The organism is Flavobacterium sp. 5 (assembly GCF_002813295.1).
Lineage (GTDB): Bacteria > Bacteroidota > Bacteroidia > Flavobacteriales > Flavobacteriaceae > Flavobacterium.
Window position 1 is genome coordinate 4,902,074 of record NZ_PHUE01000001.1, and the last position, 57,671, is coordinate 4,959,744.

At 32.3% G+C, this 57,671-nt stretch carries 29 protein-coding genes (2 of these 29 running past the window's edge); 14 read left to right on the forward strand and 15 right to left on the reverse strand.

Annotated elements, in window-relative coordinates; all coding sequences use genetic code 11:
- The 5 genes from CLU82_RS20465 to CLU82_RS20485 all read right to left on the reverse strand — a co-directional run.
- Nucleotides 1-161, reverse strand: the 5' portion of a protein-coding gene (locus tag CLU82_RS20465; RefSeq protein ID WP_100844846.1) for a methylglyoxal synthase. It extends 214 nt beyond the left edge of the window; only the first 161 of its 375 coding nucleotides appear in the window; it begins with the start codon at nt 159-161; its stop codon lies beyond the left edge, outside the window.
- A 3-nt stretch (nt 162-164) separates the two neighbouring features.
- Nucleotides 165-1,016, reverse strand: coding sequence for an N-acetylglucosamine kinase (locus CLU82_RS20470; RefSeq protein WP_100844847.1), 852 nt, complete (start codon nt 1,014-1,016; stop codon nt 165-167).
- Between the two features lie 127 nt (nt 1,017-1,143).
- Entirely contained in the window at nt 1,144-2,148 is a 1,005-nt protein-coding gene (gene gap, locus CLU82_RS20475; protein ID WP_100844848.1) for a type I glyceraldehyde-3-phosphate dehydrogenase, read from the reverse strand.
- 51 nt (nt 2,149-2,199) lie between these two features.
- Nucleotides 2,200-3,186, reverse strand: a complete 987-nt coding sequence (gene pfkA / locus CLU82_RS20480; protein WP_100844849.1) for a 6-phosphofructokinase — start codon at nt 3,184-3,186, stop codon at nt 2,200-2,202.
- 320 nt (nt 3,187-3,506) lie between these two features.
- The gene (locus CLU82_RS20485; protein WP_232735287.1) at nt 3,507-7,883 is read right to left on the reverse strand and encodes a translocation/assembly module TamB domain-containing protein; all 4,377 of its coding nucleotides are present in this window, start codon (nt 7,881-7,883) and stop codon (nt 3,507-3,509) included.
- A 267-nt stretch (nt 7,884-8,150) separates the two neighbouring features.
- Between CLU82_RS20485 and tsaD the strand changes: the two genes are divergently transcribed.
- The 7 genes from tsaD (at nt 8,151) to CLU82_RS20520 (ending at nt 14,735) form a co-directional block, all read left to right on the forward strand.
- A complete protein-coding gene (tsaD, locus tag CLU82_RS20490) occupies nt 8,151-9,173 on the forward strand; it encodes a tRNA (adenosine(37)-N6)-threonylcarbamoyltransferase complex transferase subunit TsaD (protein ID WP_100844851.1) in 1,023 nt (340 codons plus the stop codon).
- 2 nt (nt 9,174-9,175) lie between these two features.
- Nucleotides 9,176-9,883, forward strand: a complete 708-nt coding sequence (locus CLU82_RS20495; RefSeq protein ID WP_100844852.1) for a 16S rRNA (uracil(1498)-N(3))-methyltransferase — start codon at nt 9,176-9,178, stop codon at nt 9,881-9,883.
- Nucleotides 9,884-9,892: 9 nt separating this feature from the next.
- The gene (locus tag CLU82_RS20500; RefSeq protein WP_100844853.1) at nt 9,893-10,531 is read left to right on the forward strand and encodes a DUF4159 domain-containing protein; all 639 of its coding nucleotides are present in this window, start codon (nt 9,893-9,895) and stop codon (nt 10,529-10,531) included.
- A 312-nt stretch (nt 10,532-10,843) separates the two neighbouring features.
- Nucleotides 10,844-11,809, forward strand: coding sequence for a zinc metalloprotease (locus CLU82_RS20505; RefSeq protein ID WP_100844854.1), 966 nt, complete (start codon nt 10,844-10,846; stop codon nt 11,807-11,809).
- 80 nt (nt 11,810-11,889) lie between these two features.
- The gene (locus tag CLU82_RS20510; protein WP_100844855.1) at nt 11,890-12,981 is read left to right on the forward strand and encodes an AI-2E family transporter; all 1,092 of its coding nucleotides are present in this window, start codon (nt 11,890-11,892) and stop codon (nt 12,979-12,981) included.
- Nucleotide 12,982: 1 nt separating this feature from the next.
- Entirely contained in the window at nt 12,983-14,164 is a 1,182-nt protein-coding gene (locus CLU82_RS20515; RefSeq protein WP_100844856.1) for an SAM-dependent methyltransferase, read from the forward strand.
- Nucleotides 14,165-14,168: 4 nt separating this feature from the next.
- Complete coding sequence (locus CLU82_RS20520) at nt 14,169-14,735, forward strand: hypothetical protein (protein WP_100844857.1); 567 nt, start codon at nt 14,169-14,171, stop codon at nt 14,733-14,735.
- 67 nt (nt 14,736-14,802) lie between these two features.
- Here CLU82_RS20520 and CLU82_RS20795 read toward each other — a convergent pair whose 3' ends face one another.
- Nucleotides 14,803-14,970, reverse strand: coding sequence for a hypothetical protein (locus CLU82_RS20795; RefSeq protein WP_157813411.1), 168 nt, complete (start codon nt 14,968-14,970; stop codon nt 14,803-14,805).
- A gap of 390 nt (nt 14,971-15,360) precedes the next feature.
- Nucleotides 15,361-16,014, reverse strand: a complete 654-nt coding sequence (locus CLU82_RS20525) for a M15 family metallopeptidase (protein ID WP_100844858.1) — start codon at nt 16,012-16,014, stop codon at nt 15,361-15,363.
- A 207-nt stretch (nt 16,015-16,221) separates the two neighbouring features.
- On the opposite strand from CLU82_RS20525, the gene CLU82_RS20530 reads away from it, so the two are divergent.
- Both CLU82_RS20530 and CLU82_RS20910 read left to right on the forward strand, forming a co-directional pair.
- Nucleotides 16,222-18,252, forward strand: coding sequence for an arylsulfatase (locus CLU82_RS20530; protein ID WP_198520251.1), 2,031 nt, complete (start codon nt 16,222-16,224; stop codon nt 18,250-18,252).
- A gap of 5 nt (nt 18,253-18,257) precedes the next feature.
- Nucleotides 18,258-18,602 (forward strand): hypothetical protein, encoded by a 345-nt coding sequence (locus CLU82_RS20910; RefSeq protein ID WP_198520252.1) that lies wholly within the window; start codon nt 18,258-18,260, stop codon nt 18,600-18,602.
- Between the two features lie 207 nt (nt 18,603-18,809).
- Here the strand turns inward: CLU82_RS20910 and CLU82_RS20535 are convergent, their stop codons facing one another.
- From CLU82_RS20535 to CLU82_RS20545, 3 genes are read right to left on the reverse strand one after another with little or no spacing between them, the layout of a single operon-like run.
- Nucleotides 18,810-20,741, reverse strand: coding sequence for an OmpA family protein (locus tag CLU82_RS20535; RefSeq protein ID WP_100844859.1), 1,932 nt, complete (start codon nt 20,739-20,741; stop codon nt 18,810-18,812).
- A gap of 12 nt (nt 20,742-20,753) precedes the next feature.
- Nucleotides 20,754-21,671 (reverse strand): type IX secretion system membrane protein PorP/SprF, encoded by a 918-nt coding sequence (locus CLU82_RS20540; RefSeq protein WP_100844860.1) that lies wholly within the window; start codon nt 21,669-21,671, stop codon nt 20,754-20,756.
- Nucleotides 21,672-21,722: 51 nt separating this feature from the next.
- Entirely contained in the window at nt 21,723-37,739 is a 16,017-nt protein-coding gene (locus tag CLU82_RS20545; protein ID WP_100844861.1) for a gliding motility-associated C-terminal domain-containing protein, read from the reverse strand.
- 1,389 nt (nt 37,740-39,128) lie between these two features.
- Here CLU82_RS20545 and CLU82_RS20550 point away from each other — a divergent pair.
- From CLU82_RS20550 to CLU82_RS20570, 5 genes are read left to right on the forward strand one after another with little or no spacing between them, the layout of a single operon-like run.
- Nucleotides 39,129-42,305: a SusC/RagA family TonB-linked outer membrane protein gene (locus CLU82_RS20550; RefSeq protein ID WP_100844862.1), complete on the forward strand. Its 3,177-nt coding sequence runs from the start codon at nt 39,129-39,131 to the stop codon at nt 42,303-42,305.
- 18 nt (nt 42,306-42,323) lie between these two features.
- The gene (locus CLU82_RS20555; RefSeq protein WP_100844863.1) at nt 42,324-43,841 is read left to right on the forward strand and encodes a RagB/SusD family nutrient uptake outer membrane protein; all 1,518 of its coding nucleotides are present in this window, start codon (nt 42,324-42,326) and stop codon (nt 43,839-43,841) included.
- Nucleotides 43,842-43,878: 37 nt separating this feature from the next.
- On the forward strand, nt 43,879-44,538 hold the full coding sequence (locus CLU82_RS20560; protein ID WP_157813412.1) for a fasciclin domain-containing protein: 660 nt from the start codon (nt 43,879-43,881) through the stop codon (nt 44,536-44,538).
- Nucleotides 44,539-44,559: 21 nt separating this feature from the next.
- Entirely contained in the window at nt 44,560-45,552 is a 993-nt protein-coding gene (locus CLU82_RS20565) for a hypothetical protein (RefSeq protein ID WP_100844865.1), read from the forward strand.
- Between the two features lie 16 nt (nt 45,553-45,568).
- Nucleotides 45,569-46,861 carry a BT_3987 domain-containing protein gene (locus CLU82_RS20570; RefSeq protein WP_100844866.1) on the forward strand — a complete coding sequence of 431 codons (1,293 nt, stop codon included), beginning with the start codon at nt 45,569-45,571 and terminating at the stop codon, nt 46,859-46,861.
- 175 nt (nt 46,862-47,036) lie between these two features.
- Here CLU82_RS20570 and CLU82_RS20575 read toward each other — a convergent pair whose 3' ends face one another.
- From CLU82_RS20575 to CLU82_RS20595, 5 genes are all read right to left on the reverse strand, one after another.
- On the reverse strand, nt 47,037-49,316 hold the full coding sequence (locus tag CLU82_RS20575) for an NADP-dependent malic enzyme (protein WP_100844867.1): 2,280 nt from the start codon (nt 49,314-49,316) through the stop codon (nt 47,037-47,039).
- Nucleotides 49,317-49,561: 245 nt separating this feature from the next.
- Nucleotides 49,562-51,172 carry a RagB/SusD family nutrient uptake outer membrane protein gene (locus CLU82_RS20580; RefSeq protein ID WP_100844868.1) on the reverse strand — a complete coding sequence of 537 codons (1,611 nt, stop codon included), beginning with the start codon at nt 51,170-51,172 and terminating at the stop codon, nt 49,562-49,564.
- Between the two features lie 11 nt (nt 51,173-51,183).
- On the reverse strand, nt 51,184-54,174 hold the full coding sequence (locus CLU82_RS20585; protein ID WP_198520253.1) for a SusC/RagA family TonB-linked outer membrane protein: 2,991 nt from the start codon (nt 54,172-54,174) through the stop codon (nt 51,184-51,186).
- A gap of 470 nt (nt 54,175-54,644) precedes the next feature.
- A complete protein-coding gene (locus CLU82_RS20590; RefSeq protein ID WP_157813413.1) occupies nt 54,645-56,159 on the reverse strand; it encodes a M61 family metallopeptidase in 1,515 nt (504 codons plus the stop codon).
- 73 nt (nt 56,160-56,232) lie between these two features.
- Nucleotides 56,233-57,671 carry the 3' portion of a glycoside hydrolase family 127 protein gene (locus CLU82_RS20595; protein WP_100844870.1) on the reverse strand. Its footprint extends 961 nt past the window's final position, so the window shows 1,439 of its 2,400 coding nt (coding positions 962-2,400); its start codon lies beyond the right edge, outside the window — the gene reads right to left on this strand; it ends in the stop codon at nt 56,233-56,235.

Consider the following 57,671-nt stretch of genomic DNA (forward strand, 5'->3'; position numbering starts at 1 on the left):
AACATTCTTCTAGTTTTAAAACCTGCTTCTTCTGCTCTACCTCCAGTAGTTCCTGTTGCAATAAACTGTATATTTTCTTGCTGTAAAACTTCACGGTTTTTAATTAAAAATTTTACTATATCTTCTTTTTTACCGTCATGAGCAATAATAGCTATCTCCATACCTTAACTATTTGCAACATGATAAGCAATTAAACCATCAATTGGCCTTCTTAAAACATTCCCCAATTGTAGTTCATATTTTTCAAAGATCTCAGCTAATTCCTCTTTTAAATAAAAAGCGATTGAACCCACAAAATGTACTGGTACTTCTTTACAATTTTCAAATTGTCTAATATAATTTTTAATGAATGATTTCATTGCTTTAAAAATTATCTTACGACAAAATTCATGCTCTTTATGTTGGATTAAAAACTTCGCGAAAGTCGCTAGATAAGCATTTGGATTTGGCTCTTTATATAATTTATTTTTAATATGATCAGGGCTCAAATCATACTCTTTTTCAAATACTTCAGCCAATTCTTTTGGCATTTTATTAAAGTAGTATTTTCTAATTAACTCTTTTCCAAAAACGTTACCACTACAATCATCCATTGCGATATAACCCAAAGATTGTACTTTTTGTTCAAGAACTTTACCGTCAAAATAACTACAATTTGAACCAGTACCAAGAATACCAACAATTGCACTTTCTCCTTTTGGAGTAGTAGCAAAAACAGCAGCATAAGTATCTTCTTCAACAACAACTATTGCATTCGAAAAATAATCTCTAAAAATTTCAGATAACATTTTTTTCATCCTATCTGTTCCACAACCAGCACCATAAAAAAACAAGTGTGTTGCTGTACTTTTATTTTGTAATATATCAAAACGGTCGTTTAAGCGATCTACAATTTCATCACCGTTAAGAATTTCTGGATTTAAACCTAATGTTTGTGTGGTAAACATAACTTTCCCATTATCATCTATTGCAATCCAATCTGCTTTAGTAGAACCACTGTCAACTATTAATTTCATATTGTTTTTGGTTTATTGGTTATGATTTTTTGCGTCTTAACTATATATTTTATAAATATTTAATAAAGAAACAAAATAACAAGATCCCATTAATTTGAATTAATGGGATCTTGTAAAATTATAAATATTATTTTAAAGCAGAAATATGAACAGCTAAATCAATTAATTTGCTTGAATATCCATACTCATTATCATACCAAGATACCAATTTAAAGAAAGTTGAATTTAATCCAATTCCAGCAGTAGCATCAATGATTGAAGTTCTTTTGTCAGAAATAAAATCTTGAGATACAACTGCATCTTCAGTATATCCTAAAATACCTTTCATTGTAGTTTCTGAAGCTTTTTTCAAAACAGCCATAATTTCTTCGTAAGAAGTTTCTTTAGCCACTTTTACAGTTAAATCAACAGTAGAAACGTCAGCAGTAGGAACACGGAAAGCCATACCAGTTAATTTTCCATTCAAATCAGGAATAACTTTTCCAACCGCTTTTGCAGCTCCAGTAGATGAAGGAATAATGTTTATACTTGCAGCACGTCCACCTCTCCAGTCTTTTCTAGAAGGTCCATCAGCTGTCATTTGAGTTGAAGTTGTAGCGTGAACTGTTGTCATTAAAGCTTCAACAATTCCAAAATTATCGTGAATAACTTTAGCTAAAGGTGCTAAACAGTTTGTAGTACAAGAAGCATTAGAAACTACTAAATCAGAAGCTTTTGCAGTTTCGTGATTTACTCCCATTACAAACATTGGAGCATCTGCAGAAGGAGCAGAAATAATTACTTTTTTAGCACCACCTTTAATGTGCTCATTTGCAGTTTCAATAGTTGTAAAAATACCAGTACATTCAGCAACTACATCAACATCAACTTCATTCCATTTTAAGTCAGCAGGATTTCTTTCAGCAGTAATACGAATATTTCTTCCGTTTACAAAAAGTTTTCCTTCTTTTACTTCAACAGTTCCATCAAAACGACCGTGAACTGAATCATATTTTAACAAATAAGCTAAATGATCTACATCTAATAAGTCATTGATTGCAACTACTTCTATATTATCTCTATTGAAAGATTCTCTAAAAACAATTCTTCCAATTCTACCAAATCCGTTTATTCCTAATTTTACTTTTGACATTGTATTTAATTTAAATTATTTTTTATTTTATTCTCTTTTCTTTTTTTTATTCTAAATCGACATAATGTCTGAAACTCGAAGTAATTCTCTATCAATTTCAGTATGTCCTTTAATAGCTTGTTCTAAAGGGGTAAGTGTAATTTTATCAGCTAATAAACCAACCATATAATTAGATGTACCTTCCAACAAACTTTCAACAGCTTTTACTCCTAAACGACTAGCTAAAACTCTATCAAAACATGATGGAGCACCACCACGCTGCATATGACCTAATACAGATACACGTACATCATATTCTGGAAAATTACCCTCAACATAATCTTTTAATTCAAAAACTGTTTTACCAATTTTATCCCCTTCGGCAATTACAACTATACTTGATGATTTTCCTGCTGCTTTACTTTTTCTCAAAGAGTCTAATAAGCGTTCTAATCCTAGATCCTCTTCTGGAATAAGAATTTCTTCAGCCCCTGCTCCAATACCCGCATTCAATGCGATATGACCTGCGTCACGTCCCATCACTTCAATAAGAAATAATCTATTATGAGAACTTGCTGTATCACGAATTTTATCAATTACATCAACAACTGTATTTAGAGCGGTATCATAGCCCAAAGTATGGCTTGTACCAAATATATCATTATCAATAGTTCCTGGAATTCCCATCACAGGAAAATTATATTCAGAATTAAATAATAATGCTCCTGTAAAAGAACCATCTCCACCTATTACAACTAAAGCATCAATACCAGCTTTTACAAGGTTTTTATGAGCTTTCTCACGTCCCTCAGGAGTTTTAAAATCCATTGAACGTGCTGATTTTAAAATAGTCCCACCTTTATTTACAATGTTATTTACACTTCGGGGTCCCATTTCTTTAAAATCCCCTTCAATCATTCCTTGATAGCCTCTATAAATACCAACACATCCAATGTTATGAAAAGCACATGTTCGTACAACAGAACGAATAGCGGCATTCATTCCCGGAGAGTCTCCTCCAGAGGTAAGTACACCTATCTTTTTTATTGTTTTTGACATTTTTTTAAGTATTAAAGTGTAAATTTAGCAAATATCCAAGATATTTTAGGGGTGCTTTCTAACATTTTAATAAAATATCTGAAATTCAAACGTTTTCGTTGATAAGTTTTTAAAATCAAAAAAAGCATGGAATTTATTTCCATTTTTAATCTTCATTTCTTCTTGTAAGATTAATTTTTCAGACAATGATTCACCCTGAAGACAATGATTCACCCTTTATTTAAATAGTTTTCAAAAATGAAAAACTAAAAAAAGCAAGCAGTAAAGTTAACGAAACTCTTTATTAAAAATTTAATTCATTAAAAAACAACACCTTACACCTAGTCATCTTCAGGAAGAACTGCGTCTTGATTTACTTTAGGTTTATCTACTTTGGGGGTAGTAGGTTTTGTGAAATTTATAAAATCGGGACTCAAATTAGAATCTTCATCAATTTCTTTTTCAGCAGGTTTATTTGAATTCGTTAATTTCTTGCTTTTAAACATTTTATCTACTAATTCTCTAAAAGTATCAAAATCTACCTCGTAAGATATACCGACACCCTGTGTATACCCTATATCTTGTCCGATATAATTAATATCGTTTTCTTTATTAAAAAAATGCAAATTAAAGGATCCATCTTCATTTACCCTATACTTAATATCAATATCTCCTACAATCGATGATTCATGAACTCCTCCAAATGGCACACCTATTTTTCCATTTATAGTAATTCGCTCATTTACCTTTGAAGAAACAATTGCCTCAAATCGTCCATCGGTTTGCGAACTTGGCCTATTATCTGGAGAAACAACATTAAAGTTCATTTCAAACTTTTCGTCTGTAGAATGCACAATACCTCCCAACATACTCGAAGCTGTTTCATACAAACTTGAAGATACTGCTTGACTAGAGCCATCTTTACTTAAGAAACTCCCAGTTGACAACAAATACAAAGCTTGAGTTTGTCTTACATCTTTATCTGATAATTCGGTCTGAAGTTCTGATTTTAAAACACTTTTGATTGTTGGAAAATCAATCATAAAATCAGGTTCTGGATGCGTTAAATCGCCATGAATTCCAATAACAACTTCAACATCAACTTTCTTATTAACACTTGAATTTTCAAGCAGTAAAGCAGGATTAGCAGATGTTTTATAGACTGCCTCAAGGTTAAGTTGTGCCCTCATTGGATTACCTTCCCAAACGATTGAACCTCCTTTTCTTACATTGAATTTCTTATCTATAAGACCACCATATTTAAAATTATAAGTTCCATCATAAGGCAAGAAATCACCCCACATATTAAAATTACCGAGGGTGTTTATTTTAAACAATAGAGTCCCATTTCCTCTACCTTTCATACCGTGCCCTGAATTCCTATCTAAAATAACTTCTACCTCTGCATTTGGTGTAATTTCTAAATCAAACTCTAATTCAAGACCATTATAATTTTTCTTTTTTTCAACAATACCCTTTTGTAAATTAAATTTTTCCTTAGGAGTAATAAAATGAATAAAGCTGTTTTCACTAACACTTTCAGCATTGTTAATAGGGATTTTAAGAACAGATCCTTTTTCAGATTTAGCATCTACTCTTATAACCAATCCATTTGTAGGCCCTTTAATTGTTGCATTACCATTAATAAAAGCCGTTCCAAAATAGGCAGCATCCTCACTATCTTGAGTATCCAATACAAGAAGTCTTTTAGAATTAATTGCCAAATCCAGCTTCCAATCTGAAAAATTCTTATGTTCCACTACTCCATTTAGAGATCCAATTGTCTTAAATTTCGTATCTGTTAAAGTATTATTTCTAAAAAGAAATTTTTCGTCAGTTAAATCAATTATCGTTTTATCCTTTAAAGCATAATCAACATTCAAATAAGGTATACTTAAACCTCCATCATTGACATAAAGACGTCCATTTATATCTGGTTTATTTACTGATCCTCCAATAGTAGCATTACCAGACACCATTCCTCTTATATTAGAAATAACATCACCTCCTAATGAACTTAATGTAGCCAAATTGAATCGATCAAATTTTAAATTCAAATCAAATAGTGTTTCTTTATTTACAATTTCAAAACTCCCATCAGCACTAAAAGACTCAAAATCTTTATTTTCAATAGTAGAATATAAAGTGAATTTTTTTAAATTTTCATCTCCTTTTATATCAAACTTTAAGACACCCAGATTATGATCATTCACTTTTAAATCATCAATAACCAATGAAGCTGTTGGCTTATAGACCAGTTTATTTTGATTAAAATTAATTTTACCATTTAAATTACCGTTGACAGCAAAACTCTCCTGTGCAGAAGTCAATGCGTTAATATCGAAGTTCTTAAATTCAACATTTATATCCTTATACGAACTTCCTTTGAATTCTCCACTAAGCTTTATTTCTTGTTCTTTATTAGAAAGAATAAAATCATCAAGCTTAAACTCTTTCAAATTTTTATCAAAAATCAATCTATTATTGGAAGTATTTAATTCATTCAAAAACCACAAACTATTTTTTAATTTAATCTCAGATTTACTAAAACCAACTATATTTTTATTATCCTTATCAATAGTATGATATAAATCCAAATTAAAGTAATCATTACCTTTTGAACCTCCTTTAAACTCAGTTCTAAAAAACAAAGTGTCTTTGGATGTGACATTAATTAAACTAAAATCTCGAATTTTGTACATCTTAGTTTTAATACTATCTAATTCGATATAAGTATTATACAAAGGATTCTTATTATCAATAGAAACTCGAATATTATCGAAAGAATTTTCTGAAGCAGTTATAGTCGGAGAATTAAAATTAAATTTAAATTCATTATTATCAGAATTAATAACCCCTTTTACAACAGTGTTTTCACTTATCTTCATTTCTGGAAAAAACACTTCAACTATTTTGTTATACACTTCAAAATTAAATTTCAAAAACTGTCCTTTTCTTACTTTTACTGGTTTATAATTGGTATAAAGACTTCCTAAAGAATTTGAAACTAAATTTTTTAATTCTGAAAATTTAAACTTTCCTACAATTGTTCCATTTGTAATATCAGGTGCAGTAATTTTTATAGTACGAATTCTTTTTTCATCAAAACTCGAATTTAAATTGAAATCATTAAATTGATACGTACTTTTTGAATTAACATAAGTAGCATTATTTATATAGATATTCCCGTGGAGATCCTCAATAGAGTTCCCTTGTACATCAACAATAGCGTCGCCATTAAATTGCGAAATAGTATCACTTACAAAATTCAATTTATGCAATTCAGCTTTATCAATTTTTATCTGAAAATCATATTGACTTTCTTTTTTACTTAAATTAACTAAACCATCAAAATTCATTTTCAAGTTAGGATCATTTACAATAATTGATCCTTTATATAATGGTAATTTAAAATTACCATTTACCGATATATTTTTATAGTTATACCCATTATAAGCAAAATCAGAAATAATCCCTTTTAAAGAAGTGTCTAGATACTTTTCCGAAAACCCTTTACCATCAACATCAATATTTAAACTTACTTTAGATAAACTCTTATTATCTAATAGATTACCAATATCAAAACTATTCAAAACCACATATCCCTTATAGGTAGCCTTATCACTTTGCTCCATATCAATAATAGTGAATTTAGACGTTACCGCACCTAAAGCAGTTTTTGCGGTAAGATTTGCATGGATTGAAGTTGCTGTAAGTTGTGTATTACCAACCAATGAAACATTGCCAAATTTCTTTATAATTACAGGTAATTTTTCACCTAAAACATTAGGCAGTATACTGACCAAATCATCATAATTGCTATTCAACTGATCAAACTTTCCGTTCATATAAAATTTTTGATCTTTGTTTCCTAAAAGATTTTTAAAATTTATAAAACCTAGTATAGTTGTCCCTTTGTTATCTTTTAGGCTTAAATCCAAGAACTTCAAATTATTTAAAGTACCTGTAATATGACTTCTAAGCTTAAAAATTCTATTTTTACCCAATTCATTATAAAAACAACGAATATCATTCGAGGCAATTCTTGAAGATTTTAATTTAAAATCAAACTCCACTTTATTTACAAAATCCGAAAAATCTTCAATTTCATAATTCAATGCAGCATATCCTTTAATATTAGATTCTTCGGTTTTTAATTCCATTTTATCTAATATCATGTGCTGTTGCGTAAAACTATAATTTCCTTTTAGACTTTTAATATACACACCTCTATGATCCAAAAATGACATTTTTTGAATATTTGCATACACTTCTGGCCCGTAAACTTTGAAATTTGTAACAGAAATTTTTAATTTGGTAAAATCAACAGATTTTGGAGTTTCATGATTTTCATCAGTCAGAATAAATCGACCATGTGACAAATCAATACTTGAAGCAGTTAACAAAAATTTTTTCTTGGAAGGTGTTTTACTTGTGCCAAAAGCATCAATAAAATAATCCAGATTATTTTTTTTTTCTTTTTTATAGGTCTTTAAATTAAAAAGAACACCATCCATAGCCAAATCACCAAAAACCAAATCAGCATCCAGCATTTTTTTGAATCCAAGAATTGTTGTATTTATTCTTTTGGTATAAATTAAAGTATCTTTGTGGTGATCAATAATGAGGACATCTTTTAGTTTTACACCTCCAAAAATTGTAAGCTGTACTTCATCAACTTTCATGTGAATCCCAAAATCATCATTGATACTTTTCATAAAATACTGCGCCAGCTTTGTTTGAAAAAACGGCATAGTAATAGCTATTAAAAGTACTAACAAAAGTAATATTAGTCCAACGAAAGTACGGAATACTATTTTTTTAATCTTTTTGATACGTGTTGTTTTTGTTTTTTTGATACAAATAAATTATTTGCCTCTGGAAATGGTAATATCTTAACTAAAAAATCTTTAATTTTGGCACAGCTGTAAAAATACTATTTTTATGGTAATTCATCAAATATACTTCAAAATTCATCTGTTTATATGCAAATTCCTGAGGTTTTTATACTTGCAATAGAAAGTTCTTGCGATGATACTGCTGCTGCTGTATTATGTAACGATAAAGTATTGTCTAATGTTGTGGCCAATCAGTTAATTCACAATCAATATGGAGGTGTAGTACCCGAATTGGCTTCTCGTGCACATCAACAAAACATTGTTCCCGTAATTGAAGCTGCATTAAAAAAAGCAAATATTCAAAAAGAGCAATTATCCGCAATAGCTTTTACACAAGGACCTGGACTTATGGGTTCACTTTTAGTTGGTAGCTCATTTGCAAAGTCTATGGCTTTGGCATTAAAAATTCCTCTTATAGCCGTAAACCATATGCATGCCCATATTCTGGCGCATTTTATAAACGAAGAAGGTTTTGACAAACCTGAGTTCCCTTTTTTAGCCTTGACCATTAGCGGTGGACATACACAAATCGTTAGAGTCAATGACTTTTTTGATTTAACAATAATAGGAGAAACTACAGATGATGCTGTTGGAGAAGCTTTTGATAAAAGTGCAAAAATATTAGGACTTCCTTATCCTGGAGGCCCTCTAGTAGATAAATATGCTCAATTAGGAAATCCTAAAGCTTTTCCTTTTACTAAGCCCAAAGTTCCTGGATTAGATTTTAGTTTTTCTGGATTAAAAACAGCTATTTTATATTTTATTCAAAAGAAAAAAAATGAAAATCCTGCATTTATTGATGAAAATTTAAATGATATCTGTGCATCCATTCAACATACTATTATAGAAATTTTGATGGATAAACTAAAATTAGCTGTAAAAGAAACTGGCATTAAACAAATTGCAATTGGAGGCGGTGTTTCTGCCAATTCTGGAATTCGAAATACTCTAAAAGCAACAGAAAACAAATACGGTTGGAAAACTTTCATCCCAAAATTTGAATACACAACAGATAATGCTGCAATGATTGGAATTGTAGGCTATCAAAAGTTTTTATCACAAAAATTTGAAACTGCTGATGTCGTTTCTAAAGCAAGAATACAATTTTAATTATGCAATTATTTTACAACCCTACTATAAACGAAACTACTGAAACTTTTTCTTTTGACAAAGAAGAGAGCAAACATATTATTAAAGTTTTACGCAAAAAAGATAGTGATATCCTGCATGTTACTAATGGTTTAGGATTATTATTTAAAACAGAAATTACTTTAGCCTCAGATAATAAATGTACCGTTCAAATAGTATCTATTGAAAAAACTGAAGTCCCAAAATACAAATTACATCTTGCGGTTGCTCCAACAAAAATGAATGATCGTTATGAATGGTTTCTTGAAAAAGCAACTGAAATTGGTATACATGAAATCACTCCTATTATTTGTGATCGATCAGAAAGAAAAGTGATTAATACTGAGAGATTTGAAAAAATTATTCTTTCGGCTATGAAACAATGCAACCAAATGTACCTTCCTAAGTTGAATCCTGCTATCACATTAAAAGATTTTTTAAAGGTTAAAAACTCTGGTACAACATTAATTGCACATTGTGAAGAGACCAATAAAAAATCCCTAAAATCGATTCTTATTCCAAGTACTGATTACACAATATTAATTGGACCAGAAGGTGATTTTTCAACCAAAGAAATTGAATTAGCACTTGATAATAATTATACACCAGTGTCATTAGGAGAAACAAGATTACGAACAGAAACAGCTGCTATCGTAGCTTGCCATAGTGTTGTCTTTAGTAATGAAATTTAGACTTAAAGCATGAAAAAAGTTTTGTTTATATTATTATTCATTTCCTTACCTTGTTTCTCACAAGAAATCGCTTTGTTAAAATACAATGGTGGAGGTGATTGGTATGCAAATCCAACTTCATTACCTAATTTAATAAAATTTTGCAATGCAAATATTAATACACAAATAAAACCTAAACCCAGAACAGTAGAACCTAGTAGTCCCGATTTACTTTCATATCCATTTATACATATGACGGGACATGGAAATGTTGTGTTTAGCGATTCCGATGTTGCTAATCTTAGAAAATATTTAATTGCTGGCGGATTTCTTCATATTGATGATAATTATGGAATGGATCAATATATCCGCAAGGAAATCAAAAAAATATTCCCTAATGAGAACTTGATTGAAATTCCTGCAAATCATCCAATATTTCAAAAACCATTTATTTTCGCTAATGGATTGCCTAAAATTCATGAACATGATGGTAAAAGACCTCAACCTTTTGGAATTTTTATAGAAGATAAACTCGTATTACTCTATACTTACGAATGTGATCTTGGAGACGGCTGGGAAGATGCTGAAGTTCACAATGATCCATTGGAAGTTCGCGAAAAAGCTTTGAAAATGGGTGCCAATATAATCAACTACATTTTTACAAATTAATTCTCCATTCTATTACTTTTTTTTAAAAAGAAACTTTGCAATATTGTTTTATATATAGATAAACAGTTTTTTATTTTAAAAACAAAGGCTTTTTTTTACAAGTCTATTAGTTAAATATTTCCAGATAAATAATTTTAATCAAAATATACCTACGTATTAACCCCTAAATCACTGATATTAAACCCCGTAAAACAACACTTTTCTAAAAAGAGCTAAAACAAAATGTTAATTTAATTTGTAATTCATATGATATTGTTATAAAATTGTATAATTATTAACCAAACCAATAATTTTATAACAAATTCTATTACCATGAAAAAACTAATTTTATCAGCTATTGCTGGATTAATGTTGTTCTCTTGTCAAAACGACCAAAACGACGAAAATGACCAAAGTGAAGCTACAATTGAAACGGAAGCTGTAACACAACGAAAATGCGCATCTCAAGATGTTTTAGAATCACAATTAAAAGAAGATCCGACATTGGCTATTCGAATGAATAAAATCGAAGCCTTCACACAAAAGGCTATACTAACAAAGCGTTTAGTAAATGGAAAAGTCGTAATTCCGATAATTGTAAACGTATTGTATAAAACGTCCGCAGAAAACATATCCGATGCACAAATACAATCACAAATAGATGTATTAAACAAAGATTATACTGCAACAAATCCTGATTTTTCAAGTACTCCTTCAGAGTTTGCATCTGTTGCTGCAAATATTGGAATAACATTTGAATTAGTAAAAATCAACAGAAAATCAACAACAAAAACTTCATGGGGCACAAGAGATGCTATGAAAAAAACAAAACAAGGAGGACTTGATCCAACATCGCCAACAACTAACCTTAATTTATGGGTTTGCACTATCGGTGGAGGAATATTGGGTTATGCTCAATTCCCTGGAGGATCTTCAACTACAGATGGAGTTGTAATTGATTCAAAATACTTTGGATTATCAGGTACTGGTAGTTATCCATATAATTTAGGAAGAACTGCTACACATGAAATTGGTCACTGGATGAACCTAAGACATATTTGGGGTGATGCATCTTGTGGAAACGATTTAGTTGCAGATACTCCCGTAGCAAAAACTTCAAACTTTGGTGTTCCAGTTTACCCATACGTAAGTACATGTCTTCCTGCTCATAATGAAATGACGATGAATTATATGGACTATACAGATGACAGAGGTATGTTTATGTTTACTAATGGACAAAAATCAAGAATGACAGCTTTATTTGTTACTGGTGGTTCAAGATCAGCTTTCGGAATATAATTTTTATTTGATTTTTTTTAGTTTTAAAAACTCGCTACTTGTTAGCGAGTTTTTTTATCTTTATAACCAAATACTACTATATGATTACACCCAAAATTATTGCAAATGGTATAGTAAGAGCTGTTGCTATTTTAATATTTATAGCATTAGCCCTTTATTTTCTATATCAAATACAAAACATACTAATTTATCTTTTAGTTTCATTAATCCTAACTTTAGTGGGTTCACCAATTTTAGATTTTTTGAAAAATAAGTTAAAATTTAAACATACATTAGCAACAATTGCAGTTTTGTCTTTTTACTTTTTAATTATATTAGGTTTTATAATGATGTTTGTTCCTTTGATAATTTCTCAAGGTCAAAATTTATCACTTTTAAATACAATTGAAATAGAAAAAAATAGCCTAAAATTAATTGAACAAATAAACATTTTTCTTGAGAAACATCATATAGATTCAGCAAAAGTATTTGATCCAAACAACTTTAAATCCTTCATTAATTTTAATATGGTTCCCAATTTTTTAAATTCGGTTCTAGGAACTATTAGCGGGTTTGGTATGGGATTTGGTTCTATTTTGTTCATTACATTTTTTTTTCTTAAAGACAAATTAATTATTTTGCAAGGTGTAAAATTATTAATTCCAGATTCACACGAAGAAAAAATATTAAACTCTGTAGAAAAAATAAACTTGTTACTTTCTCGATATTTCATAGGATTATTGATTCAGTTATTTATTGTTTTTATTTTATATATTATCGTTTTGTTAGTTTTCGGAATACCTAATGCTCTAATAATAGCATTTTTATGTGCTGTATTGAATATCATTCCTTATTTAGGCCCTTTAATTGCTTCCATCTTCGCTGCTATTTTAACCATGCTAAATAATTTGGACTCCGATTTCCAATCTGAAATTTTACCAACAACCATTTATGTATTAATTGGATTTTGGATTGTACAATTAATAGACAATAACTTTTCGCAGCCTATTATTTTTTCCAAAAGCGTTAGCTCTCACCCGCTTGAAATATTTCTCATTATATTAATTGCTGGTTTTTCATTTGGGATTTTAGGAATGATTATCGCAATCCCGTTATACACCATTTTGAAAGTTATTTTCAAAGAATTTTTTCCTAACAATGAGTTTATACAACACATAACAAAAAACATATAAATTGAACTTAGACATTTTAGATCCTAAAATACAGGAATTTATAGATTTAAATATTGGAGTTTCTGTTTCAAAATTAGCACTTCAAAAAAACCCATTTCCAACAGTAGAATGGATTTCAATTTTAAATCAAATCGCAGCAAAAGCAAAAGCAAAAGATAAACTACCGACTTGGTTTTCGACTCGAAATATTATTTACCCAAGTAAAGTTTCGGTAGAACAAACATCTTCCGAAATAACTGCAACACACAAAGCTACCATTATTTCAGGCGAAAATTTAATTGATTTAACTGGAGGATTTGGAATTGATGATTACTATTTTTCTAAAAGAATTAAAAATGTAGTGCATTGTGAAATCAATACAGAACTATCAAATATTGTAAAACACAATTTCAATCAATTAAATAATAACAGTATTACTTGCTACTCTGGAGATAGCATCGAAACCTTATCAAAATTAAATACAAAATGGGACTGGATATACATTGATCCTTCAAGAAGAAATGATACAAAAGGCAAAGTTTTTATGCTAAAAGACTGTTTGCCAAATGTTCCAAAAAATTTAGATTTCTATTTTGAAAAGACAAATTCTATCTTAATAAAAACAGCTCCAATATTAGACATCACTGCAGGTATTAATGAACTGAACTATATTAAAACAATCCATATTATTGCTCTAGAGAACGAAGTAAAAGAATTACTATGGGAATTAAACAAAGATTATAACGGAGGTATTACGATTAAAACTGCTAATATCACAAAAGAAAGAACTGAAGCTTTCGAATTTAATTTGAATGAAATACAAATTAAACCAAACTTTAGCTTACCTAAAAGATATTTATATGAACCCAATAGTGCTATAATGAAATCCGGAGGTTTTGACCAAGTTAGTCTATTTTATAAATTGAATAAGCTTCAAAAACACTCACATCTTTATACTTCAGATGAATTAATACCATTTGCTGGTAGAATTTTTGAAATAGATACTTGTTTTCCATACAATAAAAGTGAAATGAAACATTATCTAGAAAATAAAAAGGCTAACATCACTATCCGAAACTTTTCAGATTCTGTTGAAAGCATTCGAAAAAAATGGAAAATAAAAGATGGTGGAAATTTATATTGTTTTTTTACAACTGATGAAAATAATAGCAAAATTGTTTTAATTTGCAACAAAATAAAATAACAAAATGAAATACATTCTAGTTCTGGCATTCTACTTTTTTAGTTCTACTATTTTCGCTCAAAAGCCTTGCGAATATGCAACAAATGTTAACGATTCCATTGGTACTTACAAATCAACAAAAGAATACTTAATTCATGAAAAAGTATTTGCAGGAAATTTTAATTACATTTTTTATTCCCTAGCATTAACAGACGGATTACCTACATTAACATTACAGATAATTCAAAAAAGCAAAGATTTTGTAAAAGCAAATTGTTTTGACAAAAATTCAAAAATGTATCTTCAATTGCAAAATGGCAAAATAGTAACATTAATACATATTGACCAAGAAAGTTGTGGAACTATGCTTCGTGATGACAAAGGTTTTGACAACAGAGTAAAATCGGGAATTTTTATGTTTTCGAAAGAAAACTATGAAGACCTAAAAATATCTCCAGTTACTTTAATGCGAATAAAATACCTGACAGACACTGAAGACTATATACTCAAAAAAGAATTTACTGCTGAACTTGATGGCAAAGTTTACCACCCAGAAACTTATTTTATTGATAACATCCGTTGTATAGAATAAAATATCAACAACCATATAATAAAAAAACATTTTCAAATGAAAAAGAATCTCATTTGAAAATGTTTTTTTATGCAGCATAAGTATCTTGTTTTTCTATATGTTTATCAGTATTGATAACATAATTTTTTACATTTCGAACTACCATTGGAACTAGCACACCAATCAACATAACTTCAATAAATGTAATTCCAGATTTGTTCTCTGGCCCAATACACTTCTTCAATATTCTTTTCATCTACCGATTTTGTATATATTATTTCTATATGATGAATGAAAAAATAAAATTTAGTGACAAGTTTTTTTTCAATACATCAAAATAAAAAATTGAATTTTTAAAGTTTTTTAAACTTCAATAATTATCAAAACTTTAAATCATTGTTAATAAATGATTTGCGGCGCGAAAGTAAACATACAATTCAATAAAACAACAATATAATCGATGAAATGCAGTTTTTTCATCTATTTTAAAGTAAATACTTACCTAAAACACAAAACACACATTGTTAAACACTTATAAAACCTATCTTTTCTAAATACAAAAAGCTATTTATTTCAACTAATTTATAACATACTGATAATAAGTACAGGACAAAAAAATAAAAACATTTTAGAAAAAAAAAAGATTTTATTTACAATCCCATTTAAAATTTGAGACAAAATCATTTAAACCAGCTTTCAAATTGTAATGCCACCATTCTGAATCAAAAGAATTAAAATGTTCTTTAATCATAATTTTTTTTAACAGATTTCTATTGTTCCTGATTTCTTTCGAAAAACCAGAAAAATTATGGCTAGCTTCTTTACCAAAAAAATCGAATGTAGTTCCCATATCCAATTCTTTACCTTTAAAATCTACCAGAGTTATATCAACTGCTCCTCCTCTATTGTGTATAGATCCTTTAGTGGGATTTGCAACATATTGTGGATCGGAAACAATTTTCCACATTCTTTTTTGAATATCCAAAGGACGATAACAGTCAAATAATTTAATTTTATAGCCTTGTTTCATAAATCTTTTATTAGCCAGAATCAAAGCTTTTACAGTCTTGTAACGCAAATAACATTCTGCACAATCATAAACTTTAGATTTCAAAAAATTATCATCCGTAGCATACTTCATATCATAAACAAAGTCCTGACTGTAGTCTTTTAAATTAACAAAAGTAGTATCATTAATAGAAACCGAAAATGGTATTTCATTGTGTATAGTCTGAGCAATACTATTTTCAAAACAGACAAAACATATCAAAGCAAATAAAAATTTTAAGTAGGATATCATATTAAATAAATTTCCATAAAAATAGAAATTTTTAGCTCCTAGATGAAAGTATTTTAATTAAAAACATTCGAATGAGAAAAATACTGATTCTCATCTTTCTACTCAATAAGAAAAAAACATCAAAAAAAACCTATTATTAATATTGATTACTTGTGTGTTGTTTTGTAATACATTAATTTTAAATAATAATACTAAAATATTGATATTATGAAACATAACATTTACCTATTTGTAGTATTGATTGCTTTATTTTCTTTTGGAATATCTAGTGCTCAAGAAACTAAAAACTGGCCAGACAGGACAGTTCTTCCTATTGAACCTTACCAAAAAGTTGGTAAAGTTGCACCTATCATTAAGGATTCAGATCCTATAGAATGGCCTAAAGAAATTAGCGCCCCAAAAGGAGCTCCCAATGTTTTACTGATTATGATTGATGATGTAGGTTTCGGAGCAACTTCTACATTTGGAGGTCCTATTCCAACGCCTAATTTTGATGCGTTAGCCGCAAATGGATTGAAATACATTCGTTTTCATACCACAGCAGTTTGTTCTGCAACAAGAGCTGCATTAATTACAGGACGTAACCATCATACTGCTGCAACAGGTATCATTATGGAATTCTCTACGCCATATCCAGGTTACAACAGTTTAGTGCCTCGTTCTGTAGCAACTATTGGTAAAATATTGACTGATAATGGTTACGGTACTTCTTGGTTTGGTAAAAATCATAATGTACCCGATTGGCAAACAACTTCTGCTGGTCCATTTAATTTATGGCCAACTGGATTAGGATTCGAATATTTTTATGGTTTCCTAGGAGCTGATGCACATCAGTTCAGACCTGCATTATTTGAAGGAACTCACCCAATCGACCCGTATTTAAAAGATGAAAAAGTAGATCCTGATTATATTTTGGATAGAGATTTGGCAGACCATGCTATTCATTGGATCCAAACGCAAAAGAACGTTTCTCCTGACAAACCTTTCTTTGCTTATTATACACCAGGAACAGCACATGCTCCGCACCAAGCTCCTAAAGAATGGATTGCTAAATTTAAAGGAAAATTTGATCAAGGTTTTGATAAACAACGTATCGAAACGTATGAAAATCAAAAACGTTTAGGTATTATTCCTGCTGATGCAAAACTTGCACCTACGCCAGATGTATATCAAAAATGGGATAAACTTTCGCCAGGAATGAAAAAAGTGGCAGCAAGAGAAATGGAAGTGTACGCTGCCATGGTTGCTTATTGTGATGATCAGATTGGTAGAGTACTACAATCTATTAAAGATTTAGGCGAATATGATAACACTATGGTTATCTATATTATGGGTGATAATGGTTCTAGCGCCGAAGATCCAACAGGTCATGGTATGACAAGTGAAATTGGTATATTGGTAAATGGCGAAGAAGATACCGAAGAATACATGTTGCAACATTTAGAAGATTTTGGTGGACCATGGACTGCAGAACATTATTCTCATGGTTGGGCACACGCAATGAATACACCTTACCAATGGGATAAAAAAATTGCATCACACTTAGGTGGAAGTCGTACGGGGATGGTAATCTCATGGCCTGCAGGAATCAAACAAGTAGGTCAAGTACGTAGCCAGTTTACACATGTTACGGATATTGTGCCAACTATTTTAGAAGCTGCTCATATTCCTGAACCAAAAAAAGTAGATGGATTTGACCAAGAGCCAATGGCAGGAAAAAGTTTGGTATACACATTTGATAATGCTAAGGCTCCTGAAACACATAAAACACAATATTTTGAAGTAATTGCTAACAGAGCTTTTTATAAAGATGGATGGATGGCAAGTACAACACCTAAAAATTTGCCGTGGCAAGGTCATCCTGTACCATCAGAAGATCCAGTAAAAGACTATAAATGGGAATTGTACGATCTTACTAAAGACTTTACTCAATCAAACGACATAGCAGCCAAGAATCCCGAAAAGTTAAAAGAAATGCAGAAAGCATTTATGGAAGAAGCTGAAAAATACAAGGTATTTCCATTTGATGATCGCTACATTGACAGAGTAAATCCTGAAAATCGTCCTAATTTAAATAAAGGAAGAAACCAATTTGTATTCCACCAAGGAACTTCACGTATCACTGAAGGAATGGCTCCTAACATGAAAAATACATCTTTTAGTATCGCTGCTGATATTGATGTTAAAGCAGGTGATGACGGAATGATTATCACCCAGGGGGATATTTTGCTGGTTTAGCTTTAATGTTACAACAAGGGAAACCAACTTTTGCGTATGCGTTTTCTCATTATCCCGACCATAAATGGACAATACAGTCACCAACACCTTTAACTGCAGGTAAACATACTATTGTTTTAAACTTTGATTATGCAGGTGGTGGCGTTGGCAAAGCTGCGAAAGCTAATATATTAGTTGATGGTAAAAGTGTAGCAAGCGGGGATATTCCAAGAACAGTTCCTAGCCGTTTCTCCGCAGATGAAACTTTAGATGTTGGAGAAGATTTTGGTACCCCGGTAACTAGAGATTATGATGTACCATTTATCTTCAAGGGTAAAATAGATAAAGTTACGGTTGATATAAAAAACTAATATTTAAAAGGATGAGAAAAAATCTCATCCTTTTTTTTATCAAATATGCAAACAAAAAATAGTGATGAGCCTCTATTTTTAACAATAAGATTGAATTTTTTATCCGAATTATTTAAAATATCTTCATTAATTAAAATCATATCTACCAACTATATATGGCTGATACAAATAATAAAAAAATAGTTTAAACTAATACTATTCTAAAGCCTACATTTTGAGAATTAAAAACTCAGATCTTCTATTTTGTTGATGTTGCTCTTCTGTACATGGTACTCCATTTTTACAGCCGTTAATTAATTGAGTTTCTCCATAACCAATAGCGCTTTCAATTTTTTCTGGAGCAATCCCTTGCGAAATAATGTAATCTCTTGAAGCTTTAGCTCTTCGGTCAGAAAGTGCTAAATTATAATCATCTTTAGCTCTAGAATCGGTATGTGATTCGATTTTAATAACCATTTCTGGATACTCGTTTAATAATAAAACGACTTTATTTAACTCAATAGCCGCATCATTTCGAATATTGGACTTATCTAAATCAAAGAAAATAATTCCAATTTTTATTTTTAAAACACCGTTTTCTTTTACAATTAAATTTGATTTAATACCTAAATCAAGTATTGTTTTCCCTGAAATAGCAAGTGTTAAAACTGGCGATGAAATGGTATTAAATCCTTGTTTTGATACTTGAAGTGTATAATTTTCTGCACATCCAACTGGAGTTTTAAATTCATATTCTCCATATGCATTGGTTATAACTTCTTCTTTCTTTTGTCCTTCTGATGTAAACAAAGATACTGTCGCTTGTCCAATTGGTTTCTCTGTAAGTTCATTAAAAATACACCCCTTAATAAGCTGTTTACAAATCGGTATTCTTTCAAAAGAATAAATATCATCATCACCCTTACCTGTTTTTCTATTAGAAGAAACAAAACCTAAATTAGTTTCTTCATTGACAATATAGGCGAAATCATCCATATTACTATTAAGAGGAGTTCCTAGGTTACTTGGACTTTCGAATGTTCCCTCATTAATAATACTTTCAAACACATCAAGCCCTCCCAATCCCAAATGCCCATCACTTGCAAAATACAAAGTATTATCTGTGCTAAAAGGGAACATTTCGCGCCCCATTGTATTAATTTTATCACCTAAATTTCTAGGCTGAGAAAAATTATTATCTCCTAAGATATCAACGACAAAAATATCTGTAGCACCAATAGATCCAGGCATATCTGAAACAAAATACAGTTTTTTTCCGTCCTTACTAACAGTAGGTTGACCTACAGAGTATTCATCACTATTAAAAGGAAGTTCTTTTATATATCCCCAACTTATTTTTTCGTTATTATTAGTTGCTGTAGCCGAATACAATTTAAGGTTATTAACGCCTTTTCCGTCACGTTTTAGTTTTCCTTCATAATTATTTCGGGTGAAATAAATAGTATTTTCATCTGGTGAAAAAGCTACGCAAGCATCATGATATTTAGTATTGATATCTTTAGAAAATCGCTCTAGAAAAGTCACATCTGTTTGCGATGGAGTTATTCTTCCTAATTGCAAATTCAAATAAGGTTGGTCATTCCACGCATATCTATCGGTAGATATATACGAGGAATCTATAGTTGTAGCATACAAAAGTTTTCCTTTGTAAAACATTGGCCCAAAATCAGAATAAGCAGAATTTATAGATAAATTTTGAAGTGCAAATTGTGGTTCTTGATTTAAAATCTTGTTTATAGTTTGCTCCTTAAAAGAAAAATTTTTCGCTCTTATATCTGAATCATCAGCTTTTTTACTAAAAGTTTTCATCCATTTTTTAGCCGAATCATAACTTTTAATTCCTTCTAAAGTTTGGGCATACCTAAAAATATATTCTGTCGAAACCTCATTTGGATATTCTGACAATAGTACTTGATACCATTCATTTGCTTTTTGCATATTGGTATTAAAATAATAACAATCGCCAGCTCTTTCTAATGTTTCTTTAGAACGATCTCCTTTATCTATTGCATCTTCATAAATTTTCCCAGCTTCTAAATACCACATTTTATCAAAAAGGGCATCTGCCGTTTTGTTTTTGGTTTGTGAAAACCCAACCATTACAACTTGTAATCCGATTAAAGTAATTATCTTTCTCATAGCTCCTTAATATTAAAAAAACCTTGGCGACTTTAATGCTTGCTCCTTTGATTTTAACTCAAAACGTAATACAATTTCATGACTGCCCGATGAATACTTTTGAAGATCAGAAATTGTATAATCATAAGAATATCCTAGAAAAAATTGTGGAGTAATTTGGAAACCAGCTACACCACTAAAAGAATCACTTGTACGATATGAAGCACCCAAAGTAAGTTTTTCAAAAAACATAAAATTAGCAGATAAATCAACCGTAATTGGTGCACCTGAAACAGATTTCAATAAAAATGCTGGTTTGAATTTTGTATTATAACTAATATCAAAAACCCATCCTCCAATTAAATAGATATGAATACGTTCATCAGCAAAAGCTTCTTGAACATCATCATAACTTTTATCTGTTAAAAAATTTGGAACAGACAAACCAAAATAACTTTTTTCACTATGTAAAAAAAGACCTGCACCAATAACAGGTAAAAAATCATTTTGTATGTTTTGCTGAAATTGGATATCATTATCTCTATAACTTCCCTTTGACCAATCAGTATTAAGAACTCTACCTCCTCCTTTTACTCCAAAAGAGAGCTTATAGGTTTCTGAAGTCTTAATCGTATATGAAAAGTTGGCATCAATATATTGTTCTTTTGAAGGCCCAATTTCATCATTTACAATTGACAATCCCAAACCTACATTTTTACCAACGGGAGAATCTATAGTTAAGGACTGAGTGTTTGGAGCTCCATCAAAACCTACCCATTGTGTTCTATATAAACCAGTAATTGTCATATGTCCAGCTGATCCAGCATAAGCAGAGTTAACACTCATTGTATTATACATATATTGAGTGTATTGCGGATCTTGTTGCCCATAAAAACTGTTTACCATAAGCAACATTAGTATAGCGATAATTTGATTATATGTTTTAATCATTGTTTAATGTATTATCAATTTTTCAATTATTCAGTTGATTCAAAATTTTTATTATCGTTTTAAATATAGCCATCCCGATGTTTTGTCTGATCCATCTCCTAGATCCAATATAAAGAAGTATGTACCTGTTGGTAATACTTTTTCAGGTCCATCTGATGTTCCATCCCAAGTGTTTTTATAACCATTTTTAGCATAAACTAAATTTCCCCATCTATTAAAAACTTCAAACTTATTATTTGGGTAATTTGCAATACAATCTATATAAAATACATCATTTGTACCATCTCCATCAGGAGAAAACTCATTGTATATTTTTAGACAAGTTGGCTTAATTGTAGCACTGCTTTCGTTATTGGAAGCATTAGTATCTATTTGATCTAAAGCCACCAATTTAGCAATGTTTAGATAATCATTAGTATCCAACACTTTTACTTTTACTGTTAAAGTTTGAGCTGAATTAACTTCAACAGAAGGTATTTTCCATATTCCATTAGAAACGTTATACTCTCCTGATGTAGCTGTCGCTGATATAAATTGATATCCAGCTGGTAAAACATCTTCAACTTCAACATTAGTAGCATTCAAACTTCCTATATTATCTGCTGTTACAATGAAGTTTATTTCTGCACCAATACTTGGATCAACAGCATCTACCGTTTTTATAATAGCAATATCTGTTTTTGGCACTTCAATATGAGCGTTATCTTCATCATCTTCACTTTGATCACCATCATCATTATTTGGTGTACTATTAGGATCAAATTGATTACTAGCAGTAATTTGAGCCGTATTAATATAATCTGAATCAGTTAAACCAATTGGAGACTCTACAGTTGCTTGATAGTTTATTGTCAGACCACTAAGAGGAATTATTAAATTTGACCATGCTATTCTAAAGCTTCTATAAATACCTCCGTTAGTTACATTAGTAATATTACTATAGCCTATTGGTAATAAATCTTCAATAGATACACCAGTAGCAACTACAGGTCCGGCATTTTCAATTTGAACTGTAAAAGTTACCTCTTCACCAACATTAGCTTTTACGTTACTTACTGATTTATGTAAACTCAAGTTTGCTATTTGTACTTCTACATCAATGCTATCATAATCATCTTCTGTAATAACTCCATTGTTTGGAGTAGAATCAGGATCTGGCAAGTTACTAGCTGTAATTTCGGCTACATTTAAGAACTCATTTAAGGCTCTAGTCACTGGATTAACCCTTGCATATACAAGTAATGTTTGATCATTACCGTTTAAAATTGATCCAACAATCCATCTTCCATCAGTAAATGTATAGATACCACTTGTAGCGTTATGTGAGACATAGGTAAATCCAGATGGCAGTAAATCTTTAACTTGAACACCTGTCGCGTTACCTGGACCTTCATTACTTACTTTAATTTGAAAAGTAACGATATCTCCAACATTTGGTTTCTGATTATTAATGATTGTTTTTTCTATAGAAAGATCCGCCACTACAATTACTGGAGTTACAGAAATACTATCATAATCATCCTCAGTAGTAATTCCATTATTTGGTGTACTATCTAAATCAAATTGATCAGATGCTGAAACTTCTGCAATATTTAAAAACTCGTTAGTAGCACCAGTTGGAGTTTTAACCAATACATTCATAAGTAGTGTCTGGCTACTGTTTGGAAGTATAATTCCAGGATTCCAAATACCAGTAATTCTATCGTAAGATCCTGAACTTGCATTAAAGAATACATAATCATACCCTGACGGTAAAATATCTTTAACCTCAACGCCTGTTGCAATATTAGGTCCTGAATTGGTTACTGTTATTTGGAATGTAATTTGGGAACCTACTAATGGAGTAATATTATCATTTACAACCAATTTACTTATAGACAAATCTGCTATTTCATTAACTGGAGTTAAATTAAGCGAAGCAAAATCATCTTCAGTTGTGATTCCATTATTTGGTGTACTATCAGGATCTGGCAAACTAGATTCGATAACTTCTGCTGTATTTAGATAATTTCCAGTTCTTTTAACAACTGCGGATATCAATAAGTTTTCAAAAGTTCCATTAGCAATTGATCCGATATTCCAAATTCCTGTTACTTCATTATAGACTCCTGCTGTAGAGCTATACACAGTATAAGTATATCCATTAGGTAAAATATCTTTGACTTTTACATTTGTAGTTGCTTGAGGCCCGTTATTTGTAACCGTCACTTGGAATGTTACTGTTGTTCCATATGCTGGACTTGTATTTCCGCCAACAACTGTTTTTGTTAATGATAAATCAGCTAAAAATGTAACTGGAGTAACGACTACACTTGCGTAATCATTCTCTGTAATTACTCCATTGTTTGGAGTCGAATTCGGATCAAATAAACTACTCGCAGTAATTTCAGCAACGTTTGTATAAATACCTGTTGCTTTTACGATCGCATTGATTAGTAGATTTTCTGAAGCTCCATTTGGTAATACACCAATAGTCCAAATTCCTGTTGTTGAATTGTAGATTCCTGCCGATGGAGTAGAAATTGTATAGGTATACCCTGTAGGTAGTAAATCTTTAACCTGAACTCCTGTTACGTCTTGAGGACCATTATTGGTTGCTATTATTTCAAAAGAAATAGATGAACCAACTAATGGTGTTGCATTTCCTCCAACAATTGTTTTTGTTAATGATAAATCTGCTTGTGGAATAATTGGTGTAACCACTACACTCGCATAATCATCTTCTAACGTATTTCCATTGTTTGGTGTAGAATCTGGATCTGGTAAAGAACTCGCGATAATTTCGGCAACATTGGTATAAACTCCTGTTGCATTTACCGTAGCATTTACCGTCAAGGTTTCTAATGCTCCATTGACTATGTTATTAATATTCCATATTCCAGTAGTTGCATTATAAGTTCCAGCCGAAGTAGTTGAAATCACATACGTATAACCTGTTGGAAGTATATCTTTAACCTGAACACCAGTTGCATCTTGAGGACCATTATTCGTTGCTAAAACTTGAAATGATATTGATGCTCCAACTAATGGACTTGTATTATTTCTAACAACACTTTTAGCCAATGATAAATCAGCTTCTAGTTTAACTGGAGTAACCACTACACTAGCGTAATCATCTTCAGTCGCAATTCCATTGTTTGGAGTAGAATCCAAATCAGGTAAACTACTAGCAAATATTTCAGCGACATTGGTGTAATTTCCAATAGCGTTTACTTTAGCATTTACCGTTAAGGTTTCTGACGCTCCATTGGCAAAATTATTAATATTCCAAATACCTGTCGCTGGATTATAGGTTCCAGCAGTAGTCGTTGAAATCACATAAGTATAACCCGATGGTAATAAATCTTTGACTTGAACGCCAGTTGCATTTTGAGGACCATTATTAGTAGCTACAACTTGAAATGAAATTGAAGAACCAACTAATGGACTCGCATTACCTCCAACGATAGTTTTTGTTAATGATAAATCGGCAACAGCAGTAACTGGAATAACCGTTATACTCGCGTAATCATCTTCTGTAACCACTCCATTGTTTGGTGTAGAATCTGGATCTGCAATACTGCTATTTGTTATTTCAACTTTGTTGGTATGATTTCCTGAAGCATTTACCGTGGCATTAACTACCAAGGTTTCTGATGCACCAGTAACTAAAGTTTCAACTGTCCAAACTCCTGAAGTAGAATTATAAGCTCCAGTAGTAACATTAGACGAAACAAAAATAAATCCACTTGGTAATAAATCGGTTAGTGCAACTCCAGAAGCAGTTCGAGGACCTGCATTATTCACTATTACATTAAAGGTCACTGGGGATCCAATCAAACGGTTGGTGTTTCCGCCGACAATTGTTTTAGTTAATGATAAATCAGCTTCCAATTTAATTGGAGTAACAATCACACTAGCATAATCATCTTCTGTAACATTTCCATTATTTGGAGTAGAATCTAAATCAGGTAAACTACTAGCGGTGATTTCTGCAATATTGGTATAAATACCTGTTGCATTTACCGTTGCATTCACAGTCAATGTTTCTGATGTTCCATTAGCTAAATTAGCAATATTCCAAAGACCAGTTGCTGGAGTGTAAATTCCTTTTGTAGCCGTTGAAATAACATAGGTATAACCTGATGGCAATAGATCTTTAACTTGAATGTTTGTTACATCTTGAGGACCAGCATTAGATACTATCACTTGGAATGAAATCTGTGTTCCAACTAACGGAGTTGCATTTCCTCCAACTATTGTTTTAGTTAATGATAAATCGGCAACAGCTGTAACTGGAATAACAGTTATACTGGCATAATCATCCTCAGTAGTACTTCCGTTGTTTACTACAGAATCTGGATCGGTTAAATTACTAGCAGTGATTTCAGCAACATTGGTATAATTTCCTGTAGCATTTACCGTAGCAGTAACAATCAAAGTTTCTGAAACACCATTCGCTAAAGCACCAACATTCCATAGTCCAGTAGTTGAATTGTATCCTCCTGCCGTAACATTAGAAGAAACAAAAGTAAATCCATTTGGCAATACATCTTTTACTTGAACACCTGATGTAGCTTGAGGTCCTGCATTAGTAACCACAACATTAAAGGTAACTTGAGATCCTATTAAGCGATTTACATTTCCTCCAACAATAGTTTTAGTCAATGATAAATCAGCTTCTAACTTAACTGGAGTCACAATCACACTAGCATAATCATCTTCAGTAGTAATTCCATTGTTTGGTGTACTATCTAAATCTGGTAAACTACTCGCTGTGATTTCTGCAACATTCATATAAACTCCTGCCGTTTTAATGGTAGCATTAACCATTAAGGTTTCGGATGCGCCATTGGCTAAATTATTAATGTTCCAAATTCCTGTAGTTGGATTGTAAGTTCCTGCCGTAGCAGTTGAAATCACATACGTATATCCTGATGGTAGAATATCTTTAACTTGAACTCCTGTCGTATTTTGAGGTCCATCATTAGTCGCCGTAATTTGGAAAGAAATAGAAGAACCAACTAATGGACTTGCATTACCTCCAACAATTGTTTTTGTCAATGACAAGTCGGCAACCGCGGTAACAGGAACAACTATTATCGCTCCGTAATCATCTTCTGTAATTACTCCATTGTTTGGAGTAGAATCTGGATCAGCTATACTACTTGCAGTGATTTCTGCTTTATTCGTATGGTTACCTGTAGCAACTACTTTAGCCGTAACTGTTAAGGTTTCAGATGCTCCATTAATCAATGTTCCAATATTCCAAACTCCGTTAACTTCATTATAAACTCCAGTAGTAAGACTTGAAGAAACAAAAGTAAATCCGCTTGGAAGTAAATCTTTTACTGTAATTCCTGAAGCCGTTTGAGGTCCTGCATTATTAACCACAATATTAAAGATAACTTCAGATCCTATCAAACGATTGGTGTTTCCTCCAACAATTGTTTTAGTCAATGATAAATCAGCTTCTTGTTTAATTGGTGTAACTACCACACTAGCATAATCATCTTCGGTAGTAACACCATTGTTTGGTGTACTATCTAAATCTGGTAAACTACTCGCTGTGATTTCAGCAATATTCGTATAGACTCCTGTAGCTTTTACCGAAGCATTAACCGTTAAAGTTGTTGATGCTCCATTTGCTAAAGAAGGAATACTCCAAATTCCTGTAGTAGCATTGTAAGTTCCTGTAGAAGGAGCTGAACCAATATAAGTGTAACCTGTAGGAAGCAAGTCTTTAACTTGAACTCCTGTCACATCTTGAGGCCCATTATTAGTTGTAATTACTTGGAAAGAAATTGAAGCTCCAACTAATGGACTTGTATTACCACCAATTAATGTTTTAGTTAATGATAAATCGGCTGTTGCCGTAACTGGAATAACTGTTAGACTAGCAAAATCATCCTCAGTATTTTCTCCATTGTTTACTACAGAATCCGGATCAGATAAACTACTTGCAGTTACCTCAGCTGTATTTTTATAAATTCCTGTAGCATTTACAGTAGCAGTAACCGATAACGTTTCAGATGCTCCATTTGCTAAAGCACCAATTGTCCAAACTCCTGTTCCTGACACATAAGATCCTGTAGTTGCAACAGAAGAAACATAAGTAAATCCTGTTGGTAATAAATCTAATACTGTGACACCCGAGGTAGCTTGAGTTCCTGCATTATTTACTACAACATTAAAAGTAACTTGAGAACCCACTAAGCGATTCAGATTACCTCCAACGATTGTTTTAGTTAGTGATAAATCAGCTTCAATTTTAACTGGAGTAACAATCACACTCGCATAATCATCTTCAGTAGTAATTCCATTGTTCGGAGTAGAATCTAAATCTGGTAATGAACTTGCAGAAACTTCAGCAACATTAGTGTAAACTCCTGTGGGTTTTACAGTAGCGTTAACTGTTAATGTAGCTGACGCTCCATTTGCTAAAGCGTTAATATTCCAAATTCCTGTAGTCGAATTATAGGTTCCTACTGAAGGAGCAGAACCTACATAAGAATAGCCTGTAGGCAACAAATCTTTAACTTGAACTCCAGTTGCATTTTGAGGACCATCATTCGTAGCTATCACTTGAAAAGAAATGGATGAACCAACTAATGGACTTGCATTACCTCCAACGATAGTTTTTGTTAATGATAAATCGGCTGTTGCAGTAACTGGAACAACAGTTACACTTCCATAATCATCTTCTGTAATCACTCCATTATTTGGTGTAGAATCTGGATCGGATATACCACTGGCAGTAACCTCCGCTTTATTGGTACGAACTCCTGAAGCATTTACCGTAGCAGTAACTGTTAACGTTTCTGATGCACCACTAACTAATGAACCAATAGTCCAAACTCCTGTAGTTGTATTATACCCTCCCGTCGTTATACTTGAAGAAACAAGAGTAAACCCGCTTGGTAATAAATCGGTTACTGTAACTCCTGGAGCAGTTTGAGGACCTGCATTATTTACTACTACATTAAAGGTAACCTCAGAACCAATCAAGCGATTAACATTACCTCCAACAATTGTTTTAGTTAATGATAAATCAGCTTCTTGTTTGATTGGAGTAACCACCACACTTGCATAATCATCTTCAGTAGTGATTCCATTATTTGGTGTACTGTCTAAATCGGGTAAACTACTCGCAGTTATTTCTGCGATATTGGTATAATCCCCTGTAGCTTTTACGGTAGCATTTACTGTCAAAGTTTCGGAAACACCATTCGCTAATGCGCCAATATTCCAAATTCCTGTCGTTGGGTTATAAGTTCCAGCAGTAGCTGTTGAAATCGTATACGTATATCCTGTCGGCAATAAATCTTTGACCTGAACTCCTGTAGTATTTTGAGGTCCGTTATTAGTAGCTACAATTTGGAAAGAAATTGATGTTCCAACTAATGGACTTGCATTACCTCCAACTATCGTTTTAGTCAATGATAAATCTGCAGTTGCTACAACTGGAACAACCGTAATACTAGCAAAATCATCCTCTGTATTTTCTCCATTATTTACAACAGAATCTGGATCAGATAAACTACTTGCGGTTATCTCAGCAGTATTTTTATAAATTCCTGAAGCGTTTACAGTAGCTGTAACAATCAAGGTTGCTGATCCTCCATTCGCTAAAGTTCCAACTGACCAAACTCCTGTTCCTGGTACGTAAGCACCTGCAGTAACAGTCGAAGAAACATACGTAAATCCAGTTGGCAATTGATCTAAAACAGTGACACCCGAAGTAGGTTGAGGCCCTGCATTATTTACTACTACATTAAATACAACTTGAGAACCTACTAATCGATTTGTATTTCCTCCGACAATTGTTTTAGTTAATGATAAATCAGCTTCTGTTTTAATTGGAGTAACAATCACACTTGCATAATCATCTTCTGTAGTAATTCCATTATTTGGTGTAGAATCTAAATCAGGTAAACTACTAGCTGAAACTTCCGCAACATTGGTATAAACTCCTGTAGCATTTACAGTAACACTTACCGTTAAAGTTGCTGACGCACCATTTGCTAAAGCATTAATATTCCAAATTCCATTGGCTGGATTATAAGTTCCTGCTGAAGGTATTGAACCAACATAAGTATAGCCGGTTGGCAATACATCTTTAACTTGAACACCAGTTGCATCTTGAGGTCCATCATTGGTGGCTACAATTTGAAATGAAACCGAATCCCCAACAAGTGGAGTTGTATTACCTCCAACTATTATTTTTGTTAATGATAAATCGGCAATGGCAGTAACTGGTACAACCGTTACACTTCCATAATCATCTTCTGTGGTAACTCCATTGTTTGGTGTAGAATCTGGATCCGATAGGCTACTAGCTGATATTTCAGCGGTATTAGTGTGATTTCCTGTAGATTTTACGGTTGCATTAACAATCAAAGTTTCTGTTGCACCATTTGCTAATGCACCAATATTCCAAACTCCATTAACTTGATTGTATGCTCCTGTGGTTACACTCGAAGAAACAAATGTAAATCCACTTGGTAAAAGATCTTTTACGGTAACTCCTGAAGCGTTTTGAGCACCTGCATTATTAACTACTACATTAAAGGTAACTTGTGAACCAACTAAGCGATTTGTATTACCATCAACTATTATTTTAGTTAAAGATAAATCAGCTTGTTGTTTAATTGGTGTAACAATTACGCTAGCATAATCATCTTCTGTAGTGATTCCATTATTAGGAGTAGAATCTGGATCTGGTAGACTACTCGCTGATATTTCGGCAATATTCGTATAATTCCCTGTAGCATTAACTGTAGCCCCAACTGTCAAAGTTACGGATGTGTTATTAGCTAAATTATTAATATTCCAAATTCCAGTAGTTTCATTATAAGTTCCTACTGTTGGTAGTGAACTAACATAAGTAAATCCAGATGGCAATATATCTTTTACTTGAACTCCTGTTACATTTTGTGTACTACTATTATTAGTCGCAACAATTTGAAAGGAAACTGATGCACCAACCAATGGACTTGCATTACCACCCACTATTATTTTTGTCAATGATAAATCAGCTACTGCTGTTACAGGAACAATAGTTACACTTGCATAATCATCCTCTGTCGTAATTCCGTTATTTACTATCGAATCTGGATCGGTTAAACTACTAGCTGTTACTTCCGCTTTATTGGTATGATTTCCTGTAGCATTTACCGTAGCAGTAACGATTAAAGTTGTAGATCCTCCATTCGCTAAGGTTCCAACGTTCCATAATCCTGTAGCAGGGATATAAGATCCTGCTGTAAAAGTCGAAGAAACATAAGTTAATCCACTTGGTAATAAATCGGTCACAACAGCCCCTGTCGTTGTTTGAGGTCCAGCATTATTCACCACAACATTAAAAGTAACTTGTGATCCTATTAAATGATTTGTGTTACCTCCAACTATCGTTTTGGTTAATGATAAATCAGCTTCTTGTTTAATTGGAGTAATTAGTACACTAGCATAATCATCTTCTGTAGTGATTCCATTATTTGGAGTAGAATCTAAATCAGGTAGACTACTTGCTGTCACTTCTGCAATATTGGTGTAAGTTCCCGTAGCATTTACTGTAGCATTTACTGTTAAGGTAGCTGATGCTCCATTTGCTAAAGTATTAATATTCCACAATCCAGTCGCTGGATTATAAGTTCCTACAGTTGGAGATGAACCAACATAAGTATATCCTGTTGGAAGCAAATCAGTAACCTGAACTCCTGTAGCATTTTGAGGTCCATCATTAGTTGTTATAATTTGAAAAGTAATTGATGCTCCAACCGCTGGACTTACATTTCCTCCGAAAATCGTTTTTGTTAAAGATAAATCGGCTGTTGCAGTAACAGGAACAACTGTTACAGTGCCATAATCATCCTCAGTAATAACTGCATTGTTTGGTGTAGAATCAGGATCAGGTAAACTACTAGCCGTTACTTCGGCGACATTAGTATAAATTCCTGTAGCATTTACCGTAGCGGTAACTGTTAAAGTTTCAGAGGCTCCATTTGCTAAGGCTCCAATAGTCCAAACGCCCGTAGTTTCATTATAAGCTCCAACGCTAATACTCGATGAAACAAAAGTAAATCCACTTGGTAGTAAATCTTTTACCGTAACACCCGAAGTAGCTTGACTACCCGCATTATTAATTATTACATTAAAGGTAACTTGAGAACCTACTAAACGATTTACGTTTCCACCAACTATAGTTTTAGTTAATGACAAATCGGCTTCTGTCTTAATTGGAGTAATTATTACACTAGCATAATCATCTTCTGCTACTGTAGTGTTTCCATTATTTGGAGTAGAGTCTAAATCAGGTAAACTACTGGCTGTAATTTCAGCAACATTAGTATAAATTCCTGTCGTTTTAACTGTAGCATTTATAGTTATAGTTGTAGAAGTTCCATTTGCTAATGGTCCAATATTCCATATTCCTGTGGCTGGATTGTAAGTTCCTGTAGAAGGAGCGGAACCTACATAAGTATAACCCGTAGGAAGTAAATCTTTAACTTGAATTCCTGTTGGACTTTGAGGCCCATCATTAGTAACTATAATTTGAAATGTAATTGGTGAACCTACAAGAGGACTTGTATTACCTCCAACTACTGTTTTTGTTAATGATAAATCGGCAACTGAAACCACTGGAATAACTGTTATTGTTGCAAAGTCATCTTCTGCATTTTCACCATTATTTGGAGTTGAATCTGGATCTGCTAAACTACTAGCTGTAACTTCAGCATTATTCTTATAATCTCCAGTTGCATTTACCGTAGCAGTAACTAGCAAAGTTTCTGAGGCTCCATTAACCATTGACCCAACCGTCCAATTTCCTGAAACCTCATCATAAGCTCCTGAAGTTACACTCGAAGAAACAAAAGTAAATCCTGTTGGCAATAAATCTTTTACTATAACCCCTGAAGTAGTTTGGCTACCAGCATTACTAACAACTACAGTAAAACTAACTTGAGATCCTACTAATCGATTCGTGTTACCTCCAACAATTTTTTTAGTCAATGACAAATCTGCTTCTAGTTTAACTGGTGTAGTCAAAACACTAGCATAATCATCTTCTGTAAGAACACCATTGTTTGGAGTTGAATCAATATCAGGCTGATCACAGCTAAATACTTCGGCAATATTAAGATAATCTCCTGTTGGATTTACTAATACCGTAAGTGTCAAAACTTCCTCTACTCCTGCCTCAACCAATCCAACATTCCAAATACCTGTAGTTGGTTCATAAGCTCCTTTTGTAGAGTTGTATATTTGATAACTATATCCTGATGGAAGTAAATCTCTAATTTGAACACCTGTAGCATTATCTAAACTGGAGTTTTTTACTCTAACTTCGAATGCAATTGCAGTACCTATTAATGGAGTCAATTCATTATTAACAACTGTTTTTGTTAATGATAAGTCTACTGCTGTTGGTAAAATTGTTACCGCAACCGATGATTGATCATCTTCAGAGGCAACATTATTATTTGGTGTACTATCAATATCAAATTGATCACAAGCAGTAACTTGTGCGGTATTTAAGTAATTCCCAGTATTAGTTACTTTCGCTTTAAAAGTAAGTTGCGTTGTAGTTCCAAGAGCTACATTTAAACCAACCCAAGTAATAGTGAAATTTCCAGCATTATATATCCCTCCATTAGTAACAGAACCTGCCACTAGTGTATAACCATTAGGCAAAACATCTTTAACAGATACTCCCGTTGCATTTACAGTTCCTGCTCCAGTATCTTTATTAAGTACATTAATTGTAAAAGTTACTTCGTCACCTACTTTTACACTTGTTGGTGTAACTGATTTAGTAAGTTCTAAATCGGTTTGAGCTAGTATTGTTATACTTACTTGATCTGTTGCAGCGGTACAAGGACCATTGGTCACTCTCCATTCTAAAACCGTTGTTCCAACTGCCAATCCTGAAACTGTTGTTGTTGGTGAATTTACATCAGCAAACACAATTGAAGAAGGTGGACCAGAAAATTTAACCCATTCACCTTGTCCTACTGTTGGTGTTGTTGCAGCCATTACTACTGGAGAAAATTGTGGCAACGTTTGATCAGGACCCGCATTTGCATTTACTGGTTGTGCAAATATTTCAATTTGCATTGTATCTGTAGAAGAACAGCCATCATTATTTAAAGTAGTTGCTGTCCAAGTAAATTCATAAACTCCTGTTGTTAATCCAAAAACAAGTGTTGCGGGATCATTTGGCGAAGCAATGGAAGCAGTGTTTCCTGATGTTTGTGTCCAAGTACCTTTTCCTGAAGTTACAGCAGTTGCAGCAAGATTTGTTTGCACTACTGAACATAATTTTTGATCAGGACCTGCATTAGCAATACTTGGAGGAGTGGCATTAAAAGTAATCGAAACTTGATCGCTAGATGGTGCACATAATGATGGACTTGTAAAAGGTCCATTTGTTACTGTCCAAGTCAAAACATAGGTTCCCAATACGGTAACATTTGACAAAGTTGTTTTCGGATTATTTGGACTGTCAATAATAGCATTTCCACCTGATGGCTCTGATGAAAAAGTCCATTTTCCTATTCCTACTGCAGGTGCTACTGCGTTAGTTGTATACGATTGCTGACAAGCAACTGTGTCATCTGGACCAGCATTGGCCTGACTTGGTGCTTGATATACATTAATACGAACTATATCCGACAAATCAGTACAGGTAGGACTTTTAAACACCCATTTTAATATGTATAAACCTTGTACAGTCAAACCTGTAACCTGTGTGTTTGGTGATGTAGGGAAATTAATATTAGCAACACTACCAGTAGGTTGCAATACCCATTGCCATTCGGATGATGTTCCAGAAGGTGCTGTGTTTCCTGCTAAAGTTACTGTACTATTATCTGCATTACATATCGTTTGATCTACTCCTGCATTTGGCGGAAAACTTGCTCCACCATTTACAGTTACACTTACATTATCAGAACTTCCTGTACAATTTCCACCTGATGCAAAATTATAGCCACTCGTAGTATAAGTAAATTGATAGGTATTACCAGGAACTACCGTTACGTTGGCTACATAACTATCAGATGGTGTTTGTGTAATTACTACGCCTGTTGTACTTCCACCAGTTTGTGTCCAAGTTCCTTTTGAATTTTCTGTTCCTACTAATTGCACACTAGTAACATTACAAAGGACTTGATCTGGACCAGCTGTAGCCAAAGGTGCTACTTCAATAATTACATCATCAAATGTTACTGGACATAAAAAATTTCCTTTACTACCAACAGTCCATCTAAAAGTATATGTTCCTTGAACGAGATTACTTACTGCTGTTGTTGGACTAGTTGCATCTGCAAGTACAGGAACATTTGGTGCACCCGCTAAAAGTGTCCAGGCACCAAGTTCAAAAAAAGTATCATAAGAGTTCCCTGCTAATGTTGTCGAATTACTACTACAAATATTTTGATCAGGTCCTGCATTGGCAGCTGTTGGAGGAATTCCAATTGTAATTTTCACATCATCAGAACCAGTAGAACAATTTCCTGCTGTAATCGTCCAACGAAAAACGTAAGGTCCTGTATTTTGAAAAGTAAATACCGCTTTAGGATCAGTTTCATCACTAATTGTATAATTTTCTAAACCTGAAACTCTTGTCCAAATACCAGTTGCTCCACTTGGCAAAGTAGCATCCATTGTTGCTGTTGTACCACACAAACTTTGATCAGGACCAGCAACAGCAGTGGTTGCATCAGCGGCAACAGTTACAATAACATCATCCGAAGAACTTCCACAAGAACCTACATTTGGTACGATTGTCCAACTAAAAGTATAAGTGCCATTCGATGGTATTGTAGCAGTTGTGCTAGAGGCATGAATATCTACAAAACTAACTCCTAAACTTGGAGTTACTGTCCAAGTACCTTGTTCTAAAATTCCAGCATTATTTCCAACTAAATTTACTGATGTTGTAGCATTTGGATAACAAGCATCTGGGCCAGCATTAGCAATAGTAGTTCCTAATCCTGCAACCGTAGTTACTGTCATTGTATCGGAAACTGGCGCACTACAACCTCCTGTTCCTGGATGAGTATAACCAATTGTCCATTGTAGCACATTGGACGATCCGGTAGTTACAAATCCAGAGGCAACAGCGTGCGGATCTCCTGAATCTGAAAAAGTAATCATATCAGGACCTGAAATCTGAGTCCATAACCCGAATTCACCAGGAGCTGGAATACTTCCGTCAAGAACAACTTGTGAATTTACACAACTATTAACATCTGCTCCTGCATTGGCTGCCGAAAGTGTTGAACTAGAAACATAAACCGTTACATTATCTATTGATAAAGGACATTTTGTTCCTCCGCCTTTTGTAATATATTGAAATTCATATGTTCCAGAAATAAGTCCGGTAGCGGTTGTATTTTGTTCTAACTTATCAACTATAGTAGCTGTATTAGGTCCGCTAATTTGCGTCCAATAATGATTTCCTGCTCCAGCAATACCTACACCAGCCAAAGGAGCAATGGTAACACCGCAATCTAAATTAACATCCGATCCTGCATTCGAAGGAGTTGCATTAGCAGAAACAACAATAGCTAAATTATCGAATCCGTAATCGCAACCTACTGGCAAATCACCATTCTCAGATCTTACAAATTGTAAAATATAAATCCCTGACTCCATTAAACTTATATCCAAGTTATTTCCAACTGATTTGGTTACTGTTGGAAAAGGCGCTAAAGGAGAAGTTGCTGGACCACTCAAAATTCTATATTTATTAGCTCCAGATCCTGTTACAGTAATTGGTATTGAAAAGTCAGTTTGATCACACTCTCCAAAAATATTATCACCATTATTGGCCAAAATAGTTCTATCAGATGCTTTATATTCTACAACATAATCTTTATAAGAAGTACATCCCGTTACTGAATTAGTTAATGTATAGCGAAATGTATAAGGATCTCCCGCATCAGAAATACCAGTTACAAGAGTAGTTGAACTTGTTGGCGATTGTATAATACAAGCACCACCTCCTGTTTGTGTCCACAATACAGTTTCGTTAGCATATGATGGCACTTGACCTACCAATGATACCTGAGTAACTGTATTATCACAAAAATAAATATTCTCTGTTCCTCCTCCTAAATTAGTAACATCTTGTGTCGCCGGAGGAACGGTAATACTAACTTCGTCTGAACCTGAAATACAAGGACCTACTACAGTCCATCTGAAAACATAAGTCCCTTCTTGTAAGTTTGAAATGTTGGTATTATTCGCATTTGCATTTGCAATAGTTGGTGTACTTGGTCCAGTAACAAAAGTCCAAGTTCCGTTTTGTCCATTTAAGCCACAACCTCCAAAAGAACCATTTAAATTCACGTTTTGTGTTGTCGTATAACAATTACCTAATGTTATATCAGAACCTGCAGTTACTGGAGTAACTCCACCATAATTAGTAACCGTTATAGAAGAAGATGAACTACATTTTTGCCCTGGAGCATATTCTGGTCCTTCGATAATCCATGATAATGTAGAGACTCCACAACTAGTCGGTGGTAATGTTAAAGTAGTAGTTGAAGAATTATGAAGGTTTATCACAACGCCAGCATTATTACCTCCTGTTATTTCCCAATGTCCCGTTTCTCCAGCATTTAAAGGTGTATTTCCTGTTACACTAATGGCTCCCGAAGAATTAGGGCACGAAGCTATATTTGAACCTGCATTAGCAATGGTTATTGGCATTACCACAACTGTCTTATCCTGATAAGCTAAAATACCATCACCACAAGTAGCTGAATATCTAAAAACATAGGTGTTTCCACCTGTATAGCCACTAACTGTAGTAGTTGTCGAATTGGGAGATGTTATCGTAACAGAAGGACCACTTATTTGTGACCATAATACCGATCCATTTATTGGAGATGGTGTATTACCAATTAATCGCATACTATCTGTAGCACAAATAGTTTCATTAAGTACTCCTGCATTGACTACGCAATTTTGAGCATTTACAGTTATAAAACTCAATAAAAACAAAAGGAGAATCCAAAGAAGTTTTTTTTTATTTACAATCTTATATTGAAAATATTTTGTTTGGTAATCTTGATCCATATATTAGTTATTTATAGTGGAAAACTTGACTCAAAAACTTAATGAAAAACAATAACACCCTTCAAAAAATATAATTATGAATTAAAAAAATCTAAACTAAAATATTCTTAATTGTTTATATCCTTTTTTCACATTACATCATTTTTCGCAAAAATCGCAGGGTAATAAAAAACACTTAAGAATTCTAAGCATTCTTTTTAAGTAAAAAAATATTAATAAAACTACAAATAAAATTACTATTAGCAAATAATTAAGACAATTTTATCCCATATTATTCTGATAAATAAAAGATTAAGAAACCGTAAAGAGGTCTACGAATTGTTAATATAAATTTAAAACAACAAAACCATCTAAATAAAAACGCCTAACAATATTATTTATATATATAAATTAATTCTGCTTTTAATGATTTCAAAAAAATCCACTAGTAGTATTATCCCAATAATTTTCTTTGCAAGTCTTTCTCCTAATAACAGATTTATAAGAGATTCGCATATTTAATACCGTAGTCACAATGGAATATCAATTCATCCTAATGAATCATGGATAAATAAAATTGGGAGGATTCAATTTGAGGCACTATAAAATCTCTAGTCTTTTATAAAAAGAATTCTTTCGGTTTGCTTTTTTTATATTAAAACTTATTAATACGACTAATATAAAGTAGACATGCAAACAAAATGGTAAATCTATTAGAGAAAAACTATGTTAACTTTTACCCTTCTACTTTTTTGCATTTCCATTTCCTATTTGTCAAAATATCCTAAACAAATTGCTTGAAGAATAATCAATTTGGGATAACAATGCACTATACCTTTCGAGTGATGATTTTTTTAGTCATTAAATATCTAAAATCATACATAGATTAGGACTGATATAAATTTATTTAATCCTTAAAGAAAACATATTTTATCCGAATTAAGTATTGCCTTTTATACACTTTACTGTGGTAAGTATATGTTTTTTATTAAAACATATACAAAAACACAAAAGTAGATAACATAATATTAGTTTAGAGTAAATTATAGGTTATTCAGCCTACTCTTATAATGTAGTTTTACAAATGTAATATTTAAGTTTAACTTAAAATTATGATATTATCTAACTAACCTAAAAAAAATCTAAACTATGAAAAATCCAAAAAAAATCTTAATTCTTTAAAAAGTAAGGCGTTTTTATTAATTAAACATTCATTTATTTAATAATTACTCCTGTTTAAATCTATTAACAAGCATTTGAAGTTTGTTAATAATTATCGATTTTAATTGAATAAATCTTAAACCTATGTTAATGAAATTTTAAAATAAAAGCATTTGTAAATGAAACAATTGTTTAAGTTTTTTTAGACATTATGAAATTTAGGCTATATACTAAAATCCATTGTATCTTATGAAGAAAAGAGTAAAAAGTAAAAATGTAAAACTTTCAAAAATAATTTTACTACTATGTTTAGTGTCGCTATTTAAAGTAAGTATTATTAGGGCAGAAACATTTGATATGACTTTTGAACAAAGTCAAGACAGAATTTTGAAAGGTAAAGTTGTTAATGAAATTGGATCTCCTTTAAATGGGGTTAATGTTGTTGTAAAAGGTACATCTAGAGGTACTGTAACTGATAAAAATGGAGACTTCACTATTGATGTTCCAGAAAAAAAGAATGTTTTGATATTTTCATATATCAGCATGAAGGATCAAGAGGTTACTATTAATGGTCAAAATGATATTACCGTAGTCATGACAGACCAAGCAGAATCTCTTAAAGAAGTGGTACTTATTGGTTACCAAAGTGTGCAAAAGAAAACGGTTACAGGTGCTATGACTACTGTAAAAGCTAAGGATATAGAGAATGTTCCGTATGCTTCTATTGATCAAATTTTAGCAGGTAAAGTAGCAGGACTTACTTCCCTAAGTACATCAGGTGAACCTGGAGCGAGAACTGTTACTAATATTAGAGGTTCTAATAGTGTCGGTTTAGGAGGTATTAGTTACCCACTTTATGTTGTTGATGGTATTATTTACGACATCAATGATATGCCAAGTTCTTATGGTAATAATCCACTAGCGTCACTTAATCCTAATGAAATCGAATCGGTAGATGTTTTGAAAGATGCCTCTGCCTCTGCTATTTATGGTTCTAGAGGAGCGAATGGTGTTATCTTAATTAAGACAAAGGCAGGATCTAAAAATCAAAGGCCAACTTTTAGAGTAAATGCTTATACAGGAATTGGATTGAAACCTTCTTTAAGAACAGTTACTGTTGGAAGATTAGAACGCCAGCTAAAATTAGATGCAATTAGTAAAAACTATAAAGATTTAGATCATAATTTCCATATGGGTTTAACGGATAGTTTGAATGTTGCCTTTAATAACCATACTGACTGGCAAGACCTTTTTATTCAAAATGCAAAAATTAGTAACGTTGATGCTAGCGTCAGTGGAGCATTCGGGAAAAACCAATATAAGGTATCTCTAGGGTATTATGACGAAACTGGTGTTATTATTGGTTACAGATTAAAAAGATTTTCGCCTACAATGTTTTTGTCTTTATATCTAACTGATAAAATAAATTTTACGGTAAATGTCATGCCTTCCTTTATGGATACAAAGCATGGATTTGGTAATGGAGAAACTTTTCCGTTTTCTACTTGGGCATTTCCTAGTTCTTTTTGGAACATTTCGGATAAACAAAAAAAGGCTTACAAAGGTGAGGCAGGAAATCTGGATGATGACAAGAGAGTGGGACTTTTGGCGAATGCTAGGTTAAATATTAATTTCACAAAAGACTTGCTATTCACGAGTTCATTTTCTTATAACTTCTTTGAGAATAGACGAGACCAATTTCAAAGCGCATTTATTTACCAGGTGGATAAAGATGCTGCAGTTAGTGAGCACTTTGTGACTAATATAAATGAAATTGAGAATTATTTAACATACACAAAAAGCTTAAATGATCAACATCATTTTTCAGCAATATTAGGACTGCAAGCTTCTTCACAGGATAATAAAAGTTCCTACCTACGTGGTCAGGGTAGTTTAGGAAGTACTGTTTCTGGTATTTCTCCTGGAGTAGATTTAAGTGGTAATTCTTATATTGAAGAAAAGAAACGAATGGGAGTTTTTGGTCGTTTTAGTTATGATTACAAAGAGAAATACTTGTTCTCAAGTAGTTATAGGAGAGATGGATCATCTCGTTATAATTCAGGCGAACGTTGGACTGATTTTTATTCTGTGGCAACAGGTTGGCTTGTTTCAGAAGAATCTTTCTTTGAACCTGTTAAAGAGGTAGTTAATTTCCTTAAATTCAGAGGTAGTTATGGAGTAACAGGTAATGACCCAGCAAGTTATTATGCCCAATATAATATTTATACTGGAAATGCTAGCTACGATGGTTCCTCATTTGGAGTAAATAATCCTGCACAGGCTGCTACTTATAATGGTGTACCCACAGTATCACAAAATTATAGTGACTTTGCAGGATCAAAAGATGTTACTTGGGAGAAATATCCACAAGTCAATGTTGGTATTGATCTTAATATGTTTAATAATCGTGTGCAAATAAATGCTGATTGGTATGCCCGTGATTCTCAAGACGTTTTCTACTCTACTTTAGTAGCACCAGCAACATCAGGGTATAATTTTTATAGTGGTAATGCAGTAAATATCAGAAATACTGGGTACGAATTTACACTCTCTACTGTAAACTTAGGAAATACTTCTAATTTTAAATGGAGTACCTCTTTTAATATTGCTTTTAACGATAACTATGTTACCAAATTACCTGATGGAGGAAAGGATCTTACTGTTGGGCCACCTTGGTTACAATATACATTAACAGAAGGAATGCCTTTATTTAATTACAGAGTATGGGATATTCAAGGTGTTTATGCAACAGATGCTGAAGTTCCTACAGATCCTTTAACTGGGCAAAAAATGAAATTTTATGGTGAAACAATTAAAGCTGGGGATCCTAAATATGTAGATCAAAATGGGGATCATATTATTGACAACCTAGACAAAAAGTATGCAGGAAGTCCAAATCCTAAAGCGTCAGGAGGTATTTCTAATGATTTCCGTTACAAAAATTGGTCAATGTCTATATTTTGCAACTTTGTATATGGGCGAAAAATATGGAATGCTTACATTTCAGACAGACTTAATGGATCAAGAACTGCTGCTCCTTGGGCAGATTGGGGTTCACGCGCAACCTTAGGTATCATTCAAGATTTAAATTATTACCAAGGTCCCGGCGATACTACCGCTGAATATGGAAGTGTGATTAGTAACAACAGTAATGTTGATCGTTTCAATGTTGCCAATTCTCAATATATTGAAGACGGTAGCTTTTTTAGAATAAAAAACATAAGATTGGGTTATAGCGTCCCTGAACGTTTTGGCAAAAAAATAGGATTAAGTGCCCTACAATTTTATGGTATGGCAGATAATGTGGCATTGTTTACAAAATCAACTTTACCTGATCCGGAAGCTGTTGGTTCAGATGGGTATTCATCAGGAAATAATTACCCATTGGCTATTAAGTTTACTCTTGGATTATCTGCTACTTTCTAAAATTAAAAAATAAAAAACATGAAAACATATTATAAAACTAAATATATACAACACCTACTTACATTTTGTTTTGTTGTAATATCCTTGAATTCTTGTTCTGATTATTTGGATGAAAAACCAATAAGTCAACCCTCTAACGTTACTTTTTGGAGAAATAGCACTGATGCTAATTCCGCAGTTGCAGGAGGTTATGCTCAATTAAGAAAGGCTTTAAACTCAGGATTGTCCTACTATGCACATGGAGATCTTGGAACTGATGTTTTTTCTACTGATAGAGAACTTAGGTCCGAGTTTACAGATATTATGAAATTTAAATTAGGAAAATCAGTTCCTGTAACAGACACATGGAATCCCATGTATAAAGTAAGAGATTTTTCTATATTTTATGCTGCTATAAAACAAGCTGATCTATGCCTTAAACACATTCCAGAAATTCCAAAAGAGGAGTTTAGTGATTATGATGTACAGTATAATCAGTATATAGGGGAAGCCTATTTTATAAGAGCCTTTTCTTATTTTTATATGGCTCGTGTTTGGGGTAATGTGCCTATTGTTGATAGTTCAGATCCAGATATTGTTGACCTAAAGAATTATAAACGTGAGGATGTAGCAAAAGTATTAATCAAAGCTACTGAGGATTGCCAATTAGCTCTTAAATATTTGTCATGGGATTATAGTACTGCGACTGATAAAGTAGTTAGAGCAAATGCTGGTGCAGCTTGGGCTTTACTCGCTCATATTTATGCTTGGTCTGGTAATTATCCCGCCTGTGAAATTGCTGCTGGAAATGTTATCAATAGTAATGTTTATAGCTATGTAGATCGTAATAATTATCTAGATATTTTTAAAGGTCAGTCTGAAGAATGTATATTCGAAATTGCTCAAAATTCTGAAAATGAAGCCCAAAGTGGTAATGATCTAAGTCTTCCTCGTTTTTTACTTAGAGGAGAGTATTTGAAAACACCTAGAGGTGTGGATACAAAAGAAACAGTTTGGCAATTTGATCTTAAAACTGTACAGCAAATTTTCTTTAATGACCCAAAAGATTTAAGAAGAACGAAAGGTTTTGCAGAATTTTCAAGTCAATGGCCAATTCTTCTTAAATATTCCAAAATTATTTACACTAGTGAAACATCAGCATTAAGCCTTAATAATATAGTAGTTTTTCGTTTAGCTGATATTGCTTTATTACAAGCAGAAGCGCAAGCAGCACAAGGTAAATATGCTGAAGCAAGAGTAACATTAAATAGTATTCGAGTAATGGCTGGTTTAGAAAATTCAACTACAACTAATGACAAATTATTTGAAGCTATTATCGAAGAGCGCGGTAGAGAATTGTTTATGGAAGGACATCGCTTTTATGATTTAGTACGTTTGGCTCGTGAAAAAAAAGTGTATAAGTTCGGAGATTCTTCTAATAAAATATCTCCAGCTGAGTTCCTAAACGGAAAGAGTTATTGGCCAATACAACCTTCATTGTTAGAAACTAATATACTGTTTACACAAACTGAATTTTGGAAATCTCAGGCGCAATAATAAGATTATGATAAATAAATATATAAAAACTGCAAGTATGAATTTATTTTTAAAAAACAGCATAATAGTTTTAATCCTTTTTCTGAGCATTACAGCTTGTACACAGGATGACTATTTAACAGACAGCGGAGTAGCAAAGGCTGAGACAGAATTAACAGCTTATGATTACTTAAAAGCTCATAAATATCAAATGTTTGATACACTTATTACTTTAATCGATCATTATGATTTAAAAGAGACTATTAATTCCTCTGGAACTTTCTTTGCTCCAGATGATTATAGTATAAAACGTTTTTTAGAAGCTAAAGAAAAAGCTCTGAATCCTGGTTCCCCAGGAGAAGTACCAAAGACATATACATTAGATGATTTATTAAATGACCCAACTATTACTTCACATAGTATTTTGCAATATGTTTTTAAGGAGAAGATTTTATTGAATTCTGCAACTACTGCTGGTACAGAATATAAAACTTTGGCAGATACTTTGATTACAGTTAAGAGAATTAAAACCGATGACAAGGTTTACTATGAGCATAGTGATACTCCAGTGTATTTTCTGTACTACTGTAAGGATGGTAAAATAAATGAAGTATGCCAAACTTCAGATATTTTAACCCAAAATGGCAATGGCACAGTACTTCATGTTCTTAATAACAGTCACGTTTTTAATCTTTTTTCAAAAGAAGTTAAAAAATAATTTTTTAAAATAAAACTAATTATGAGAAAAAATATAATCATATCAACGCTAATAGTAACATTACTATTAATTGTTGGAGCCTGCGAAAAACCTGAAATCGGGTATTTAAGCGATAACATTTTTTACAATAATAGTGTCTATATGGTAGAAAGAGGAAAAACTACTTATTCTGCGCCAATAGTAGCAAATGGTTCTTCGTCTCCTCTAAATGTCGAGCTTCTTAAAGTAAAAGATTCAGTAGGAAATGATGTGACAGCAATCTTTAAAGAACCTCAGAGTATTAAGGTTTATAAACAACCTGTGACTTATCTAGATTCTACTATGGCGCTGCTTAATTCTAGATTTAAAGATAGTATTGTGCAACCATTTAAAATAAATCCTATAGGAGGACGTATGGAATTTACTCCAGCAACAACCTTTTTGCCAGGAGGCAGCTATTCAATAGATGTAAAGGTAAGTAATTCAAAAGGAGAGAAAACTATTGAAGATGCCGCTAAAATTGTACTAACAAATTCAAGTGGAGTTCCTTATATATTACCATTTAAAAGGGTAAGAGACTATTCTGATGGTTCTACTTTAAATAATACGGATGATGAAAATATAACAATAGATGTAGATTTTGTTCCTGGTACACAAGAAGAAACGAAGTGTATTTATAAATTTTTAGATAAAAATGGCGTTGCTTTTAATCCAAAAGCAGGCGAAATTACTAGATGGATGCCAACATGGCCTTCTATAGATGATTGGGATCCTTATTTTACTCCTGTATTAACAGATACATCTATTGAGCATCAAATGCCTGGTTTAATTGGATTTACATTTCCATATTTTAATGTTGTAGTTGTCAAAGGTCAGTCTTGGGATCAGGGTGGTGATGCGCTTTGTTATTTAAATATTCCAAAAGGTCATCTTAATGAATATAATGTAAATATACAGGTCGCTTTTGCATTTCGTATTTATGCACAAGGAACATTTAATATAACGGTGCATTTACATAAACTTACTAGAAAATAATTTAAATACATTTAAGATGAATAAATTAATTTTATATACTTACCTCCTACTAGGATGCTTATTTGTATCCTGTAACGACTCGATAGACGAAACTGTAAATGAAAGGACTAGTTTTAATCTCGATTTGTATTTTGAAACGTATGGTTTTCAAAAGGCAGAAATGTCAACAACAGAAGATGAGTTTAGCTATATTTTAAAAATAAAAAATAAAGATGCAGCACCTTTAGATGTAACTTTAAAAGTTGATGAACAAATTCTGAATGATTACAATAGCGTTCAGAAAACGGATTATAAAATACTACCAGCAAGTTATTATACGCTAACAGAATCATTAAAACTTAATGCAATAGAAACTAGTACACCTATAGTTTTTAATATTCAAAAAATTGTAGATGAGTTAGGTTTAGAAGCTTCTGCAAATTATGTGGTTCCAATAAAACTACAATCAAATACTGCGGATTCTAATAATGACAGCATTGGTAGTCAAGCAATAGTGCATGTTGCTATAGCAGATCCAACACTCTTTTTTGACGATAAAGTGGTAAAGCTTGTCGTTGACGATACCGTAGCAAAACCAATTTTAAAAGTGTATGCTAAATATAATTTTAATAACATTGATGTTTCTAAATTCACAGTTCAAGCAAATCCAGATAAAGTTGCGACTTATAATGCTGCTAATAATACCAATTATTTGAGTTTTCCAGCAGGTAGTTATAGCTTTAAATCCATCGAAGTTGATAAAAGTAAGCATCAATTAACAATAAGCTATGAACTAGATTCAAAATTACTAGATACCGAAGGTATTAATTCTTACCTGTTGCCTTTAGATTTTGTTTCAGCTGAATATATTATACAGCCAGATACAACCATTAATTTAGATGTTAGCTTTAAATCTACAAAACCAGTATATGAAGGCGTTTTCGATTTAACTACAAATCAACCACCAACAAATGACTATTTTGGTTATCAAGTAACTATTGATTTATCTCAAGCAGCTAAACTTTTGAAAACTACAGAAGACGAATTAAAAATAAGAAGCAATATTGTTTTTTATGCTATCAATAACGATGATAGAACTTTTATGAAAGATTATACAGCTAATCCTCCAGGTTTTTGGTTTAGTAAAAATGGTAATGCTGAGGGTTATAATGATAATTCATTAATGTATGTAGAGTATGACAATGATGGCATACTTAATATTGGTCAATTCCCAGATGCAACAGTATCAGGAGATAAATATACGGTCTCAATGGCTTTGGTCTATAATGGATTAATGGTACGATATAATATACATTTAAATATAAATTAAGATTTTTAGAGACTAATTATAAAAAAGACTGCATGTGTTCAAACACTTTGCAGTCTTTTTTGGTTTTAAAAGGCATCAGATATCAATTTATTTCCAAATCAAAAAACCTCCAAAATCAATGAATTTGGAGGTTTTTAAAATTAGACCTAATCTTTTATTAATAGAGAACTAAGCATTAGCTTTTACTTTTTTCACGCTCTTGAGCATCAATTACAGCTACAGCAGTCATATTTACAATTTCATTTACGCTTGCTCCTAATTGAAGAATATGAATAGCTTCGCTTAATCCCATCATGATTGGACCAATAGATTCAGACTTATTCAGTTCCTTCAATAATTTATAAGTAATATTAGCTGATTCTAAATTTGGAAAAATAAGCGTATTCACTTTTTTACCTGCTAATTTGGAAAAAGGAAAAGTCTTTTGCAATAATTCTGTATTTAAAGCAAAATCTGTTTGAATATCTCCATCTACTAATAAATCTGGATTCTTTTCATGCAAAATATTTACTGCTTTTCTAACTTTTGCAGCGTTAGGATGCGTTGATGAACCAAAATTAGAATAAGAAAGCATCGCAATAACAGAATCAAAACCAAAAGAGCTAGCTACGTTTGCAGTCATTTGAGCAATGTCTGCCAATTCATCTGCTGTTGGTTCAATATTAATTGCTGTATCAGCCAAAAACATTGGACCTCGCTCTGTTGTCAAAATATTAACTGTTGCAACCTTTTTTACATCCTGAGCTTTTCCGACAACTTCAAAAATTGGTTTTACAACCGTTGGGTAGGATCTTGAGTAACCTGAAATCATACCATCAGCATCCCCTTCAAGAACCATCATCGCACCAAAATAATTTCGTTCTCGCATTTTTGACTGAGAACTATATAAAGTAGCTCCACTTCTTTTTCTATTATTCCAATATTTCTGAGCATATTGATCTCTTTTTTCTTTAGATTCTGCATCTTTAGAATCAATAATAACAATATCTGCATTAAAGTCTAACTCCTTTTTAAACCCTAAAATAGTCTCTTTGTTACCTAATAAAATTGGCTCAGCAATTCCTTCTTCATAAACAATTTGAGCTGCTTTCAAAACATCCAAATGATCTGCCTCTGCAAAAACAATCTTCTTAGGATTTATTTTTGCCCTATTATGTAGCATTCGAACCACTTTATTATCATTACCAGAACGCAACAACAATTCTTCTTTATAATTGTCCCAATTTTCAATCTTAATTCGAGCAACCCCACTATCGATAGCTGCTTTGGCAATAGCAGGAGGAATTGAATAAATTAATCTAGGATCAAAAGGTTTAGGTATAATGTAATCTTTACCAAAAGCTAGACGAGTTTCACCATAAGTAATATTTACTTGTTCAGGAACAGATTCTTTTGCTAATTCAGCTAAGGCTTTTACCGCAGCCATTTTCATTTCCTCGTTAATTTTTGTTGCTCTAACATCTAATGCTCCCCTAAAAATATATGGAAATCCCAAAACATTATTTACTTGGTTAGGATGATCAGAACGTCCTGTTGCCATAATGATGTCTTTTCTAGTTTGTACTGCCAATTCATAGGCAATCTCTGGGTCTGGATTGGCCATTGCAAAAACAATAGGATCTTTTGCCATAGTCAATAACATCGCTGGATTAACCACATCAGCAATAGATAATCCGATAAAAACATCGGCATTGACCATAGCTTCTTCTAAAGTATCTATTTTTCTATCCGAAGCAAATTCTAATTTTTCAATTGATAAATTTTCTCTATCACTTCTGATTACTCCTTTACTATCTAACATCACAATATTTTCGGCACGTGCTCCAAAAGCTTTATAGAGTTTGGTACAAGAAACAGCGGCAGCTCCTGCCCCACTAACAACAATGCGAACTTCTTCTATTTTTTTATCTATTATTTCTAAAGCATTTAGTAAAGCTGCAGCCGAAATAATCGCAGTACCATGCTGATCATCGTGCATCACCGGAATATCCAACTCTTCTTTAAGTCTTCTTTCTATTTCAAAAGCCTCAGGTGCTTTTATATCTTCTAGATTAATACCACCAAAAGTTGGCGACATTATTTTCACCGTTTCTATGAATTTATCTACATCTTTAGTATCCAATTCAATATCAATACTATCAATATCAGCAAAAATTTTAAACAATAATGCTTTTCCTTCCATAACTGGTTTAGAAGCTTCTGGGCCGATATCTCCCAATCCTAAAACAGCAGTTCCGTTAGAAATTACAGCTACTAAATTTCCCTTGGCGGTATATTTGTAAACGTTATTTACATCCTTAGCAATTTCTAAACAAGGCTCAGCTACTCCCGGAGAATAGGCTAGCCCTAAATCACGTTGTGTAGCATAAGGTTTTGTAGGCACAATTTTAATTTTACCTGGTTGAGGTTTTTCATGATACTGTAGGGCTTCTTTCTTAAATTTATCTTTACTCATAATATCTTAAATCATTAAAACCTACTAAAAAACAGTAGTTTTTTTATATTAAATTTATTCATTTCATTAACACAATCTATCAATTCTAAAATTAATTTACATTGTAACAAAAGTCATTTCTTTTGTCTTTTTTATATTTCAGTGGAAATTATATCGAAAATTTCATCTATCATTCTAGTAATTATTTTAAAAAAAAGGAGGTAAATAAATTACCTCCTAATAAAACTAAAACTAACTCAAAATTATTATTGTATGTAACCTGGATTTTGTTTCAAATTACTATTTCTCTCCAATTGAACCTTTGGTATTGGAAGAATCTTTCTAAAAGCACCAGCAGGATTAGCTTTGTTTGAAAACCAAGATTTTGTTGAAAATACTCCAAATCGTATTAAATCTTGTTTTCTATGCGCTTCTCCGACAAATTCCCAAGCTAGTTCATCTAAGAAACCTCCATACTGAATATCTGCTCCTCCTTCATAATCTGTAATTACTCCAGAATCATAAGTTCCGTATTTATAAACACTACCACCTAAAAGTTTAGCTCCTGTAACAGTTGCTTTAGCTGGATTGGTGTTTTTAAAATCTCTTTGTCTGATTTCTGTTACAATTGCTGCTGCCCCATTAGCATCTCCAGTTCTTAACAAACATTCTGCTTTAATCATCATGGCATCAGTTAATCTATAAAATGGAACATCATTACTTGTTTGTCCAATTTCACCAGTACCAATTTCATATTTAACCATTCTATATCCTTCATTAGGTTCGCAACCATTTACATTAGTCAAATAATTAATATATTCAAATTGTTGCCCATTTTCTAACATTATTGGTTCTCCTTTACTATCAAACTGTTTTCCTCCTAACCAAGAATCTTTTAATCGTTGATCATCTGGATCATAAGTATCTATAAATTGAGGTATTCCACCAGTTCCGTTCCAAGGTCCTCCAGCCAAATCATAAGTTCTCTGACTTTCGGCTGCTAATGTTTTGAATGGCCAATAATTTCCACCGGCTTTAATTTGATCAAAAGGAATAGAAAATATTTCTTCCGGTGAACTTTCATTTTTTATTTTAAAATTGTCCAAATAATTACTTGTCAAACTAAATTTACCGCTATTAATAACCTCATTAACCTCAGCCAAGGCTTCGTTCCATTTTGGTGTTCCTATATACACTTCTGCATTTAAATATAATTTTGCTAAAGTCATTTTAACAGCCCACTTTGTAATTTTCCCATAAGTGGCACTATTATTTTCTTCACTTAAATAAGGTAAAGCTCCTTTTAATTCACTTTCTACAAAATCATATACTTCTTTTCCTGTATTCTGTGTTGGCAAATATCCTTTTGGGAAATCATATTTGGTTACTATAGGAACATTTCTAAAATTATCTAATAATAAATAATAATAAATAGCTCTTAGTGCTCTCAATTCTTGAAAAATGGTTTCTTTATTCTCAATACCTGGTATTTGTTCTATTTGAAAAATTGCTTTATTAACACTATTTACACCATTATATAAATAAATCCAATTTCCATCCGCATGAGGAAGCGGAGCCTCATAAGTGTGTTGATGCATTGTGATGTAATAATCTCCCCATCCAATACCATTTCGTTGTGGTGTTACCATTAAATCTGATGATTCTTCATACAAGCAAAATGCTGCATCCCAACCCCAATAAACATCTCTAAATGAGGTATAAGCTGGTGCTATAAGACTAGTCAAATCTTCTGCTGTAAATTTAGTATTCTCTGCAAGGACTTTATCATAAACATTCTCGTCCAAATTTGTACATCCTGCTCCTAAAAATAGTAAGCTCGAAGCAAGTATTTTATATACTATGTTTTTATTTTTCATTTTGATTTAATTTAAAAAGTTACATTTAATCCTAGGGTTAAACCTCTAGTACTTGGATATTTATCTCTGTTATCCATACCTTGAGACAATGGATCCTCTCTTTTTATTTCTGGATCTAAACCTTTGTATTTTGTAAATGTGGCTAAGTTATTTCCAGACACATACAATCGCATCGCGCTTAAAAACTTAAATGGCTTAACATCAAAATTATAAGATAAGGTTACGTTATCAACCTTTACATAATCACCTTGCTCAATATAATAGCTCACATAGGTTTGATTGTAACTTAATACCGCATTATCATACACTTTATCGTATGCACTGTCCAACATATTATAAGCAATTGTAGGATTCTCGTAAAACATACGTTGCGTATTTAGTATCTGAAAATCAAAAGCTCCTGTTAATACAACACTTAAATCAAATTTTTTGTAACTAAAAGTATTGGTCCAACCTGCATAATATTGCGGAACACCATTGCCTAAATATTGCATATTGGCATCATTATACATAGCAGTAGTAAGCGTTTTTCTTGTACCATCTGGCAATTCTACAATCCATTTTCCATCATTAGTAATATCTACCGATTTTAATCCCCAAAAATTACCTATTGATTGTCCCACTTCTAGTCTATGAGTTGTAAATGAAATAGGGTCTCCTGTGTTTCCCACATTCAAATAATCTCCTTCAATTTTATATAAATCATTAGAAAGACTTGTCAGTTCATTTTTATTGTGTGAAAAAGTCATAGAAGAGTTCCAAACAAAATTCTCCGTTTTGACAGGAATTGTATTAAGAAGAATCTCAAATCCTTTATTTTCCATTTTACCAACGTTAGCAGTCATACCAGTCGCTAAATAAGGCGGAGTTGGTACATTATAATTAAATAACATATCACTAGTTTTTTTGCTATAGACATCAAAACTTCCGCTTATTCTATTATCCAAAAATCCAAAATCAAGACCAATATTTACCTCTGTTGTTTTCTCCCAGCGCAAATCAGGGTTAGGATTTCTTGTTGGCTGTAATCCCTTTACCCATTTTCCATCATTAAAAAAATAACCATCATATTCATACAATGTTTTAGACATATAAGATTCAGTAGGAATAACTCCTGTTACTCCATAACCTGCTCTCAATTTTAAAGCGTTTACAGCAGTAACGTCTTCTAAAAAAGACTCTTTATTTATACTCCATCCTGCAGAAACAGCTGGAAAATTACCCCATTGGTAATTGGCACCAAATTTAGAAGAACCTTCTCTCCTAATACTAAATAACAAATCGTATTTACTATTAAAATTATAGTTAACTCTACCAAAAAATCCTATTAATGTACTATCATCTTTATAACTTCCCATTCTTGCTTTTCCATCAGTCAAAGCATTTCCTGCAAGTAAATTATTATAAGAAAAAGCATCTGTAGGGAAATCATAATTACTAGCCGAAAAACCTTGATTTAGTATATATTGATAACTATACCCCCCTAATACTGTAAATTCGTGCTTATCAAAAATTTTATGGTATTTGGACGTTATTTCTACATAATCACTATCTGTAGTTCCTGTATCTCTAGAAGCCACTCCATTTCTCTTATTTATAGTATTTGAATAATGCTTTTTGGTTTCAGCATATCCATTTAAACCTGTGTTTTTATTTTTTGAAAGTTGTGTACCTACATTCCACCCTGGTAATAAATCAAAAGTTATATTAGCAGTAAATCTTTGCCAAGTACTGTTCCTGTCTTGTTTTGTTTCGTTCATAATAGCTACAGGATTATAATATTGAAATTTACCCGTATCCTCATTATAAGTTCCATCTGAATTATATACAGGAGCCGTAGGGTTTCTTATCATCGCCTGTCTGTAAGCATAAGCTGCTGTTCCTTCTGAAAGACCCATATTTTGTGTACCATTTAGTAAGCTTAAGTTAATTTTCAATTTATCATTAAACATAGTATGATTCACATCAAATGAAAAACGGTACTCTTTATTAAATGTGTTATTAAAAACGCCTGTTTCGTTTACATAATTAAGATTTACGATATAATTTGTTTTAGCATTTCCTCCTTTTAAAGCTAAATTATGATTTTGAGCAAATCCGCTTCCTGATATTTCATCTAACCAATCTGTACTAGCTCCACCATCTGTAAAAGGAATTGAGAATCCTTCAGCACGTAAACTTCTTTGTTGACCTGCATCTAAAAATTTAGCCTTATTAGCAAAATTGTTTACTGTAGCAAATGTTGAATAGGTAATAGTTGGTTCCATTTCTTTATTTATCGTTTTTGTAGTAATAAGAATTACTCCATTGGCTCCTCTTGTTCCATAAATTGCAGCAGCCGAAGCATCCTTCAAAACATCGATTGAAGCAATTTCATTTGGAGCAACCGTATTAAGGCTTCCAGGTACACCATTAATTAAGACCAGAGGACCATTATCTCCCATTATGGTAGAAAATCCACGCAATGTAATATTTGAGGATGAACCCGGATCTCCTGAACCGTTAGTGATTGTCAAACCTGCCACTTTACCTTTAATAAGATCGGAAGCATCTCTAATATTTCCCTTAATAAAATCTTTTTCTTTTATACTAGCAATTGCACTAGTAACTCTTGATTTTTTTTGCGTACCGTAACCTACGACAACTACATCTGCTAATTGCTCAGTGTCACTCACCAGAAAGACATCAATTTTGCTTTTATTTGCAATTGCTACTTCCTTAGTTTTAAATCCTATATAAGTAAAAAGTAAATTAGACTTTTCATCTTTAAGGACAATCTCAAATTTTCCATCAAAATCGGACACTACAGAATTAGAAATATTCTTTTCTGTAATTGTCACCCCGGAAAGAGGTATTCCATTGTTATCTTTTATGGTACCCTGGATTTTTTTTTGCGCAAATGAGGTGAGAAAAGTTAGAAATAAAAAAATGGTTAATCCCATTTTTCCCTTCCAAAATTTACTCTCAAAAATTTGCATTGCTGAAAGGTTGGTAAAATTCATAGCTTTTGTTTTTGGTTATGGTTAAAAATTAATTCTCTTTGTTAATGCACAATTAATCAATTGTGTGATTTAAACACTTGTAAAATTAAATTTTAATCACAATAACAAAGACCAACAATTTATCCTAAACCAATAGTATATTATCCTTTTATTGCTTTATTTGATGCAAATTCGAATAAATTAAATACTACTAAAAAAAATAATGTTAATTGTATAGTAATAATACAGACTTATAAACATTATCACTAAAAAAACGCAACAACAGTAAAGAAACACAACTCTCAAAAAACCTTAAATTACAGTATGTTATATAAAACATAAGAGGCAAAAAAAAAAAAAAAAACATCACATCTTATTAAAAATAATCTGTGATGGTCTGTCATATTTTTTAATCCAATACTTATAAATTCAAAGGCATTCATTTAATTCAAAGATCTAAATTCATTGCTTTTACATACGATAAATACAAATCATTTATTCAACCATGAATAGAAAACTTTTTGTTGCGATTCATTTTTTGTATCCAAAAATTGAAAGGAATATTTTTTGGATTTAGAATCGTAATCAACTTGTTCTTTCAATCTTAATCCTGCATAAGATAAGTAGGCATTATAATCAATTTCTTTGGTAGTATACACATATTCAAACTCTTTGGCTAATGAAATTCTGGCTGTAGTCTCGCAGGCTTGTTGAAATTCAGCATCTGTAAATCCACGCTGCATTTTTTTGTAATACTGCCAATACAAAAGTTGCATAACATCATCTAAAGATTTTTTATTTTCTGTTGCCTTGCGAATAGCAAAGTCAAGAACAAGACCAACTGCAGGTCCTTTGTCATAATAAGAAATAGCTTTATTCGCATTCTCTCCTTGTTTTCCAAAAGGTCCATCACTCCATGTCTCAAAACTAGACTGTGTTAGTGATTGATAATTTCTGCCTGGACTGTTCTCAAAAGCATTAATACTACTTTCAAAATTATTAAATAACGTTTGTTCATTGATAAGTCCTGCTCTTTTTACAATTAAATATTCATAATAGACAGATAATCCTTCGCTTACCCAAAGTAGGTTTGTTTTGTTTCCTTTATCATAATCAAAAGGTCCTAGTTCGAAAGGTCTTATTCTTTTTACATTATAATGGTGAAAATATTCGTGAGCTAAAAAATTCATCATCGTCGTCATAGTATCAGGATTGTCTAACCCATTACCATCAAAACTTACAGTCGTATTATTTAAATGTTCTATACCTCCCTGCCCTGGACCGATTCCAATAAATGTATATTCTTTATACGGAATATCACCAATTACAGCAACGGCAGATTCTACCACTTTTTTTAAATTACTCATAAAAGTTACTTTATCAAAATTGCCTAATTTATATCCAACAAATCGATGTTCAATACCTTTTACTTTAAAAGATGGCAACTCTTCTAAATCTCCAATTAGTATTGGACAATCATACAGAATATCAAAATCAGAGGCATAAAATTCAGTTTTACTTTCTTTTATCGATTCTAATCCTGTTGCAATTTTCATTCCCTCTTTCATTCCTGAAATTTTCACAGAAACTGGTATATTCAAATTTTCATTTATATATACAAACAAACTATTTGGAATGATATACGCATGTGTGGTATCTAAAAAACTATTGGCAACAAATTGTTTATCTGCTTTTACATCATAACTCAATGTGAATGGTCTGTTCTTTGTTACATTAATTTGCCATGTATTTTCATTAGCCTTCGTTACAGCTAAATCTTTATTGTCGTTTTTTGCTACAAAATTTTCTACCATTTTGCTATAATTCATCATTTGATAATAGCCTGGCATCCAGTTTGGCATTTTAAAATCGATAGTTTCTTCTTTCCAACCAGAACAATTCAATTCAACATGAAAATAATGACTTTCTGGATTTGGCATCGAAACAGTATATTGCAAAACAGGATTTACTGATTGTGCTTGAACGTTATTTGTTAATACACTCATTATATTCAATAGCAAAACAAACAGAAAAAAAATTCTGTTTGTTTTGTGTAAAAATGATAGCTTTTTCATAAACCTATTGATTTACCATCCATTCATGAATTCCTGCTGATTTATCAACTGGTAATTGCACAACCATTTTTAAAGCCGTAGTTGTTACAGGTTCAAATTGTACTGAATTGTATTTGTCTTTAGCTAATTCATAAGTCGAGGTGTTTTTTACAGGAACCCATTCCTCTCCTATTTTATAAAATATTTGCCATGAAGCTGGAACTGCGCAACCACCCCAAGGCGTATCATCATACCAATACACTTTGGTAGATGAAACGGTATAGGCTTTATCAAAATCGTATTGTACAAATTCTGTTGTATTATTTTTTGGCCACCAATGTAAATAGTTTGCTTCTTTATCAGCTGAATTTGCAACTTCATATTGATCATTCAAAGCCTTTAGCATTAATTTACTTTTAGAAGAAGAACTTACTACACTTCTGGATGCAATTGTACTAGCAGGCTTTGGATTTGAAGCAGATGTTTCATAAGGAATCCAAACTTCCATTTCGTTACTTCCTCTGTTATTCCAAGCGTAGTAAGGAATTGCATTAACTACACTTTTAGATTGTGTTAATTCTTGACTATTCTCGATACGGCTTGAAGATGAACCTACAGTTGAAAGTTCTAAAATTCCGTTTAGCTTGTCCGCTTTGTAACTTTCGGTTACAACAGCATCTTTATCAACAACAATACTTTGCACACTTTTGTCCGCTTGATCAAAACCTTCCAGACAATAAACAATAGGCCCTTTTTGCAATGCGAACCTGTCTTTATCAGCTTTTACATTCTCATTTGCCAATACCTTTTGAATTGGCATAGGAAAATCAACTGTTACTTTATCACCTTTTACCCAAGCACGCTTAATAACTGCGTATCCTTTTTCTATAACATAATCCACTTTTTTTCCATTTACAGAAATAGGAATAGCAACAGACTTACTGTCTTTAAAACTATATAAATCCCCAGAAACTGGTTTGCCTATTGCCCAACTAGGAATACGAACATGCACCGAAAAATCAGCCTTTTTTGAAGGATCAACAGTCAATGCAACCGTTCCATTCCATGGGTAATTCGTTTGTTGTGTCAAAGTAACTTTTGCAGCATCTAATTCTACATCCATTGTATTACTCATAAAAAGATTTACATACAAATCATTGTGATCGTGAGCATACACATATCCAGGCACTGAAGGTAAAAATCTAGTAATATTAGAGATACAACAAGCACAGCTAAACCACTCTCCTCTTTGATGTTGTCCCAAAGAAGCTAAAGGATTCGGATAGAAAAAGTGATCTCCACTTAATGAAACACCAGATAATAATCCATTATACAATGTTCTCTCCAAAACATCAATATATTTTGAATCTCCATGCAATAAAAACATTCTTAAATTCCAATATACATTTCCAATTGCTGCACATGTTTCTGCATAAGCGGACATATTAGGTAATTCGTAAGCTG

Bases quoted from the DNA above. Each gene is read 5' to 3' on its own strand.
- CLU82_RS20470 (WP_100844847.1), bottom strand. From the start codon at position 1,016: ATGAAATTAATAGTTGACAGTGGTTCTACTAAAGCAGATTGGATTGCA.
- gap (WP_100844848.1), bottom strand. From the start codon at position 2,148: ATGTCAAAAGTAAAATTAGGAATAAACGGATTTGGTAGAATTGGAAGA.
- pfkA (WP_100844849.1), bottom strand. From the start codon at position 3,186: ATGTCAAAAACAATAAAAAAGATAGGTGTACTTACCTCTGGAGGAGAC.
- CLU82_RS20485 (WP_232735287.1), bottom strand. From the start codon at position 7,883: ATGAAAAGTATCAATGATGATTTTGGGATTCACATGAAAGTTGATGAA.
- tsaD (WP_100844851.1), top strand. From the start codon at position 8,151: ATGCAAATTCCTGAGGTTTTTATACTTGCAATAGAAAGTTCTTGCGAT.
- CLU82_RS20495 (WP_100844852.1), top strand. From the start codon at position 9,176: ATGCAATTATTTTACAACCCTACTATAAACGAAACTACTGAAACTTTT.
- CLU82_RS20500 (WP_100844853.1), top strand. From the start codon at position 9,893: ATGAAAAAAGTTTTGTTTATATTATTATTCATTTCCTTACCTTGTTTC.
- CLU82_RS20505 (WP_100844854.1), top strand. From the start codon at position 10,844: ATGAAAAAACTAATTTTATCAGCTATTGCTGGATTAATGTTGTTCTCT.
- CLU82_RS20510 (WP_100844855.1), top strand. From the start codon at position 11,890: ATGATTACACCCAAAATTATTGCAAATGGTATAGTAAGAGCTGTTGCT.
- CLU82_RS20520 (WP_100844857.1), top strand. From the start codon at position 14,169: ATGAAATACATTCTAGTTCTGGCATTCTACTTTTTTAGTTCTACTATT.
- CLU82_RS20795 (WP_157813411.1), bottom strand. From the start codon at position 14,970: ATGAAAAGAATATTGAAGAAGTGTATTGGGCCAGAGAACAAATCTGGA.
- CLU82_RS20525 (WP_100844858.1), bottom strand. From the start codon at position 16,014: ATGATATCCTACTTAAAATTTTTATTTGCTTTGATATGTTTTGTCTGT.
- CLU82_RS20530 (WP_198520251.1), top strand. From the start codon at position 16,222: ATGAAACATAACATTTACCTATTTGTAGTATTGATTGCTTTATTTTCT.
- CLU82_RS20910 (WP_198520252.1), top strand. From the start codon at position 18,258: ATGTTACAACAAGGGAAACCAACTTTTGCGTATGCGTTTTCTCATTAT.
- CLU82_RS20535 (WP_100844859.1), bottom strand. From the start codon at position 20,741: ATGAGAAAGATAATTACTTTAATCGGATTACAAGTTGTAATGGTTGGG.
- CLU82_RS20540 (WP_100844860.1), bottom strand. From the start codon at position 21,671: ATGATTAAAACATATAATCAAATTATCGCTATACTAATGTTGCTTATG.
- CLU82_RS20545 (WP_100844861.1), bottom strand. From the start codon at position 37,739: ATGGATCAAGATTACCAAACAAAATATTTTCAATATAAGATTGTAAAT.
- CLU82_RS20550 (WP_100844862.1), top strand. From the start codon at position 39,129: ATGAAGAAAAGAGTAAAAAGTAAAAATGTAAAACTTTCAAAAATAATT.
- CLU82_RS20555 (WP_100844863.1), top strand. From the start codon at position 42,324: ATGAAAACATATTATAAAACTAAATATATACAACACCTACTTACATTT.
- CLU82_RS20560 (WP_157813412.1), top strand. From the start codon at position 43,879: ATGAATTTATTTTTAAAAAACAGCATAATAGTTTTAATCCTTTTTCTG.
- CLU82_RS20565 (WP_100844865.1), top strand. From the start codon at position 44,560: ATGAGAAAAAATATAATCATATCAACGCTAATAGTAACATTACTATTA.
- CLU82_RS20570 (WP_100844866.1), top strand. From the start codon at position 45,569: ATGAATAAATTAATTTTATATACTTACCTCCTACTAGGATGCTTATTT.
- CLU82_RS20575 (WP_100844867.1), bottom strand. From the start codon at position 49,316: ATGAGTAAAGATAAATTTAAGAAAGAAGCCCTACAGTATCATGAAAAA.
- CLU82_RS20580 (WP_100844868.1), bottom strand. From the start codon at position 51,172: ATGAAAAATAAAAACATAGTATATAAAATACTTGCTTCGAGCTTACTA.
- CLU82_RS20585 (WP_198520253.1), bottom strand. From the start codon at position 54,174: ATGAATTTTACCAACCTTTCAGCAATGCAAATTTTTGAGAGTAAATTT.
- CLU82_RS20590 (WP_157813413.1), bottom strand. From the start codon at position 56,159: ATGAGTGTATTAACAAATAACGTTCAAGCACAATCAGTAAATCCTGTT.